A 57,049-nucleotide genomic window follows, 5' to 3' on the forward strand; every position below is an offset into this window, starting at 1 on the left:
GCGATTGGGATAGGGGTGGAGGAACAAGACGTGATTGGCGCTGGAGAAAGCCGCTTTGCAGCGGGACGTTCAAGCGTTGAGCTCAACCCCCAGCCCGCTTCGCCTGATGGCCAGCCTTTTTTAGCGCCTCGATCACCCGTTCGCAATGATCGCCCTGCACTTCGATCACGCCATCCTTGATCGTACCGCCAGAGCCGCAGGCCGTGCGTAACTGCTTGCCTAGCAAGGCCAAGGCGAGAGGATCGAGCGCGAGCCCCTTCACGAGCGTCACGCTTTTCCCGCCTCGGCCCTTGGTCTCGCGAGACACTCGCACCACGCCGTCACCTGCCGGTCGTGTCCTGGCGACCGTCTTGCAGACGCATTGCGCAAGCGCCCGGCTGCATTCGGGACACATGCGGCCGTTTTCGGTGGAATAGACAAGGCCGCCTTTCGAACTGGTTTTCATCGTGCATCGTGATTTTGCTGACAACCGACAGCATATCCTGCCCATGGAAAGTCGCCAGCCAAGGCAACACGAATGCTTTAGTCGGCCTCGTGCTTGCGGCCTTCGTGTGCGTAACGTCCATCGAGGCGCCGACGCACTCAGCGTGTCGTACCCCATGCCGCACGTCTGCCGGACGAGGCGTTTGCAGCGCTCGTGGGCGAGGCCACCCAGCTGATCACGCGGTATCTGCAGTGCTATCCGGATGGAAGAAGAGCGGCGAGCGCCCGCAAAAGCGTCTCGCGTTATACCGGACATCACGTAAATGGTTAACCATTTATTGATATTATGGTTGACCAAAAAAGCGCCTTGCACGCTTTTTCACGCCGCCCATCCCTCTCCACCAGGACCATAGTGACTTCGCCCTCCAGCGCCAACCCGACCCACGCTCCCGCTCACCACGCCACTGCGGCACTAAGGCGGCAGGACGTCGTTTGGCTCGCCGCGATCGTCGTGATCGGCATCAATCTGCGTCCGCTACTCACCTCCATCAGCCCTTTGATGACGACGATCCGCGCCGCAACCGGTCTCAGCTTCTACGGCGCGTCGTTGCTGACCAGCCTGCCGGTCGTGGCAATGGGCATCGGCGCGTTCGGTGCGGGCGCGTTGTCCCGCACGATCGGCGAAACGCGCGGTGTCGCGCTCGGCTTGCTGGCCATCGCGCTGGCTTGCGCGGCGCGGTGCACCGCGTCGACCGGCGCGGCGCTGCTCGCCACGGCGTTGCTCGCGGGCGTGGGCGTCGCGGCGATTCAGGCGCTCCTGCCCGCCGTGATGAAGCAGCGCTTTCATGCGCGCGTGCCGCTCGCGATGGGCGTGTTCTCCGCGTCGATCATGGGCGGCGGCGGCCTGGGCGCGAGTTTGAGTCCGTGGGTGAGTCGCGCGGCGCAGTCATGGCATGCGGGGCTCGCGGTGTGGGCGCTTCCGGCTTGCGTCGCGCTGCTGTGCTGGTGGGCATTGAACCGGCAGTCCCCGTCGAACGGCGCCGCCGCCCACGCTGCGTCCACGCATGCCGTCCCCCTTTCGCTATGGCGCACGCGGCGCGCGTGGACGCTCGGCCTCTACTTCGGCATCGTCAACGGCGGCTATACGAGTCTGGTCGCGTGGTTGCCGGCGTTTTACCAGCAACGCGGCGTGAGCGTCGCGGCAAGCGGGTCGCTGCTGGCAGGCATGACGGTGTTCCAGGCCGCCGCGGCGCTGTTGCTGCCGCTCGCCGCGGCGTCGTTCCGCGATCGCCGGCCGTGGCTCACGCTCGGCCTGACCGCGCAACTGGCCGGTTTGCTTGGCTTGATCGTCTGGCCCGACGCCGCACCCTTGCTATGGGTCGGCGTGGCAGGCGCGGGCCTCGGCGGGACTTTTTCGCTGACGCTAGTGACCGTCATGGATCATTCGGCCGACCATCGTGTGGCCGGCAAGCTGATCGCGTTCACGCAGGGCGTCGGCTTCATCGTGGCGGCTATCGCGCCGGTCGTGGCCGGCCTCGTGCGAGGTTGGAGCGGGAGCTTCGGCGGCGCGTGGATCATGCTGGCCGGCTGCGTCGTCGCAATGATCGCCGTCGGTTTTCTGTTCTCGCCCCGCAGTTACAGCGCCTGGCGTAGATGAAATGAGCGACGCCGCCATGCGCCGCTTCGGTGCGTCGGCCGGACGCGCCCCACGCAGGTGCAGCCGCGGCGGTCCAGGCGGTCGCTAAGTCCGTGCCTGCTTTCGTTTCACCTTCGCGCGTATCGATTGGCATAGCCGTTGCTTTATACAACGCTAGCCGTCGATAAAACCCCACTCCATGCTGCGCGTTCTCCTCGTAACCGACACCGATAAGCCCATCGGCGACCTTCGCGACGCCCTTGCCCGCCTCGGCTACGAGATGCTGGCGGGCACCGCGACGCCGCAGGCGCTGCATCGCGTGGTGCAGAGCGAGCGGCCGGACGTCATCATCATCGATACTGAATCGCCGTCGCGCGACACGCTCGAACAGCTTGCCGTGATGAACGCCACCGCGCCGCGTCCGGTGCTGATGTTCAGCCACGACGCCAACCAGCAATTGATTCGCGACGCCGTTGGCGCGGGCGTCACGGCCTATCTCGTCGAAGGTCTTGCGACCGAGCGTCTCGCGCCGATCCTCGAAGTCGCGCTCGCGCGTTTTGCGCAGGAATCGCAGTTGCGCGAACGTCTCGCGCAAGTCGAGAACGAACTCGCCGAGCGCAAGCTGATCGATCGGGCCAAACGCATCCTGATGGATCAGCAGAAAATCACCGAACACGCCGCCTACGCCAGCCTGCGCAAACGCGCGATGAACCAGGGCGTCAAACTCGCCGAGATCGCGCGCGCCATTGTCGCGGCGGCTGACTCGCTCAAATGAAGCGCCGTCCATGAACTCTCCTACTTCACTCGCCACCACGTCCGCATCGGGACAGCTCGAGAAGACTCATTTGCGGCTCGGTTTCGTGGCGCTTTCGGACGCCGCGCCGCTCGTCGCCGCCAAGCTGCTCGAATTCGGCCATGCGCACGGCCTGACGCTGGAGCTGTCGCGCCAGCCTTCATGGGCCGCCGTGCGCGACAAACTGTTGTCGGGCGATCTGGATGCGGCCCATGCGCTCTACGGACTCGTCTACGGCGTGCAGCTCGGCCTCGGCGGACCGCAAACCGAGATGGCGGTGCTGATGGTGCTCAACCGCAACGGCCAGGCCATCACACTGTCGAACCGTCTCGCCGATGCGCTCGCCGAACACGGCACGCTACCCAGGGCGCTCGCCACGCTCGGCCGCAAGCCCGTCTTCGCGCAAACCTTCCCGACCGGCACGCATGCGATGTGGCTGTACTACTGGCTCGCGTCGCAAGGCGTGGATCCGTTGCGCGAGATCGAGAGCGTGGCGATTCCGCCGCCGCAAATGGTCGCCGCGCTCGCCGAAGACAAGCTCGACGGCCTCTGTGTCGGCGAACCCTGGAACGCGCAGGCAGAAGCGCAAGGCGTCGGCAGAACGATGGCTTATACGAGCGACGTGTGGCCGGATCATCCCGACAAAGTGCTGGCGTGCCGCCGCGATTTTGTCAGCGCGAATCCGAATGCCGCGCGCGCTCTCGTGCAGACCATGCTCGAAGCATGCCGCTGGCTCGACGGCGCGGGACACCGCGAGGAAATCGCACGCTGGCTTGCGCGGCCCGAATATGTCGGCATTGATGAAGCGTTGATCGCGGCACGTTTGGGCGACCAGATTGCCGCTTCATCGCCGGGCGGTTTGCCCATACGCTTCTTCGACAATGGCGCGGTCAACTACCCGCATGCATTCGAAGGTGCGTGGTTTCTCACGCAATTCGAACGATGGGGCATGATCGACGCGCGTGCGGATTATGCGGACATCGCCGCGCGGATCAACCAGACGCAGTTGTATCGCGAGGCGGCCGTCGCTGTGAACGTGGCCGTGCCGGAAAAAGGCGCCTCTCAGGTCTTGATCGACGGCGAAACGTGGCGCGAAGATACGTCACCCACTGCTTATGCACAGCGCTTTCCGATTCGCCGCTGAGTGGTTGACCGGTTGAGTGATCGAGTAGTCAAGCGGCTGAATGACGCCGTATGGCGTAATCGCCCAGCTAGCCGCTCCGTTCCGCCAGCAGATCGATCCGGCCTGTCACGTCGCCCCGCACGTCCAGCTCGAAACCGGGATTGATACCAGGCGAGCGCATCACCCGCAAGCGGTGGAGCGTCACGCCGCGTGCGACCTTATGCAGCAGCAGCGCCACACGCTTGAGTCAATAGCCGTTGTCCGCATCGAGCCGCGAATGCAAGAGCAACGGCCGCGATGCGCCCCGCCTGCTGCACAGCGCGATTCAGCTGCCTTCAATGCCCCTTCGCCTACGATCGTTAGGCACCCTATCCTTCTCGACATCGATATCGCCACGGCTGCGACGTAGTAGCACACGTGCGCGCGCATCCATTTCCGTGAGAGAGAATGGTGTGGCGAAAACAGTCGTCGGCGCTCAGATCGAGACCATGCGCGCGCTCTCCCGCCGAGCCGTGCGCGCTCAATATCAGCACGGGTAGTCGACTGTCAGTGTCGCTGGTCAGCGCGTCGGTGACCAGGCGGGACAGGATCGGACTGTATTCATTCGCCTACACAAAACCAACATCGAGATATCTGGAGGACGACGTGCAAATCAACTTCAAGGCCCTGGCTGTCGCTGTCGCATTCGCAACGAATTCAGCGTGGGCGGCCATTCCACCCGGTTATCCCACTGACTACCAGGCCACGGTCGACGGCGCGAAAAAGGAAGGAAAGCTGATCGTCTATTCGGTCACGGACACCGCGCTGGTACGTCCGCTCATCAAGGATTTTGAAAGCCTCTACGGCGTCAAAGTCGAATACAACGACATGAACACCACCGAGCTGTACAACCGCTACATCAGCGAAAACGCGGCCAGCAGCGTGAGTGCCGATGTGCTGTGGAGTTCGGCCATGGACCTGCAGATCAAGCTCGTCAACGACGGCCTGATGACCACTTACGAATCCCCCGAAGCGAAGCAGTTGCCGCAGTGGGCGCAGTACCAGAAGCAGGCGTACGGCACCACGTACGAGCCGCTCGCGATCGTCTACAACAAACGCCTCATGCCGGCCGGCGAGGTGCCGCAAACGCGCGCCGATCTGATCAAACTGCTGCAAGACAAACCTGACAGGTTCAAAGGCCGCGTCACCACTTACGACATCGAAAAGTCCGGCGTCGGCTTCAACTATCTGACCCAGGACGTACGCGTCAACCCGCAGGTCACGTGGGATCTGGTCAAGGCCATGGGCGCCACCGGCCCGAAGCTGCAATCGAGCACGGGCGCGATGATGGAGCGCATCTCCTCCGGCGAGAACCTGATCGGCTACAACATTCTCGGGTCGTACGCGGTCATCAAGGCGAAGAAAGATCCCTCTATCGGTTATGTCTACCCGAAGGATTACACGCTGGTGGCGAGCCGGCTCGTGACGATTTCGAAGAAAGCGCAAAGCCCGAACGCCGCGAAGCTGTGGGTCGACTATCTGCTCTCGCGACGCGGCCAGACGCTGTTGGCGAATCAGGCGGGTCTGTTCTCGATTCGCGCCGACGTGGAAGGCGAAACGTCGATGGCGGCCCTCACCAAGCAACTCGGCGACTCGCTTAAACCAGTCCCTATCGGCGCGGAACTGCTGGTCTATCTCGATCAGTCGAAGCGCCTCGAATTCCTCAAGCAGTGGCAACAGTCCATCAGGCGCTAGCCGTTCGCGTTTGACGCCCGAGCGGCCGCGCTGACACGCGCGGCGGCCCTTCTTTCCAGACCTGTCGATATGCGGCCAGTGTGCCGCAGGGGGATCCTCATGCCTTCCACCAGCGCAACCGGACACCGCGCCGCGCTACCGCACGCGGCAAACGGCCGCTCCAACGGTGCGATACCGCCCGGCGCACTTCAGCCGTTCATGGGGCTGCTGCGTTGGCTCGTCATCGCGGTTCTAACCGTGGCGGTGGCGCTGCCGCTCGGCTTCATCCTGTTGCAGAGCGTGCTGAACGCACCATTCTTCGACGCCAAGCGCGCCTTCGGCCTCAGCGGTTTCGAATTCATTTTCAGCGACCCGGACTTCTGGTCGGCACTGAAAAACTCATTTGTCATCGCAGCCGGAATGCTGTTCATCTCGATTCCGCTCGGCGGCATTCTCGCGTTCCTGATGGTGCGCACCGACCTGCCCGGCCGTCGCTGGCTCGAACCGCTGCTGCTCACGCCGGTGTTCGTCTCGCCGATGGTGCTCGCGTTCGGCTATGTGGTCGCGGCCGGCCCGGTCGGCTTTTATTCGGTCTGGTGGATGGAGCTGTTCGGCACCGCCGAAGCGCCGTGGACGGTCTACTCGGTGTTCGCCATCACGGTGATCGTCGGCCTCACGCATGTGCCGCACGTGTACCTGTATTCGTCGGCGGCGCTGCGTAATCTCGGCTCGGACGTCGAGGAAGCGGCGCGTGTCGCCGGCGCGCGGCCGTTTCGCGTCGCGCTCGACGTCAGCCTGCCGATGACGCTGCCCGCGCTGCTGTTCGCCGGCGTGCTGGTGTTCTTCCTCGGCTTCGAAGTGTTCGGCCTGCCACTCGTGCTCGGCGATCCCGAAGGGCACCTCGTGCTGGCCACGTATCTCTACAAGCTCACCAACAAACTCGGCATTCCCTCGTATCACCTGATGGCCGCGGTCGCGATGTGCATCGTCGCGATCACGTTCCCGCTCGTGCTGCTGCAACGCCGGCTGCTCAAGAGCGCGAATCGATTCGTCACGGTCAAGGGCAAAGCGGGACGTCAGACTGTACTGCCGCTCGGCGCATGGCGCTGGATCGCACTCGCGATCGTCGCGCTGTGGCTGCTGCTGACGGTGTTCGTGCCGATCTCCGGCATCACGTTGCGCGCGTTCGTCACCAACTGGGGACAAGGCGTGCATCTCGGCGACGTTCTCACGCTCGCCAACTTCGCCGAACTGTTCGAGCAGGACACCCTGGTGCGCGCGATTCTGAACACGCTCGGCATCGGCGTGATAGGCGGTGCGCTGGCGGTGGGCTTCTATTCGCTGGTGGCATTTGCCGGCCATCGCCGCAACGACTGGGCCACGCGTCTGCTCGATTACCTCGTGCTGTTGCCGCGCGCGGTGCCGGGGCTGCTCGCCGGTCTCGCCTTCCTGTGGATCTTTCTCTTCGTGCCCGGCCTGAAGGAACTGAAGAACTCCATGTGGAGCATCTGGATCGCTTACACGGTCGTGTGGCTCGCGTACGGCATGCGTCTGATTCAGAGCGCGCTGTTGCAGGTCGGCCCCGAGCTCGAAGAAGCGGGACGCAGCGCCGGCGGCACGCGTGCACGCGTGAGTCTCGATGTGACGCTGCCGCTCGTGCGCTTCGGTTTGCTCGCGGCGTGGCTGCTGATCTTCATGATCTTCGAGCGCGAGTATTCGACCGCGGTCTATCTGCTTTCTCCCGGCACCGAAGTGATCGGCGCGCTGCTGGTGTCGCTGTGGGCGACCGGTGCGGTCGATCAGGTCGCGGCGCTTTCTGTCATCAACATCGCGATGGTCGGCGCCGGACTCGGCGTCGCGCTGCGCTTCGGAGTGAAATTGCATGGATAAGCTCAAGGTCGACAATCTCTTTCTCAGCTACGGCGACAACCCGATTCTCAACGGCGTGTCGTTCGAGCTGAATCCCGGCGAGGTGGTCTGCCTGCTGGGTGCGTCGGGCAGCGGCAAGACCACGCTGCTGCGCGCGGTGGCCGGACTCGAACAACCGTCGGCGGGTCGCATCGAACTGGACGGCAAGGCGTTTTTCGACGACGCCACGCGTGTCGATCTGCCGGTCGAGCAGCGCTCGCTCGGACTCGTGTTCCAGTCGTACGCGCTGTGGCCGCATCGCACGGTGGCCGAGAACGTCGGCTATGGATTGAAGCTGCGGCGCGTCGTCGGCGCCGAACAGAAAAGGCGCGTGCAAGCGGCGCTCGACCAGCTCGGCCTTGGCCACCTCGCCGCGCGTTATCCCTATCAGCTCTCAGGCGGTCAGCAACAGCGCGTGGCGGTAGCGCGGGCGCTCGTCTACAACCCGCCGGTGATTCTGCTCGACGAGCCGCTCTCCAATCTCGACGCCAAGCTGCGCGAAGAAGCGCGCGCGTGGTTGCGTGAACTGATCGTGTCATTGGGCCTTTCTGCGTTGTGCGTGACGCACGACCAGACCGAAGCGATGGCCATGTCCGATCGCATCCTTCTGCTGCGCAACGGCCGCATCGAACAGGAAGGCACGCCCGCCGAACTGTACGGCGCTCCCCGCTCGCTCTACACCGCCGAATTCATGGGCAGCAACAACCGCATCGAGGCATGCGTGGCCGCGGTTGACGGCGACCGCGTGACGCTTGCCGGCGACGGCTGGGAACTGCAGGCGCAAGCGCGCGAAGCGCTGACCGCCGGACAGCATGCGCATGCCGTGATTCGCCTCGAACGCGTGCAGGTCGCCGACGGTCCCGGTGCGAACCGGCTCGAAGCCGAACTCGTCACGTCGATGTATCTCGGCGACCGCTGGGAATACCTGTTCCATTGCGGCGGCTTGCGGCTGCGCGCCTTCGGCCACGTGCCGCGCGCGGCCGGCCGGCACTGGATCGAATTCCCCGCCAACGACTGCTGGGCGTTCGCACAGGCGAGTTGAGCGCGCGCCGCAACCGGACCGAAGCAAAAAAGCCAACCGAAGGAGATGGGTGATGAACTTGAACATGAAGAAAGCGACTTTCAGCGTGACCTGCGCCGGATTCGCCGGTTTTGCCGCCGGGGGCGCACAGGCGCAGTCGAGCGTGACTATTTACGGTATCGTCGACGCGGGCATCGAATACGTGAACCATGCCAGCCCCGGCGGCAACGCCGTGCGTCTCGTGCCGGGCGCGAGGAACACTTCGCGCTGGGGTTTGCGCGGCGTCGAGGAACTCGGCGGCGGACTGAAGGCGCTGTTTCAGCTGGAGAGCGGCATCAACACCATGAACGGTCAGTTCGATGATGGCCCCGGTGCGATCTTTGCCCGCCGCGCATTCATCGGTCTGAAAAACCGTTTCGGGCAAGTCACGCTCGGCCGCAATTTCACCACCACGTTCGACTACGTCCTGCCGTTCGACCCGATGGGCTACGCGCCAAACTATTCGTGGGTTATCTCGTCGACCGCGACGGGCGGCAGGCGAGACCTCATATTCGTGCGTTCGTCCAACGCGGTGCGTTACGACGGCACCTTTTCCGGCTTCAAGTTCGGTGCAATGTATGGGTTCGGCAATGTGCCCGGCAGCATGAAGACGAGTGCCAAATATGATTTCGGTCTCGGCTACGAAAACGGGCCGTTCGCCGCGGTCGTCACTTTCGACAGGCAGAACGGCGCAAGCGGCAGCGTCACGCCAGCGGACACCACTGACTACATTCAAGGCATGCACGCAGGTGTCAGCTATGACTTCGGCCAGGTCAAGGCGATGGCCGGCTATCGAAGCTACCGGCGTGCGTTCCACACCGCCGCGCCGGCGCTACGGAGCGACATGTACTGGATCGGCGGCCAGTACGAGGCAACGCCGATGCTCACGCTGACCGCCGCGATCTATCACCAGAACATCAAGGACGCGAGCGATGCCGATCCGACGCTGTTCTCGCTGCGCGCACAGTACGCCCTGTCGAAACGCACGTCGCTGTATCTGGCGGGCGGCTATGCGATGGCGAAGCACGGCAACCTAGTGAGTGTGTCGCGCGATCTGACCGGCACGGCGGATACGCAGGCAGGTGTTACCGCGGGTATTCAGCAGCGCTTCTGAAGCTTTCGCTTGCCAAAATTTGAACTCCGCTAATGTCGCGCGCGCTCCGTGTATGGTCGGCAAGCTGTCGGTTCCGTTAATGACGCAACGCGCCTGACGCTAGCTTTCCGACTTCTGCCACCTGCAAAGCGGAATTTTCCCCAATCAGTTACGGCTAACGCAATGCTACGTTTGATCCGTTCACCGCACCCGCCGTGAACGTGGGTCCACACAGGGAGGTGTGCACTCATGTCCAAACCACATGATTGATAAAGGTTAAGGGATGTCTTACCTAGCAAACATGACCGAAGCAAATTCTCTAAAAGGACACCTTGTCGGCAACGGGCAATGCGTGGCATTCGTGCACGCTGTCGTTTCCGTTCCACCTTCCTCGTCGTGGCACCAGGGAGAGAAAGCAAGAACCGCGAATCTGATTAGTCCAGGAACGGTTATCGCGACATTCGACCCTAACGGCAGGTACGGAAACCACACTGACGGGCGCAGCCATGCAGCCATTTATCTCGGCCGCAACGCAGCCGGCATCCAGGTTCTGGATCAATGGAATGGGCATACCGCGCAGCCCGTCCACGAGCGAACTATCCGCTTCAGGAACGGACACGGAGTTAAAGCAAACGACGGGGATCAATTCTATGTGGTCGAGTAAAGCGCTTTGTGTGCTCCTCTATGCATGGGCAAGCGGCGCCGCTTCGGCAGCGCCGGTCGCTTGTCCGGTTAGCGTGCTCGATTCCGGCGTGCGGCATGCCCTGAACAACGCGGCTTTGTACGATGGTCCGCCGGACCAGATGGCGAGTCTTGCACCCGTACGCGCAAACCGTGTGGATCGCTGGGACATCGACCAGATCGACCCCTATCTCGTCTGCAAATACAAAGGCACCGCAAAAACCATTACCCTTCACGCGAAAAACGTGAGTGTGTGTGCAGCAGGCATGACGCCATTCAGGGCGCGTTGCAAATAAAAAGCACGAGGCGCGAGCCATGCATCGGCCGCGCGCCTCGTGCATCATGCCTTGGCGATCACGTCAGCCGTGCGACCTCCGCGCGGCAAAGCATCGCCGCTCAGAAATTGAATTTATCGATATTGCTCGAATCGAACGTGGTCGGCGGTCCGAGAATGATTTCGCCTTGCGGCCCGATGGTGCGTTTGCCGAGCTTGCCGGCCTCGAACGACTCGCCTTCCTTGCCGCTGATCGTGCCCGACGCCAGCGCTGCCGCGGCATACGCAGCCAGGTAGCCGAGTTGACCCGGATCCCACAACTGGAACGCCTTCACGGTGCCGTTTTTCACGAACGCGCGCATCTGGTTCGGCGTGCCGAGACCGGTCACCGCCACCTTGCCTTTACTCGACGAAGTCGAGATATAACGCGCGGCAGCCGCAATCCCCACCGTGGTCGGCGCGACGATCGCCTTCAGATTCGGATACGCCTGCAACAGGCCCTGCGTCTCCGTGAACGACTTCTGATCGTCGTCGTTACCGTAGGCGATCTTTACCAGTTTGATCTTCGAATACTCGGGCTTTTTCAGCTCCTCCTGCATCCACTTGATCCAGGTGTTCTGATTGGTTGCGTTGGGCGTGGCCGACAACACCGCAAACTCGCCTTCGCCGCCCATCAGTTTCGCGACCAGTTGAACCTGGCCACGGCCGATGCCTTCCGCGTTCGCCTGGTTGACGAACAGTTGACGGCCCTCGGGCGCCGTGTCCGAATCGAAGGTAACCACCTTGATGCCTTGCGACATCGCTTTCTTCAGATACGGCACGACTGCGTTGGCGTCGTTGGCGGCAATCACGATCGCGTCCTGCCGCTGCGTAATCAGCGTGTTGATGTATTGAACCTGCGACGAAGCGCCCGCGTCCGACGGCCCCACCGCCTTGCCCACGCCCTTGAACTCCTTGATCGCGGCCATGCCGCCATCGTCGGCGATCACCTCGTAGGGGTTGTTGATCTGCTTGGGCACGAATGCGATTTTCAGCCCGCTTTTCAGGTCCGCGGCGGACGCGGCGCAACTGATCGCGAGCAACGCGACGCACAGCGCCGCGCTACCGGTGTGACGTAGAGGTTTGAACATGAAGTGTCTCCTGCCTTGTTGGACGTGGTGTTGTCCGGGTTATCGGTTGTTGGACTTTCTCTTTTCAGACACAGGCATTCCTAAGGGCGTTACAGGGAAGAAGCGGACCTGGCGATAAAACGCCGGTCGCGTGCCGCGCGCCAGCGGGCCACCAGATTCGGTATCAGTACCGATGCCAGCAGCAGCACGCCGGTGACGATGGTGAGCGTTTCGCTGGATACGTCGTCGAGCGTGAGCGCATTTTTCAGCACGCCGATAATCAACAGCGACAACAGCACGCCGATCATCGAACCGCGTCCGCCGAAAATACTCACGCCGCCGAACAGCACCGCCGCGATCACCGACAACTCGAACCCTTCGCCGTTGTCGCCGCGCGCGCTGGTAAAGCGCAGCGTATAGACGATGCCCGCCAGCGCGCTCATCGCGCCGGACAGCACGAACAGCCGCAAACGGATCCTGGCTACTTCGATGCCGGAGAACGCCGCCGCGGTTGGATTCGCACCGATCGCGTAAAGACTGCGGCCGAAAGCCGTGGACTGCAGCAGCACGGTGAACACAATCGCGCCGACGATCACGATGACAAACGGCAACGGAATAAAACTCCCGCCCAGCGTGTCCATGCCGAACGCGGTATAGGCGGGCGGAAAATCCGCCACCGCCTGGTCGCCGAGCAACACGTAGGCAAGGCCGCGAAACAGCGCCAGCGTGCCGATCGTGACCGCGAGCGAAGGCAGATTGAGCTTGACGATCACGAGGCCGTTGAGCAAGCCGGCCAACGCGCCGGCAACCAGCACCAGCACGATCACGAGCGGCATCGGCAAGCCCATATGCCACAGCACGCCCATCAACGCGCTGGATGCGCCCAGCACCGACGCCACCGACAGATCGATTTCGGCGGCGACGATGATCAGCGTCATCGGCAGCGCCATCAGCGCGATCTCGGTCAGATCAGCCAGCACGTTGCTCAGATTCGCGCCGGTCAGGAACACCGGCGACAGCATGCGCCCCAGCACGAGCGAGAGAATCAGCACGAGCACCAGCAGCACGTCCCATTGCAGCGGCGTTTCGCGTTTGCGCGTGAGCAGCGCGGAATCGGGTTTAGCCATGATCGCGTTTCCTCATCATGCGTTTGGCGACGGAGCGGGCCAGCAAGGTATCGGCGGTAATCGCGGCGACGATCAGCGCGCCTTCGATGGCCTGCTCCCAGAACGGCGACACGTGCAGCACCACCAGTGCGATGCTGATCACTCCGAGCACGAGCGCGCCGAGCGTGGCGCCGAGTATCGTGCCGACGCCGCCGGTGATCGCCACGCTGCCCACCACGGCGGCGGCCACCACCTGCAACTCGATGCCCTTCGCGGTGCTCGCATCCACGGTGCCGAAGCGGGCCAACCACAACGCGCCGGCGAAGCCGGCAATCGCACCGGACAGCAGGAAGCCCGCCATCACGCGCCGTTCGACGTTCACGCCGGCGAGACGCGCCGCCTCCGGATTCGAGCCGATCGCGTAGTGTTCGCGGCCGCCGCGAAACTGCTTCAGATAGATGGCGAGACCGATCAGCACGACGACCGCGATCAGCGCAAGCGTCGGGATGCCGAGCAAGGTACCGGTGGCAAGACGGGAAAACGCATCGGGCAAACTGGTTGCGTTGATCTGTCCGCCGTGCACCCACGCGTAGTCCGCGCCGCGAAAAATGTACAGCGTGGACAGCGTTGCGACGAGCGATGGCACGCGCCCCACCGCGACGAGCAGCGCGTTGATGGTGCCCGCCACGAGACCGATTGCGAGCCCCGCCGCCAACGCGACAATCACCGGCATATGCGGAAACGCGACATACAGACTGCCGACCGCATACGCGCTGACGCCCACTGTCGAGCCGACCGACAGATCGATGTGGCGCATCAGAATCACGACAGTCATGCCGGCCGTCAGCAAGCTGATAATCGACACATTCAGCAGCACGTCGCGCAGATTCTGCAGATTCAGGAACTGCGGCTTCGCGAGCCCCGTGCCGACGATCAGCAGAACCAGCACGACGAAGAGCGTCGTCTCGCGGCTCTTCGCGATGCTCGCCGCAAAGCCGCCCGGCGAACTCGCGGCGCGCTTCGGCACCGGCGCCTGGACCGGCGCGGGATGAGTGGAAGAATGGCGCATCATGCGGCGTGCCCCAGCGGTGGAATGGGTTGACCGAGTGCCGCGCCCATGATCCGTTCCTCGTCGGCGTCGGCGCGCGCTATATCCGCGCTGATACGCCCCTCGTGCATCACCAGCACGCGGTCGGCCATGCCGAGCACTTCCGGCAATTCGCTCGAGATCATCAGCACCGCCATGCCGTCGCGCACCAGTTCAGCGAGCGCGCTGTACACCTCGGCCTTGGCGCCGACGTCGATGCCGCGCGTGGGTTCGTCGATGATCAGCACTTTGGGTCCGGTGGCCAGCCATTTGCCGAGCACGACCTTCTGCTGATTGCCGCCCGACAGCGTGCCGACCGGCGCATTGGGATCGCCCGCCTTCAGACGCAGGCGCGTGCCCCATTGATTGGCGAGCTGCGTCTCGCTGCGCGTGGAGATGAGCCCGTGTTTGACGAGCCGGCCGAGCACTGTCATCGACGCATTGCGCGCGATGCTCAATTCCAGCGCGAGCCCTTGCTGCCGGCGATCCTCCGGCACGAGTGCGAGCCCGGCGCGCACGGCGGCCGCGGGCCGTCCGGCGGCGAGACGCTCGCCGGCGATCCGGATTTCGCCCGAGTCGAGCGGATCGATGCCGAAGATCGCCCGCGCGACTTCGCTGCGCCCCGCGCCGACCAGTCCGGCGAGCGCGACGATTTCGCCTGCGCGGACGTCGAAGGAAATGTCTTTGAATACGCCGATGCGCGTGAGGCCGCGCACTGACAGCCTTACCTCGCCGGGTGGCCGGTCGGCCTTGGGATAGAACGTCTCCAGATCGCGCCCAACCATTTTGGCCACGATCGCTTCCGTGTCGAGATCGGCGGTCAAACCGTCGAAGACTTTTGCGCCGTCGCGCATGATCGTGACGCGTTGTGTCAGCGCGAATACTTCGTCGAGACGGTGAGTAATGAAAAGGATCGCCACGTCGCGCTCGCGCAGCTTGCGCACGATGGTGAAGAGCCGCTCTACTTCCGGCAGCGACAGCGCGGCGGTCGGTTCGTCCATGATCAGCACGTTGGCGTTCAGCGACAACGCCTTGGCAATTTCGATCACCTGCTGATCGGCAATCGACAAACCGCGCACCAGTTGATCGGCGCGCAGATCGACACCGAGCGAAGCCAGCAAGCCGTCCACTTCGCGGCGCATCGCGTCGTAACGAATCCGGCCAATGCGATCGACTGGCTGCCGTCCCATGAAAATGTTCTCCGCGATCGACAGGTCGAAGAACAGCGTCGGTTCCTGATAGATGACCGCGAGCCCGGCGTCGCGTGCCTCGGCGGGCGTCGCGAAGCGGCGTGCTTCGCCGTCCACCAGCAGTTCGCCGGTGTCCGGCTGATGCACGCCCGCCAGAATCTTCACGACCGTCGACTTGCCCGCGCCGTTCTCGCCGAGCAAGGCATGCACCTCGCCCGGCCAGAGCGCGAGATCGCCGTCGGATAGCGCGCGAACCCGCCCGAATGATTTACTCGCATGCCGCAATTCGAGCCTCGGCACAGCGGATGTGGGTTGCTGCACTGCGTGTCTCCTTCTTTAAATGCGGTAGCAACGCTCCGCGTTGCGGCAAAACAATGCTTCTTTTTCGGCTACGCTCGCGCCCTCCACGATCGATGCATACGCATGCCACAGATCCGCGTAAGAGCCGAACAGCCGGTCGACTGGAAAGTTCGAGGCGAACATCGCGCGCCCGACACCGAACGTGTCGATCGTTTCGAGCACATACGGCCGCAGGCTTTCAACCGTCCACTGGTGATCGAACATGGCGAGTCCGCTGATCTTCACGGCGACATTCGGGCAGTCCGCGAGCAAGCGCATGCCTTCGCGCCAGGCGCGATAACCGGCCACGCTGCTGCGGTCGACGAACATGCCCGCGTGATTGATGACGAACTGCGTGTCGCCATGCGCGCGCGCCAGCGCTGCCGCCTCTTCCATCTGCGACGGATACAGTTGCAGATCGAACGACAGGCCGTAGCGGCGCAGCAGCGCGAAGTGCTCGCGCCATTGCGGCTCGCGCATGAAATGACGGCCGACGTAATCGAACAGCTTGTTATCGTGCACGTTCAGAATCTGGCGGATGCCACGCGTGTTGGCGAACGACGCATGCGCTTCGAGCACGGCCGGCGCATTCGGCGCGGACAGATCCACCGCGGCGACGATCGCGTTCGGCATGCCGCGCGATGCCTTGCGATCGGCAATGGACTGCAACCAGCGGGTCTCTTCGACCGGATCGGCGGGATCGTGATTCGCTTCGACGTGCACGAGCTTCAGCACGTCGATGTCGCCCGCATCGCCCAACAGATCGTCGAGCAGGTAGTCGTGCTTCAGTTCGCGCGCGTCGCCCACGAACGACACGCCCGGGTTTTCCAGCCACGGATAGCGATGCGTTTTCAGATCCCACAAGTGAATATGCGAATCGACCACCTGCATGCGGCCTCCTCCGTCCGGTCAAAATCGTTTTCGAGGTTTGAGATCCGATCGGCTCGGATCAGCTCAGCGAGTTCAAATGGAAGACCGGTTCGAGCGACTGCTGCAGCGGTGTGTGATCCGGGGCCGTGTGCATGATGTCGGCCATGTAATCCCACCATTTGCGCATCACGTCGAGCTGCGGCAGTTCGTCCATGGTGTGATGACTGTTTCGCGTCAGGATGGCGAACAGGTGATTCGACTCCGGGTCGAAGAAAATCCGATAGTCGCGCACGCCGGCGTCGTGCAATGCGTCAACCAGTTCAGGCCAGATTTGCGCATGACGTCGTTCGTATTCCTCGCGCATGCCGGGGTTGAGCACCATCCGGAAAGCGATTGTCTCCATTGCGGCCTGTCTCCCGTCGTATCCGGGCGCTTTTCCAGCTAAACGTGGAAGCGTCTGATACGACTATAATTCCTGCGTCGATAGCATCTCAATCCGAAGTTGGGATTGGGCGATCCACAAACCGAATCGCACCGCCCCATGAGCCAACCCTCAGCAACCGTCGCACTCGTCAATCGGCTCAAGTTCAAGCACCTCGCGCTGCTCGTCGCGCTCGACGACGCGCGCAATCTCCATCAGGCCGCCGAGGCCGTCAACGTGGCCCAGCCGAGCGCGAGCCGCATGCTCGGCGATATCGAAGAAGCGTTCGGCTTTCTGCTGTTCGAGCGCAACGCGCGCGGCATGACGCCCACGCCGCTCGGCGTCGTCACGCTCGCTTACGCGCGGCGCGCGCTGGCCGAGCTGACCCGTTTCGCCGAAGACCTCGACGTGAAGCGCCGCGGCGGTCATGGGCAACTGACGGTCGGCGCGATCATGGGCGCCGCGCCCGATCTGCTGGCCATGGCGGTCGCCGCGCTGAAAACGGAAAGTCCGCTGCTGAACGTGCGCATTCTCGGCGAAACCAGCGACCAGGTCGTGCAATTGCTGCATCGCCGCGAAGTCGATCTGGCGCTTGGGCGGCTGACAAGTCCCCTGCAACACAACGATTTCAGTTTCGAACCGCTCGCGCGCGAGACCTTGTTGCTGGTCGTGCGCGCGGTGCATCCGCTCGCGCAGCGCGCGCGCCTCGGCTTGCGTGAACTGATCGACTGGCCGTGGGTGGCGCAGCCCGTCACCAGTCCCGCGCGCGTGCTGTTCGAAGAGGAACTTGCGCGTGCGGGACTCGCCACGCCGGTGAACCTGACCGAATGCGCGTCGATCTTCGCCACGCTGCAATTGCTCGAGAATTACGATGCGGTGGCGATGCTGCCCGAGTCGGTGGTGCGCGATCATTTGCGCGGCAAATTGCTCGTCGCATTGCCGCTCGAAATCGGCAAGTCGCTCTCCGGTTTCGGCATTCTCACGCGCAAGGAAGAACCACTCGCCGAACCGGCGTTGCGTTTCATCGACCTGTTGCGCGGTTTCTCGCGCAAGCTCAAGCCCGATGACACCACGGCGGCCGCTGCCGACTCCGTGATCGTCTCTTCGGCTCCCGTGAACTGAGATCGGCATCGGCGCGTTACTGCAGGTTGACGAAGAGACCACCGTCCACCAGCAACGCCGCGCCCGTCACATAGCGTGCGCGGTCGGAAGCGAGGAACGTCACGCAATCGGCGACATCTTCCGGCCGGCCCAGTCTGCCGAGCGGAATGCGCTTTTCGAAGTAGGCTTTTTTGGCTTCGTCGGCGAGGTCTTGCGCATTCAGGTCGGTTGCGATGGTGCCCGGCATCACCGAGTTGCAGCGAATGCCGAACGGTCCCAAAGCCACCGCGCAGGATTGCATCAGCGAATGCACGCCTGCCTTGGTCGGCGTGTAATGCGTTTGCATGCCGCCACCCACCAGCGCGCTGATCGAACTCGTCGCCACGATCGCGCCGCCGGTGCCCTGCAGCTTCATCTGTTGCGCGGCGGCTTGCGTGACGTAGAACGCGCCGTTCAGATTGACCGCCACCGTGGACTCCAGCACTTCCGGCGGCATGTCGAGAAACGCGTGGAACGGACAGATGCCGGCGTTGCTGGCCAGTACGTCGACCTTGCCGAAGGCTTCGACCGTATGACGCACCAGTTGCTGACCGGTTTCGCGCGCGGCGACGTTGCCCTCGATTGCAATCACGCGCTGACCCAGCGCCTCGATTTCACCGACCACTTCCGCGACGGCGGAACGGCGGCCATACGATGCGTCGTTATCGCCCCAGTAGTTGATCGCCACGTCCGCGCCTTCGCGTGCGCATGCAACCGCAATTGCGCGGCCGATGCCACGCGAGCCGCCGGTGACGATCACGGCCTTGTCCTTGAGCAGCACGTCATTCTCCTTTTATGCTTCCACCTTGCGACGGGTTACGCGCAATCACCGCGGATAAGGCCGCACCAACGCGCATTCCGGATTCAGCCGCACGCCGAATCCCGGTGTGTCCGGCACCTTCATGCGCCCATTGACCGGCACCGGTTCGTCGAGCAGCAGCGGTGTGAACATCGGCACGACCTCGTCGGCCTTCGGTGCCATCATCAGAAATTCGGCGAACGGGGAGTTATGCCGCGTGACCACGAAGTGATAGCTATACACCGACGAACCGTGCGGCACCACCATCACATTGTGCGCGTCGGCGAGCGCGGAGATCTTGATCAATTCGGTAATGCCGCCGCACCAGCCGACATCCGGCTGAATCAGGTCGCAGCATTGCATTTCCAGCAGCATGCGAAAGCCCCAGCGCGTCGCTTCGTGTTCACCGGTCGACACCATCATGCCGCGTGGCACGTTGCGGCGCAGTTCGGCGTAACCCCAGTAGTCGTCAGGCGGCAGGCATTCTTCGATCCATTTCAGGCCGTATTCGTGCGCCGCCTGCGCGAGCCGTGTGGCATACGGCACGTCGAGGCTCATCCAGCAGTCGTACATCAGCCAGAAGTCGTCGCCGACGCGGCTGCGCATGTCCGCGAGTTTCTCCAGATTCTGCTTGAGGCCCGCTTCGCCTTCAGCCGGACCATGCTGCAACGGCAGCTTGCCGCCGATGAACCCCATCTCCTTCGCGAGATCGGGCCGCGCGCCGGTTGCATAGAACACGAGCTCGTCGCGCACCGGACCTCCCAATAGCTGATACACCGGCTCCTTGCGCACCTTCGCGAGCAGATCCCACAACGCGAGATCGACGCCCGAGATCGTATTCAGCACCACGCCTTTGCGACCGTAGTACAACGTGGAGAAGTACATCTGATCCCACATCTTCTCGATGTCGGTCACGAGTTGGCCTTCGAGAAAACGCGCGAGATGTTTCTCGACGATGAACGCGCCGATCTCGCCGCCCGTGGTCACCGCGAAACCGACGGTGCCGTCGCTTGCTTCGATCTCCACCACGAGCGTGCCCAGCACATTGATACCAAACGACTGGCGGCTCTGGCGATACTCCGGATAACGCGCCATCGGCGTGGAAATGTGATCGTCGATCCAGTGTCCGCCGGGTTGGTCGTGATAATCCGCGCCGCCGCCGCGAACAATGAAGGCACGCACGTGCCGGATGGTTGGCATGGCCATGAATGGGGCTCCGTTATGAGTGCGTCGAGCGCGCGCCTAGCGGGCGCGATGCAGTAAGGTTTCGAAAGTGGTGTGCGGCTGCGCCGGATCGCGGCGCAACAGCGTGCCGATCAGCAGCGCGGCGAGCAGACTCGACACGCCCAGCACGACCAGTCCCGCCGACGTCGACGAAAACGCGCGCTCCGCCGCGGTGCGCAGGCTCGGCGCGAAGAAGCCGCCGAGTCCGCCGAGCGAATTGATCAAGGCGATGCCGCCCGCCGCGGCCGCGCCTGTGAGGTAACGCGTGGGAAAGGTCCAGAAGAGCGGCTGCGCCGCGATGAAACCGCTCGCCGCGCAACACAGCGCGAGCAGGCCGAACAGCGGGCTATGCACCAGTCCCGACACGCCGATGCCGAGCCCGGCGACGATCAGCAACGCCACCGCCCAACGCCGATGCTCACCCGTGCGATCCGCGCGCCGCGGCACGTACCAGGTCACGGCCAGCGCGCACAACCACGGCAACGCGGCGACGAGTCCCACCCGTAAACCGACCGTCGTGCCGAGGAACGCCGCCACCTGTTGCGGCAGATAGAAAATCACGCCGTACACGCTCATCTGGATCAGCAGATAGATCGCCGACAGCAGCAACACCCGCCGATCCACCAGCGCGGCGAGAATGCGATGCGGACCGTGGGCGGACGCGAGCAGCGCATCGTCGTCGAGCGCCGCGCGCAAGCTTGCGCGCTCTTGCGGATCGAGCCAGCGCGCGTCTTCGGGACGATTGTCGAGATACCAGAAGGCCCACACGCCCACCACCGAAGCCAGCACGCCTTCCACCAGAAAGAGCCATTGCCAGCCGGTCAGGCCAAGTGCGCCGTGCAATTCGAGCAGCGAGCCCGACAACGGGCTGCCGAAAATAAACGCCAGCGGCGCACCGAAATAAAACACGCCCACCGCGCGCCCCCGGGCTGATTGCGGAAACCAGTGCGTGAGGTAATAGATCACGCCGGGAAAGAAACCGGCCTCGGCGACGCCGAGCAGAAACCGCAGCGTATAGAACGCCGTGGGCGTATGCGCGAGGCACATGGCCGCCGATACGAGCCCCCATGTCACCATGATCCGGCACATCCACGCACGCGCGCCGACCCGATGCAGCAGCAGATTGCTCGGGACTTCGAACAATGCATAGCCGACGAAAAACACGCCCGCACCGAACGCAAACGCGGCATTCGACAGACCCGTATCATGCTGCAAGGCCTTTTGCGCGAAACCGATATTGGCGCGATCGAGAAACGCCAGCACGTACATCAGCAGCAGAAAAGGCAGCAGCCGTCGCATGACCTTGCTGTTGATCGCTTCGAGTGAAACGGGCGCATGTGTTTTCATGTCGTCTCCTTCGCAGAGCGCGCGCGATCCGCGGCGCTGCGTTTTCTTATCGTGTGTACCGTGCCGAGTTCAGGCGCGCGTCACGCCTCGGCGCCTCAGTACGTTGCGCGCCCGCCGGACAGATCGAATACCGAACCGGTGCTGAACGCACAGTCCTCGGACGAGAGCCACAGAATCAGCGACGCCGCTTCTTCGGGCATCAGAAAGCGGTTCATCGGGATCTTCGAGAGCATGTAGTCGATGTGCTGCTGCGACATCGAGTCGAAGATTTCGGTTTTGGCCGCGGCCGGCGTGACGGCATTGACGAGAATGTTTTTCGTCGCGAGCTCTTTGCCGAGGGATTTGGTCAGGCCGATAAGGCCTGCCTTGGAGGCGCTGTAATGCGAGGCGTTCGGGTTGCCTTCCTTGCCGGCCACCGACGCGATATTGACGATCCGGCCATAGCCCTGCTTGAGCATTTGCGGCACGACCGCACGGCAGGTGAGGTACGGGCCGATCAGGTTGACGTCGATTACGCGGCGCCAGACGTCGGGTTCCAGCTCCCACGTGGTGCCGTTGCCGCCGGTGATGCCGGCGCAATTGATCAGCACGTCGATCGCGCCGTGATCGGCGACGGTTTGCGCCACGGCCTGCGCGACGGCGGCTTCCTGCGTGAGTTCGACGCAGACCGCCGTGACTTTGCCCAGTTCGCTCAGCTCACGCTGGCTGCGTGCGAGGCGTTCGGCGTCCACGTCCCATAGCGCGACGGACGCGCCCGAGTTCAGCGCCCGTTGCGCCACCGCGTAGCCGATGCCACGCGCGCCGCCGGTAATGGCGACGACGCGCCCCTCCAGATCGATTCGATTCATCGCTGTGCTCCTGTGGCAGGCCTGAGCGGCTCGCCATTGTGTTGTTGTGTGCTGGCTGGTTGTGGTGTCAGTGCGCTGGTGCGCTTGCGCTGACGGTTCAGCCAATATACGAGCGGTGCGATGCGCTAACAATTCGAGTATTGGAGGGGGTGATAACAAAAGTGGATCGAAAGAGACCGCGAATGTGCCGGCTGCAATGCCATGCTGGTGCAGCGCATTTGCGCTCAAACGCTTCAAAGACGCCCCATTCAACCCCTTTTACTTTATTTTTTTTGCGCTTGCACAACCGCTCCGTCGCGTTCGATACTGGTTTAACCCGGCTTCTCTGCTGCGGGTGCAACAGTCATCGCCCGCCCCATGCGGGCTCCTCACCTGAACGATGGATGCGAACGTCAGGAGGCGCCATGGAAGTCTGCGATGGATGCTCCGATATCGACGGCCTGCCGGTCGATGTGCAACGGCAGGAAAACCTCACGCTAATCGGTGTCGCGGAGTGCAATGGCACGCTCGTGCTGGAGCACTATCGCTGCGACAAATGCCGGGCCGTGATCGCCAGACAATTCACGGGCGACTCCCACGAACGGATCTGGAGCGTCATCGAAACGGCTCATTGAGCCGTCGGCTCGGCCATCCTCAACGTCAGTGCAATTCACGGCGAGCGCCTACAATCAGCAAGGCATGACGCGGCACACCCACGCCGCGACGCTTCCCTGTTGATTCCGGAGGAACCATGAGTCGAACTGAGACTGCATTGATTGTCGGCGCGGGCAAGGGCTTGAGCGCCTCGCTCGCGCGTCTGTTCGCGGCGGAGGGCATGCAGGTCGCGCTCGCCGCCCGCGACACCGGCAAGCTGACGGAGCTGGTCGACGAGACGGGCGCTCTGCCCGTGGCTTGCGACGCCAGTCAACCGGATCAGGTCACTGCCCTCTTCGAGCGCGTGGAGAAAGCATTCGGCGCCCCCGATCTCGTGGTCTACAACGCGAGCGGCCGCTATCGCGCGCCACTCGAAACCATCGAGCCACAGAAGCTCGAAGACGCCTTCAAGATCACCGCCCTCGGCGGCTTTCTCGTCGCCCAGGCCGCGGCGGTGCGCATGTTGGCGCGCGGCCACGGCACCGTCCTGCTGACCGGCGCAACGGCCAGCGTGAAAGGACTGCCCGGCTCGACACCGTTCGCCATGGGCAAATTTGCGCTACGAGGCATGGCCCAATGCATGGCGCGCGAGCTTGCGCCGAAGAATATTCACGTCGCGCATTTCGTGATCGACGGCGGAATTGCCAGCGGTGCAAGAGGTTCGGAAGACGGCGATGCCGACGACAAATGGCTGGACCCCGACGCGATTGCCAGGGAGTACCTTCACATTCATCGTCAACACCGCAGCGCGTGGACGTGGGAAGTCGAACTCCGCCCGTGGGTCGAGCGGTTCTAGACGCCGTGGCTCGCCCGGCCTACCGAACGAGAAACCCGTAGGTAAGCGGATCCCGCTCGTCGATGATCCAGGTCGCGAAGCCGCAGACAAAAGCATTGCCTTCGACTTCCGGAATGACGGCCTTGAAATCACCCACCGTCGTTTCGCTCAAGACGCGCCCTTTGAACACGGTGCCGATAATGGATTCGTTCACCAGAGTGTCGTCCTTGCCCAGTTTCCCACGCAAATAAAGCTGCGCGACGCGGCCTCCCGTTCCGGAGCCGGTCGGCGAACGGTCCACCTCACGATCAGCGAACACACAGCAGTTGGCTTGCGTCGACCCTTCATGCCGCGGCGCATTCGCGATGATGGTGCCGTAGATGTGGTTGATCTCGGGAATGTAGGGATGCTCGACAGGAAACGCCTTATTGGCCGCCTGCTTGACTTCAGCGCCGAAGCGGATGAGTTCTTCCACCGACGACTCCCGCACCGCGAGACCATGCGGCTCGCCGTCGGTGTAGAAGTAGAACGCGCCGCCGAACGCGATATCGCCCGTCACCGAGCCGAACGACGGCGTCTCGACGGTCACGTCCTGCTTCCAGATAAACGACGGCACGTTGACGAAGCGAACGTTGCCGGCATGCTCGCCATCCCACTTCACGAATGCTTCGATGAACCCGCATGGCGCGTCGATGCCGATGCGCGTTTCGGGTACTTCACGCTGAACCCAACCCAGTTCGACCGCCGCCGTCGAAAGCGCGATGACACCGTGACCGCAATGGTCGCTATACCCTTCGTTGTGAAGGAAGATGATGCCGAAGTCGGCATTGGGGCTGACCGGTTCCGTCAGATACCCGCCGTACATATCGGCATGCCCACGCGGTTCGAACATCAAGGCCCGGCGGATATCGTCGGCGTTTTCCTTCAGCCATGCGCGCCGCTTGACGATCGTGTCGCCGGGCAAACGCGGCAGACCGCTGGTGACAATGCGAAATGCCTCGCCGCCCGTGTGAACTTCAACGGTCTGGATGGTGCGTGAAATTTTCATATCTGCGTCGTGAAGTGGATGGGCCAAGCCGGCTGCGTTACTGACCGTAAGGCGTAGGCAAGCCGTTCTTGATGACGTACACGGTGGTCGGCGCGCCCTTCAGGTCGCCGTACTCGTCGAACGAATAGGTGCCCGCGACGCCCTTATAGTTTTCCTTCGCGAGCTGCGCGGTCAGCCTGGCCTTGTCCGTGGTCGTGCCCGCCTTCACCATCGCGTCGGCCAGCAACTTGACGCCATCGTAATAGCTCACGGCGTAGACCTGCGTATCGATGTTGTAGGCCGCCTTGTACTTCTGCAGGAACTCGCGGCCGGCCGCGGTTTTCTCCAACGCAATGCCGCCCTGTGCGCAATAGACGATCGAGGCCGCGTCGCCCGCCACCTTGCCCATGTCGGCCGAGCAGATGCCGTCGCCGCCAAGCAGCTTCGCGCGGAGTCCGCGCTGGCGCATCTGTTTAGCCATCGGCGCGCCCTGCGCCGCGTAGCCGCCGAAGAAAATCACGTCGGGATTTTTGGCCTTGATGGTCGTCAGAATGCCGAGGAAATCCGTTGCCGACGAGTTGGTGAACTCCTGCTGGATAATCTGGATGCCGTTCGCTTTGGCAACTTTCATGAACTGCTCGGCGACGCCTTGACCATACGCCGTGCGGTCGTCGATGACAGCGGCCGTTTTGGCCTTCAACGTCTTGGCGGCGAACTGTCCCATCGTGCCGCCGAGTTGCTCATCGCTCGCGCCGATCCGGAAAATGTTCTTGAAGCCCTGCTTCGTCAGCGCCGGGTTCGACGCGACCGGCAGCATCGGCACATTGCCCGTGTTGTAGACGCGCGAGGCCGGGATCGCCACGCCCGAGTTGTACGGTCCGACCACGGCGACCACGCCGCTGTCGACCAGTTTCTGCGCGACTTGCACGCCGATTTTCGGATCCGCCTGGTCGTCTTCCGAGTCCAGTTTAAAGGTGACCTTCTGGCCCGCGACGGTGACGCCCGACTTGTTCAGCTCGTCGATGGCGAGCCGTGCGCCGTTCTCGTTGTCCTTGCCGTTCGGCGCCTGCGGACCGGTGAGCGGCGCCGAATGACCGATGGTTACTACAACCTGGGCACTCGCGGACAGGGTGAATCCAGCGGCCATCAATGCGGCCGCAGTCATTGCAAGACATCGCATACCGGACTCCGATTGGACTAGGGAGCAATCACCATATGCTCAAATGGGTTCCAGTTCAATCGAGCGGTACGCCAGGCTAGGGCACCGCAAACGATCCGCCGCGCCGCATGCGGGCTCGACTATCGTCAAAGCCGCAGCAGTTCGTTTTTCATCCACTCGTGGACCGCGTGACTCAATTCCTGCTGTGTCATGTCCTGCGGAGACAGCGGCGGCCCGACCACCACGCGGATATGCCCGCGGCCCTCGGGCCAGCCTTTTGTCGGCCAGACCTTGCCCGCATTGAGGACCACGGGAACGGCCGGCACGCCGGTCGCGCACGCTAGCCGAACGCCGCCGGACGTCATCCGCAACGGCGCATCGTGCGCGACCCGGGTGCCTTCCGGGAAAATGACGACGACATCGCCCTTGGCCAGCCGCTCCGCGCTTTCCTTCGTGACAGCCTGGTGAGCCTGTCGAGCGGAGCCGCGGTTCAGGCTGACCATGTCGAGGCCACGCAACACCCAGCCGAAGAAGGGGATGCGCAGAAGCTCTTCCTTGAACACGAAACTGACGCGGCGCGGAAAAATCGCGAGAAACGCGAGCGTTTCCCACGTCGATTCATGACGCGAGAGGATGATCGCCGGACCGTCGGGAAGGTTGTCGAGCCCGTCTATCGAACATGAGACGCCGGGTAGCCAACGCATGACGAAAACCAGCGCGCGACACCATTGCCTGGCCAGCCAGTACCGGCCGCCGCGTCCGACGAAGGGAAACAGCAGCAGGATGATGATCGAATACAGCGTGCCGCTACCGAGGAGGTAGACGATAAAAAGCCATTTGGTGAAAGTTGAGCGCATCGGGACCTGAATCGGGGGGTAAGCAGCGGAAGATTTTCATGGTAACGCGTTGAGACGGCGACGTGAGCGATACGTTCGGTCGCGCGCGGAAGAGGCGCGTCTGGCACTTCCGCTGCTCACTGATGGATCGATCGGCTTGCCTTCGCCGCTCTTTATCCCGCATCCGTTTCTGGAACACACGCAGCGCACTCAGAACGGTCCGCGACTCGCGAGGTTGGCGTACTCGTCCTTGAGCGTTCCGATGCGCCGGCGGTACGCGTTGAGCAAGCACGACTGATTAGCGCCGCAGCCTTTTCTGGACTTCAGCCACGCCTGCTGCTCATCCTGCATGTCGCCCCGCGCGCCCATCGCAACCAGGCCCGTCAGCATCTGGTAACGCACGGCCATTTCGACGTCCATCTCACTCAGTTGCCGTGACGCGCAGATGGCCTTTTCATCCGGCAATCGTGCCCGGCCGCAGTCGAAGCTGGCCGCGAATGCGGAAGCAGAACCGAGCATGGCCATCGCGAACAGCGCCCACCGCAAGTGACGTTTGATTACTTGATTGCGTTGTCGATTGATCACGCTTCTGCGTTGTGGTTGAACTGCCGTGAGCACGGTCTGAACAATTGAACCGATACCCGGCAATTATTCCGTACACGCCGGGCAAGCCACCGCTTTATCGGCGACCTTCTGTTCGCCGCGGCCGAAGCTCGCCAGCGCGGCAAGCCCCAGCAACGCGAGGCCGCTACCGAGCAGAAAGTCGGCGGAAATCCCCACATGGTCGACCACCACGCCGCCCACCAGCGACCCCAACGCAATTGCCACCTGAATGATGCTCACGAACAATGCCGAGCCGGCTTCGGGCGAATCCGGCGTGGCGCGTTGAATCCAGATGCTGAAACACAGCGGCAAGGCGCCAAAGGAAATGCCCCACGCAAGCACCAGTGCGACGACGCCGATCGTCGAATGCTGGAGTAGAGGCAGCAACACCAGGGCGAACATTAACAGCGAAACCATCGCGCCGACCGACACTTTCAGGTTGCGCGTCACCGTCGACGAAACCGCGAAGTTCGAGAAGAACCCGATAATGCCGAAGCCAAGCAGCAGCCACGTGATGGTCGACATGTCCAGATTCGCGTTATGCAACAGGAAAGGCGTGATGTACGTGTACGAAGAAAAATGCGCGCCGAAAGCGAGCGCCACCATCAGCATGCTGCGGCGTGGATGCGGCCGGCGCAGCAGCGCCACCAGATCGCGCAGACGCAGCGCGGCGGTCGACGGCAGGGACGGCACAAAGAAAAACTGCGCGACCAGCGCCACCGCCACTAACACGCCGGTCGCCATGAACGACACGCGCCATGACGCGAAGCTCGCGATGAACGTGCCGAGCGGCACGCCGATCACCGTTGCGCACGTCACGCCGGTGAGAATCGTGGCCATGGCGCGCGCCGAATCCTTGGGCTTCACGAGACGCCCCGACGCCGCCGTGGCCAGCGTCCAGAATCCGCCCAGCGCGGCGCCGAGCAACGCGCGCCCGAGCAGCATGCAGAGAAAATTCGGCGCAAAAGCGGAGATCAGATTCGACGCCAGCAGCAGAGCCGTCAGCAAAAGAAACACTCGCCGGCGATCCATGCGCCCCGCCACCAGCATCAGACCGGGCGCTGAAATGGCCGCGATGACGCCGGGGACGGTGACCATCAGGCCGGCGGTGCCGGGCAACACGCCCAGGTCCGCGGCGACGCGCGGCAGCAGTCCGACCGGCAGGAACTCCGTCGTCACGAAAGCGAAAGCGCCGATGGCGACAGCCATGACAGCCAGCCATGAACGCAGGGACGACGATGCGCCATCGTCCAGCGAGGCCGTGCTCGCCGGCAGATTGTCTTCGATCAACATAGTATTGTTCGCAAGTGTATTAACAACGGGTGAGATTGGAGCGGCCGCACCGCGCTAATCCATTCGCAAAGCGCCCGGCACGATTAAAAAAGCAGGCCATATGGGCCTGCTTGCCGGAAGTAACGCGATTGCAGTCTGGAGAATCAGCGGGTGAAAACCCGAATAGACCACACCATAACATCGTATTAACTCGCTCGCTGACCGCTCCGAAAAATCGCGGTTGGGCGTGGGGTTATTCGCGCGGATTTCGCGCTCGACTCCCTGCGCGACCATCACGCGGCAGGCGCTGCGAAGCGCGAGCGTCACCTGGGCACAGCGTTTGCTGAAGCGCACGTCAGCGTTTTTAACACTCGCTCATCTCACATAAAGAGGACGACGCCCATGCTTACCACCCGCCCTTGCACCGCCACTTGCGTGATCGACGGCATGCCGCTCACCGTCACCTTCTATCCGGACAACGGCGTGCTGCGTATCGCGGACTCGTTGGGGGCGTGCATCAAGGAAACGCGCTGGCATGCCTCGTGGCGCGCACTGCTGGACGAATTGCGCGGATTCACCGAGGACGCCGCAGTGCAAGGACAAAGTTTCAACACGATGATGGGCCGCTTCAGCGAGCGCGCCGGTCATCCGCTAAACACAATGGTGCTCGCATAACCGCAGTTGACGGGAATACGGTGCTCGTCAACGCGCACCGCATTCCCAAAGACCGACCGGTCATTGACCAAAATAGATTCTGCATTGCGGCGCGGAAGACATGCAGGGCTGATTTTGCGGACCTCCCGCCTGCGATTGCCCCCCGGCTACGCCGCCGTACGAGACGTTCTGCACCGGCTGGGCGCCAGGCATGCCCTGCCCCGAGTCGCTGAACGACATGTCGGTTGTCGCTTGCGCCGATTCGTTCGCGTTCTGCATCAGCGCGCGGCCCGACACGCCGGCGCCCTGCTGGCTTTCGATGCCCAGCGCGCCCGCTGTTTTCGGCACCAGCAGGAATACGGCGCTGGCGAGCGCCATCCATAGTCGTAGTTTCATGTCCAGACTCCTTGAATCCGGCGCAGCAGTTCTCGTCCTCCAAAGAATTGATCCGCGAAAAAAGTCAGGCTGCCCAATGGGCTGACGGACGAGTCGATGCCGATGCCTACTGCTGCGGCGAGTCATCGAACTAAACGAGTAATGAGTTGCCAGACCTGCAACCGATGTCGGACGCGTTCTCGCGGCTAGCCGGAATCGGTCGCCGCAGGCTGGAAGCACGGATTTTGGCTCCGCTCATTTCTTTATAGCTCGGCCACTCAGGAATTCAATCGCGGAACACCCGGCCCGTTTGCCGCAGCCGAAGTAGTTGGAAAGAAGAGATTTGCACAAAATCACCCAAACCGGTACGTGCTTTGGTCGCGCAGTGCGTTATGATGCTGACATAACGACAATAATCGGCCCCGCGTGAAGTACCGGCGAGAGACGGAGCGTGGAGATGAAACCGGCCTGCCGCAATCAGTGCATCGTCAATACCGTTTTTCCCCTTGTTAGCATGAGGCCTGGCGTGAGTCATACGCTGCCTTCCTTGCCGCACGGCGAAGCGCTTGAATATTCACTGATCGATACCCTTGAATTTGATTGGCGGCCAGGTCAGCCAGATGCTGCACCGCGCTATTTTTGAGCGGCGTTTTCTAAACGCTGCCTTTAGGATTTCCTTCAATCTTAACCACACCGCGGGCCGTCCCCATTCATATGGATCGATGCATTCGCGGATTTGCCTTGCAATCTGTAATTGACAGAACGCCGGACGTTTTAGAAGGACGAATATCTTATGGACGAAAGGAAGCGAGATAGCATGATTGCGTATCTCCGCCATCGCATGGAAGAGTTTGGCATCAAACCAGAAGACCTTGCTGCAGTGCTGGCATCCGAGCCGGCCGCGCAAAAGCCCGGACGCTACCGCAGCGCAACTGGAGATAGCTGGGACGGCCAGGGCGAAATGCCTCAATGGCTCAAACAGGCAATCAGCGCAGGTCAATCCATCGACCACTTTGAATTGTCGGCCGCGCCGGCGCCTGCTCCGCAGCCGAAAAAACGCGTGGACTGGCAGAACGACCCGTTCGCCGGAAGCCCGCTCGCGCGTTCGAACAATCGATAGACCACCGTATCATTCAGCCGCTAGCGTAAAGAAATCGCCCCGCAATTCCTCCGTGGGAAACCGCCGGTTCGGTGCGTTCGCAAGCACGCATGTACCTGTGCCATGCACACATGTGATGCGTTGTCGCGTAAGTCCCACGAAAACCGCGCAATGACTTTTGCCGGCTTTTTGCCGCGTGCTGATTCAGACTGAGGCAGCGCCTGCGCCCCGGTTCACGCGTCGCATGTCGTGACGCGCTGCGTCGATGCGCTCAACGCGGGAATGGTGGCCGTTGCAACAGCGCCGGCCGGCGCCGCGTATTGCGGCAGTTCGATAAACGCGCTCATCTGCCGCACGATTTGCCAGAACACCTTCTCGAACAGGCGTGCACGCTCGGATTCGGCAATGCCGTCGGCGAGCGGATCGGCCAGGGTCCAGGTGCAGGTGGCAGGCTCGCCGGGAAACGCGGGCGCGTGGTGTGCGTCGACGGATTCGTCCAGCGCGACGACGAGGTCCATGCGCGGCGCCCATTCCCCGGTGAATTCCAGCCAGCTTTTCGGACTGAGAATACCGAGGTCCGAGATGCCCGGCCGCAATTGCGCGACCGCGCACGGATGTACCCGCGCGGCCGGTTCCGGACCCGCGCTGAACGCGTCGAACCGGTGTCCCGCCAGTTCCCGCAACAAAGCTTCGGCAATGATGCTGCGTGCTGAATTCTCGCGACAGAGAAACAGCACCCTATATTTTCTGATCACGCTTACCCCGTACCCGTGTCTTTTTGTTTGATTCTGCGTGCAATTCTGCCGGCTCAGTCTTGCGCCCTCGTGACACTACGATGTTCAAATTTGTTGCGCCACGAGAATTTGTACCAGGACTTGCCGACTTACGGGCACCGCGCATCGCGCGTGCGCCGAAGTCTACCAGCGCAAGCGTCAAGCTTTCATTCAGCCTTCGGCAGGAGCAAACCGGGATCGGGCAGTCACACCGAAGCGTCGCTCTCGTGTCGGCCGGACACGATGCGGTTGGCCGCGTCGCTTCCGCCAGATGCCGCGGCGGGCGAAGTATCGAACCTCATGGCCGCGGGCGGTGTGCTGATCGCCTTGACGCCATTGGCGATGCTGGGTGCCGCGACGTAGGGAATAAACGCCGCCACCGCAACGACTACGATGAAAGTGAACATGGCTGTCGTGCCTCCCGGAATTGACCGTGTGGAAGTCAAACGAAGCAGGACCGCGTGGCAATGAGCAAGCGTCGCTCTCGAGGCGGCGTTCGGGCGACGCCGGCGACCCAGGCTGCGGACGTTGTCTTTGATTCTAGAAGTGCGGATTCGAACGCTAAAGCCCGCTCTCTATATCAATTCGGTCTACCTCTATGGTCTTCCGGCCAAGGCGCTATTCGTCACACGGCTGCGGTTGTGCGCCGAAGTATCCGTGGACTGCGGGCTGAACGATGCCTATATCGCCGAACTCGTCGCCGCACTCGCCGCCGAACTCGCACGGATCGCCGGACAACCGGCGTGATGCGTCAAAGCCGCAAGCCGTTGAGAAACTGAAACCAGAGCCCGCTCAGGGCACCGGCTGGATGCGTATCGCCGACGGGTTCCTCGCGCTTGTCCTGATGCGCGCGGTGACCTGGCGAAGCCTGTGCGGCGGCGTCATCTTTCGCTGCGGTGGCCTCGGTCGCGACCGAACTATCGGCACTCTCGGGCGCATCCGCCGCGACCGGCTCGGCTTCGGCCTTCGCCGGTTCGCGCCGCGCGGCCTGCAACGCCGACACGCTGTCCGCGATCTGCGCGGCTCGCCGCGCCTCGCATCGACGCCCGAGCAGCACGCCGAACAGCACATCGCGGTTGTGGCCTTCGTCGGCGAAACGCATGGCGAGCGAGACCATCTCCGCGTACGCGGCTTCATCGGCGGCGCGCGACGCCGCTTCGCGCTCGGCTTGCGCCTTCCGCTGGCGCGCGTGCTGCGCTTCCCAGCCGCGCATCTGCTCGGCGTAGACCGCGTCGTACACCTTGCGCTGCGCGGCGTCGGAGAGGATCGCGTACGCGTCCTTGATTTCCTGGAAGGTGGCGCGCGCAACGTCTTCGGCGCCGCTGTTGCGGTCGGGATGCCACTTCATCGCGGCCTTGCGGTAAGCCCGCTTGATTTCTTCGTCGGTGGCGTGCGTGGGCACGCCGAGGGTGTCATAAAGAGTTGCCATTGCTTGCTCGACCTCGCCGTGTTTTTGGCTTTGCGGACGATCGTAACATGCAGAAAACGGCTTTATCGTGAAGTGGCCAGGCCGCAAACCGCCCGGAGCGCGGATAAAAAAAGGCCCCGCCATGTGCGTGGCGGGGCCGAGTCCCATGTCAAGGAGGTGTCATGGAGGAGACGATTCGATCATAGCCGTGAGTCATCGCGCCCCCAAACAATGCTTCGCCATATGCTTATCCGGCGAGGCTTCAAGTGTTTTGCAGCGCATGCGGCATAGGCTCCGCTACGCCGAAGGCAGGCGCGCCGCCGCTGCGGCAAACGCCGCGCGGTTATATCGTTAGAACATAAAGTCACTTCGTGCGGGGCCCGGCGCTGATTAAGATAACGCTTCAAAGTCCGGTTCGCCCCGGTCCGCCGCGCGCAGCCCCGTGCCGGCGCACCGTGAGCCGCTACCGAAGGAGCATTTCGTTGACCAGTTTCGATCATCATCGCCGGCCGCTCGTTATCGGCATTGGCGGCACGACACGCGCCGCTTCGTCGACCGAGCGCGCGCTCGGCTTCGCGTTGCGCGGCGCGCAGGAAGCCGGCGCGAACACCCGCCTGTTCGGCGGCACCTTCCTGCATAGCTTGCCCCACTACGCGCCGGAACAGGCTCACCGCACGGACGAACAACTCGAACTGATCGAGGCCGTGCGCCATGCGGACGCGCTCGTCATCGCCACGCCCGGCTATCACGGCGGCGTGTCCGGTCTGGTCAAGAACGCGCTCGACACGCTGGAGGAACTGCGCGCCGACGAGCGCCCGTATCTGGATGGCCGCGCGGTGGGCTGTATCGTCACGGCTTATGGCTGGCAGGCCGCGGGCTCGGTGCTGACGTCGTTGCGCTCGATCGTCCACGCGTTGCGCGGCTGGCCCACGCCGTTCGGCGCCGGCATCAATACGCTGGAAACGCGCTTCGATACCGTCGACACCTGCTCCGACGCGAAGGTGGTCGATCAGCTCGCCACCGTTGGCCAGCAGGCCGCGCAATTCGCGCTGGCGTTCAACGCGCACCGCACGGCGGCCGCCGCGCCGCCGGCCGGCAACGCGCTCAAGGAAGCACAACCGGCGCGCCTGCTGCACGCGGTTTAAATCCCCTTCCACTAACGGACCCGCAACGCCGTGGACCCGCCTGGGCGGCCCACGGCGCGGTCGTTCGCGCGAACGTGCGGCACATAACAGACCCGTATCCCGCTACGCCGGATAGTGTGTTCGAACACAGCGAATATGATCCGATCGGGGCTTCTGCACACTTCCCTTCAGATTTGCTTACGACAAAAGATTGGTTCACCCGCTGCGCAGCGCGGCCTAGGCTTGATCCTGCCCGCTGATTTACCGGCCGCGTGACCCTAGGGGTTGCGTCCGAAGTGCCGGCCTTTTCGACGCAAGCGGGGCATAACGACTGCAAAAAATCATGAACGCACATATTCGCTACAAGGGTTATGAAGTTGCACCGGCCGCACAACAATTACCGAACGGCCTGTTCGCCGCCAATCTGACCATCGAGAAAACTTCCGCCAATCACGAGCAGCATTATTCATTCGACGCGCTCGATTATTTCTTCGACGAAGAGCACGCACTGGCTTACGCATTTCGTTGGGGACGCATGTGGATCGATAACCATCAGTAACGTCACCGATCGCGTCTCCGGTTTCATGTACGTTGGGGGCGGCGCCAGCCAGCCTGCGCCGCCAGGCATCGGATTTTGAACGGTTGTGCCAGAATGGGCGACACATCGAGTTCGCCCTCTGTACGCCTGCCATGTCCGACACACTGACAGATGTTGCCGAAGACCGTACCCTGCGCCACTGGACATTCCGCGACCCCGCCCGCGTGAAGATCGGTTCCGAGGCGCACAAGCAGATGTTTTGCCGCATGCTGCTTGAAACCCACAACCCTTATAAACCGGCCGTGCTCGATTGGCCGCCCTTGCCGCCCGATGCGCTTGAGCGGCTCTGTTCGCTGCCTATCTGGGACATCGCGGTGCAGACCGAAGGCCGCGCGTCGATCGCCGTTCATACCTACGCCGCGCAATTGCGCGATCCCCTGCTGCGCGAAGCCATCACCATGGGCGGCGACGAAGAAGCGCGTCACAAGCACGTGCTGTCCAGGCTGATCGCCGCCTATGGCATCGAGATCGCGCCCGAGCCCGACTATCCGCCGCCACGCGACGCCGAATGGGAATGGATGCGCACGGGCTATAGCGAGTGCATCGACAGTTTCTTTGCGTTCGGGCTATTCCGCTCGGCGCAGGAGTCGGGCTTTTTCCCCGCGGCGCTGGTCGAGACTTTCGAACCTGTGATTCAGGAGGAAGCGCGCCACATTCTGTTTTTCATCAACTGGGTCGCGTGGTATCGGAGCACCATGCCGTTGTGGCGCAGACCGTGGCATTCGCTGCGCGTGGCCGCGATCTGGGTGGTGCTCATCTGGCAGCGCCTCGCGATCGCGCGAGGCATCGACGCGAAAGGCATGGCGCACGATTCGAATTTTCTGCCCGCGAGCAGCGGTGTGATCGGCGAGGCCATGAATGCGCCCGACCTGTTCGCGCTCTGCCTCGCGGAAAATGACCGGCGCATGAGCGGTTACGATGCGAGACTGCTGCGGCCCAGGCTGGTGCCCACGCTGGCCCGCTTCGCCCTGCGCTTCATGAAGCCCGCGCGCCGGGACACCTCATCAGGACAAGGAGACGCCGGCCATGACATGGACCGTCGATGAACAACTCGCGTTGACCGCCACCGAAGCGGTCGCCGCGATCCAGTCCGGCCGCCTGAAGGCCGCCGATTACGTGGCCACCTTGCTCGCGCGCGCGGCGGCGCTTTCGAGCCTCAATGCGCTCACCACGCTCGACCTCGACGGCGCGCTCGCCGCCGCGCGGCGCATCGACGCCTTGCCCGCCGCCGAGAAGGCCCGCTTGCCGCTCGCGGGTTTGCCCGTGGTCGTGAAGGACAACATCAACACGGCGGGCATGCAGACCTCGGCGGGCACGCCGGCTCTCGAAGGCTTCATACCGAAGACCAACGCGCCCTCGGTGCAGCGCCTCGTCGACGCCGGCGCGATCGTGCTCGGCAAGGCGAATATGCATGAACTGGCGTTCGGCATCACGAGCACGAACCTCGCCACGCATGCGGGCCCGGTGCGCAATCCCTACGATCCCTCGCTGATTCCGGGCGGCTCGTCGGGCGGCACCGCGGCGGCGATCGCCGCGCGCATCGTACCCGCGGGTCTCGGCACCGACACCGGCGGCTCGACGCGCATTCCCGCCGCGTTGACGGGCACGGCGGGGTTTCGTCCATCGGTCGGCAATGGCGGCGTCGAACGGCGCTATCACGATCCGCACGCCGTGGTGCCGATCAGCCATACGCGCGACACGGTTGGGCCGATGGCGCGCAGCGTCGCCGATATTGCGCTGCTCGACGGCGTGATCACCGGCGCCGGCGCGTTGCCGGATGTCGCGTTGAACGGCTTGCGCATCGGCTTGCCCGCGCCGCTCTGGCAAGGACTCGAGCGGCAGGTGGATGACGTCGCGCGGGCCGCGTTGCAGCAGCTCGAAGCGGCGGGCGTGGTGTTCGTGCCGGTGGCCATGAGCGAACTGGATGATCTGAACGCCATGGTGGGCGGCCCGATTGCGATCCATGAGCCGCGTGACGACGTGCTCGCCTGGCTCGTCGCCAACGACGCGCCCGTCAAAACCGTCGTCGAACTGGCGGCCCGCATTGCCAGCCCGGACGTGCGCGCGATCTACGACGCCGTGCTCGGTGATGTGCTCGGCGAGCGCTACGAGGACGCGCTGAATCATTGGCGGCCGCGCTTGCAGCAGTACATGGCCGCGACCTTCGCCGACGAGCGCCTCGACGCGCTGCTGTTCCCGACCACGCGTCTCGCCGCCGTGCCGATCGACGAAGTGAACGGTTCGTCGGTCGTATCGATCGACGGCTCGGCGGCCATCGACACCATGGACGCTTTCCTGCGCAACACCGATCCGGCCAGCACCTCGGGCATACCGGGACTTTCACTGCCTGCGGGCATGACCGCGAGCGGCCTGCCGGTCGGACTGGAACTGGACGGCCCGCTCGGCGAGGACCGGCGTCTTCTTGCGATCGGCATTGCGTTCGAACAGCTGCTTGGCGCATTGCCGGCGCCGGTGCTTTGATACCGGAATCACCTTCACAACACCTCCAAAAAACTCAACGAATCCGCCGATGAAAATTCTAATGCCCGCTCTCCCGCGGCGGGCCCTCTTGCGCCATGGCGCGCGAATCGCCGCGGCGTTGACCCTCGCGTTGGCCGCCGGCGCATGCGCGCGCCTCGCCGCGGTCGACTCGAATGCGTTGTGGAAAATCGTCGATCTGCGCTGCGTGCCGTCCCAGCAAGCCACCGGCACGCCGGGTCAATGCACGTTTGTCGATCTGAACAAACGCTACGCTATCCTGAAGGATATCGTCGGACGCTCGCAGCACCTGTTGATTCCGACCGACCGCATTACCGGTATCGAAAGCCCGCTCGTGCTTGCACCACATGCGCAGGATTACTGGGCCGACGCGTGGGACGCGCGGACCTACGTCGAGAAATCGGTCAAGCGCTCGCTGCCCGACAATGAGCTCGGCCTCGAAATCAATTCACAATATCGCCGCACGCAGAACCAGTTGCATATTCATATCGATTGCATGCGCGCCGATATCAGCGAAGCGCTCGCGCGTCACGCCAAAGATTCACCGGATCAATGGCGCTGGGATACGCTCGACGGCGATCGCTACCGCATCATGCGCGTGACCTCGCTTGAAGGCGCCGACAACCCGTTTCGCATCGTCGCGAGAGACAACCAGGGCGCGGCGGCGATGGCCGGGCAAACCATTCTCGTGACCGGCGCGGGACCGTCCGCTGACAAGGACGGCTGGCTGATCGTCAACAGCGGGATCGACGTGGACAACGGCAGCGGCTCGGCCGAAGGCCTCCAGGATCACGCCTGCCACGTGGCGGACGCGCGCTGAGCGTCTGACCAGCAAGCCCTGAAGGCTCGCAGGCGCTTAGGGCCGGCCGCCTTTTCACGTTTTCACAGATGCATTGCTGAACAAATTGGTTCTGGCAACGCGCGGGGGTCCGTAGGATCGGTCTGAACCTGCATTCCGACCGATCCTGTTCATGGCGATTTATCTCGACGACACGCAACGCAACACCGTCGCCCGTCTGGCGACAAGTTGGACATGGCGCACGCAATGGCCGACCTGGGCACTGATCATCACGATCTATGGGGGATGGTTCGGCGTGGCGACACATGCGCGCGAGCTCGGACTGCCGCTCACGACGCTTCTGCTCGCCGTGCTCGGCACGTGGTACATGTCGTTGCAACACGAACTGCTGCATGGGCACCCTACGCGTTCGCCGTTCGTCAATGCCCTGCTCGGTTTCGCGCCACTTGCCGTGTGGTTTCCGTATGGCATCTATCGCGATTCACATCTTCGGCATCACGACGATCCGCATCTGACGCATTCCGAACGCGACCCTGAAAGCTATTTCGTCAGCGCGCTCGTTTGGCGACACACCGGTTGGTCCATTCGCGCGTTGCTGACTTTCCGCAATACGTTTGTCGGCCGTCTGCTGGTCGGGCCGGCGTTCTCCATTGCGGCGGCCGGCGTGGACGCGCTGCGCAAGATCAAATGCGGCGATTGGCGCGATATTCCACTGTGGCTCGCGCACTTCGCCGCCGTTGCTGCGCTCGCAGCGTGGCTGCAACATGCGTGCGGGATCCCGGCGTGGGTCTTTTTTGTGGGCGCGGGCTATGGAGCGCTGTCGTTGAGCTCGATCCGTTCGTTTCAGGAACATCGCGAGGCGCAAGCGCATGAGCATCGCAGCGTTATTAACGAAGCGGCGTGGTTCTGGCGTCTTCTGTTTCTGAACAATAACTATCATCTGGTGCATCACGACTTGCCTCACATTCCCTGGTACGCACTGCGGGGAGTGTATGAAACGTCCCGCCAGCAGTACCTGGAGCGCTCGGGAGGCTTTCTGGTAAAGGGTTACAGCGAATGGATCAAGCGCTATTTTTTGGCCGCAGTTGCTCATCCTGTAACCGCCGGCGGATCCGACGCAAGCCGAAGAAATCCGGGTGCTTCCGGCAGTTTTGCGGGTAATTTGCGGCTCATGGTAGGTATCCGTCAAGGAGAACTCCATGAGGTTCACCTACCCACTCCTGCAAAACGCCAAACGGCGGAGTAAGCCCTATAAAATCCGCGACCGAGACTCTATGTATTTGCGTGTCTCGGTCCCCGGCTCGAAAGTCTGGAAATTTGACTATCGGTTGGATGGCAAGGACTGCAGTTACACTCCAGGCCGATTTCCTGATGTTTCAATAGCCGACGCTCGCGAACTCCGCAACGCTGCGGCCAAGCTGGTGGCTTCTGGCATCCACCCGAAGGCGCACGAGAAGCAACTTCAACAGCAGACTGTCGCACATCAGAAGAACACGCTTTGGTCGGTATGCGGGAAATGGCTGAATGACAACCGTGCCAACTGGACAGCGTACTACCATGGGCAAGCTACCCGTTTCCTTACACGCTACGTGAAGGGTTCGTCACTCGGCGAAACGCCGGTGCGTGATATCACGGTGGCACACGTTTATGACCTGATGCAATCGATTGCGAAGCGCAAAGCGCTTGCGCAAGATGAACGCAAGGCCGAGGGTGCTCCTCATATCGCAATACGTCTGCGCCAACACCTCGACGCAATATTCAGGCGAGCGATTATCAGCGGGCGGGTCGACGCAAATCCTGTTGCGGCGCTTAAACCATCCGACGTAGTAACACTTCCGCCTACGCGCCACAATCGGGCATTGGAAGCTGATGAGCTCAAGCACGTGATGGAGGCACTTTCTGTCACGGGAACTCAGCGCACACGTCTAGCGGCGCACTTACTGTTGCTTACGTGAGTGCGTACTATCGGGGTGCGAGGTACGACATGGAGGGAGATCGATCTTGAATCAGCGATATGGGCCATCCCGGCGGAGCGCATGAAGATGGAGCGTCCGCACGTCGTGCCACTCAGCTCACAGTCAATTGAGATTTTTAAAAAAAGTTCGAGAAAATACTCGACCTACGAACGCTGACAACTACCTCTTCCCGAACGTCAGAAATAACTCCCGGTCCATGGCGGCGACGACAATCAATGCAGCCTTGGTTCGCGCTGGATTTAATCACGAACGCCTTCTTCGGGCACACGGCACATGAGGTACGTGAACTGAACAGACCGTGAGCCGACGTTGGAAGCAAGGATTCCTGACGAATCTGCCCCCCCGATTCTCGCGCTTCGTTCTACGCCTTTCCATGCGTCGCGCCAGCCGACCGTCTAGTACAAGGTGACGCGCATGAATTTAAGCGGTCGCCACAGAAACCGCGGAAACAGAGCAATCCAAATTGATCCGTCGGCGATTCTTTTCCTCGGACAAATATGCGTCAGTGTCAGAAATTCACGACAGGTTACTTTTTTTGCTTCGGTAACCGAACGATGCGGAGTTACCCTCATGTTCGCAACAACAATCATCCTGCCGGGAGAAACGCATGAAACGAATCGCATTGTCGACCTTCTCGCTTGCGCTGCTCGGCGCAACAGGCGCAGCGCATGCACAGAGCAGTGTGACGCTGTATGGCTTGATCGATGAATCAATCCAGTACGTATACCACGCGGACTCGGCGAACAATCATCTGTTTCAAACGTACGCCGGCAACCTGCAGGGCAGCCGCTGGGGCATGAAGGGCACCGAAGACCTGGGCGGTGGCCTGAAGGCTATCTTCCAGTTGGAAAACGGTTTCGACGTGAACACTGGCGGATTGAACCAGGGCGGTCGCCTGTTCGGCCGCCAGGCGTACGTCGGCCTGACGCAGGACCTGTACGGTACCTTCACGTTGGGTCGCCAGTACGACCCGCTTGTCGATATGGTCCAGCCGCTGACGGCTGATAACTACTTCGGCAGCACGTTCACGACGCCGGGCGACGTCGACAACAATGACAACAGCTCCCGTACCAACAGCGCAGTCAAGTACGTATCGCCTGTGTGGAGCGGCTTCCAGTTCGAAGGCATGTATGCATTCGGCGGCGTTGCGGGCTCAACGGGCGCAGGCCAGACGTGGTCGGGTGCGGCGACGTACGCCTTTGGTCCGTTGAGCTTTGCAGCCGGTTACATCCGCATGGAGAACGCTAACTCGGCGGCCGGCCGTGCGAGCACGAGCAATTCGTTGTCGCACTGGGGGTCCAGCGCAACGTCCGACGGTACGTTCGACTCAGCCATCAACGGCGGATACTCATCGGCCAAGTCGATCGACATCACATCGGCAGCAGCCCAGTACGTCACGGGTCCGTTCACTTTCAATATCCGTTATAGCTTCGCGCAGTACAAGCCAGACGGCTTCTCGCTCTTCCAGAATCAGGAGAAATTTCACGTCGCCGGCGGCTACGCGGGTTACCAGCTCACGCCTGCCATGCTGATCGGTCTGGGCTACATCTACACGCACGGCGCTGGCGACACGTCGGCTACGTATCACCAGGGTTCGCTGGGTGCGGACTACCTCCTGTCGAAGCGTACCGACCTGTACCTGATTGGCGCTTACCAGCACGCAAACGGTACGCAACGAGCGGCCGACGGAAGCCACGTCACGGCGGATGCTTCGGTTGGCTCATACGGATTAACGGCAGGATCCAGCTCGCAAGCGATTATCAGCCTGGGTATCCGTCACAAGTTCTAGGAGAAATGCATTGGATGCGGCCAGTGACGTCTGGCCGCGGCACGAAGCCGGCCCCAGGACGCGAGCCCGCAGGTTGGCTTTTCTGCTGTCATCTTGTCGACTTTGCAAGAGGACGCGTCACCGTGGACGGTCACCACTTTCTCGGATTAGGACCTCTATCCACTCTCTGTCCCTCCGACTCCAAAAGTAGCTTTCATATCAGGCATCCTGGTTTCCTCTTTTTTGTACGTCGTGTGCGGACATTGCTTCATCGCCAGAGGCCGGCGCCAGGTGAGGCGTGAACGCGGCCTCGTCCCGTACGAGACGCTGGGGTAATGTTTCCTTGAGAAATTCGACCCATGTACTTACTTTCTTATCGTGAGAGCGCGGCGAAGAAAGAAGCACGTAGGCATTGCGCGCCTGCATCCTGTACCTGGGCAAGACGTGCATCATTGTTCCAGCCTGTAATTTCTGCATCCCCGCCCGCAGCGGCAATGGGCCTATACCAAGACCAGCCTCAATTGCATCAGCGAGTACATCGCTCAGGTCGCTATGAAGAATCGGGTCGCCGACCGAACACGTTTCGTGGCCAAATGGCCCCTCGAACTGCCATTGCCCGGATGACACGTCGCCGGCGTGATCAAAGCACCGATGTTGTTTGAGGTCGCAAGGTGTCTTTGGCACGCCGTATCGCGCCAGATAGACGGGTGCAGCACATAGGATCGAAGAAACTGCCCCAAGTCGCTCGGAGACTATGCCAGGGCCGGGCGGTTCCGACGAGCAAAGCAGTACGACGTCGTAGTCGCCGGGCAGCCCGTCCTGCATCTGCGGCAACAGTGTCACGCTCGCCGAAACCTGAGGGAATCGCTCCAGGTAGCTCGAAAGTAGCCCTGATAGGTGATATCGGTCAAAACTCGCGGATACGCCGATCCTAAGTGTTCCGGCCGGTTCAGCGCCCACTTCCGATGCCTCCGCCTCCGCCTGTGCCAACTGATTCAGTATCACGTCGCAGTGCGAAAGATATCGCTCCCCTGCCTGAGTCAATGCCACGCGCCGGGTCGTCCTCTGCAACAGACGTACCTGCAGGTGCGTCTCAAGATCTGCGATAGCACGCGAAACCTGAGAAGTAACGAGGTTGAGTTCTTGCGCTGCCGCCGTAAAGCTGCCAACTGATGCAACTCGGGAAAAGGCACGTATGGCTTGCAGCATATCCATGAGTCGCCTTCAATCTGTTAAGGCGTTTCAGTTCGTCAATTGTGAGAAACCAACCCGACACGCCAGCGGCACATGCCGGCCCTTTTTTTGGGCAATTCGGATGTGCCCCACTAAGTACTTTAGTCGAAAGAGCGCGCGGTTTTCGCGTGGCTCGTTGATAGAATAACAATCTTATTCTCGTTGCCTCGCAATACTTGTGTCCTGCCCTGGTTGGCGCGTTCGAGCAGTATCCGCTTAGGGCAGAGCGATAATGCTACCTTCGCCATGACCGGAGAAATGCACCCGGTCCGTGTTCGCGCCATGCGATCAGCGCCGCCGGGTGAGACTAACGCACTTATCTGGACTGGCTCGGTGGCTTCAGGTGTCGCCGGTACGACCGAAGCATCTATCGCATGGACTTCGAACATGACTACACGCCCGGACGTACAGGACGTACAGGACGATTTTTTGCACATGCTTATAAAGAACAAGGCCGCCGTGAACGTGTTCCTTGTGAACGGCATAAGACTGAGCGGTCAACTGGCCGCCTTTGACAGATTTTCAATTCTGCTAGTGTCTGGCTCAGGTTCGCAACTTGTTTTTAAACATGCCATATCGACCGTGCTGCCCGTCAATGGCATGGGCCAAGTACGTAAGCCCAACGAGGCGCCGTTAGCTGGTAACACGACGGACCAATTACGGCGCCGTGTCCGATGAGAACTGCCATGACACGTTGCCGCTACGCCAGTCCTCTCATTCTCACTGACGCTCCGTTCTCATCTTGATTGCCGCGCGGCATGAAGAACCGCGCACCGGCCGACGGGTCAAAGAACAGTTTTCATAGGGCTCCGAGACGCCGATTTCTGGCCCGAGCCCCAAGCGGTTGGCGCCTATGTTGCCCAGCCGGGAAGGGAGATACTGACCGGTCGGAGCCGACATTTTCACACTGATGCTGGCCGAGGTAACTTGCTCGCGTCAGGTGGACTCCTCGCGCGTAAGCTGGACTACCGTTGAAGTTCCACGCGAAGCGCGGTTTCAGAGCGCCAATGCCGGCGCGATGCACCTGGGTTGGCGCGCCAATGACGACACCGCTTAGATTGGCGTTTTCTACAGGGCGTATCACGGGGCCACCGAATACCGCCTCGGGAGGTGTCAGAAATTTCGTGTGCTGAGGCCGGTTAAAAATCTCAGCTGATGGCGGCGGTGAATCGCTCACCGAACAGAATGGCGAACTGATTGACAGCTTGCCGCCAGGTGATAGGCGGCATCTTCCAATCCTTTTCAATGTTGCGCAAGGCCAGATACAGCAGTTTGCTGGCGGCTTCGTCGCTCGGGAAGTGGCCACGATTCTTGACGATCTTGCGCAACTGCATGTGCATGCTCTCGATGGCGTTGGTCGTATAAACGATTCGACGCACCTCGTGAGGATAGGCAAAGAAGGGAATCACCTGCTCCCATTGGCGTTGCCACATGGCCGGGACGGTAGGGAATTTGCGGCCCCATTCGCTTTGCGCAAAGGCCTCGAGCGCCGCGGCCGCCGCTTCAGCCGAGGCGGCCTGATAGATCGGCCTGAGCGCGGTAGCCAGCGGCTTACGGTCCTTCCAGCTCGCCAGATTCAGCGAATTACGGATCAGATGCACGATGCAGGTCTGGATCTGCGCGGCCGGAAACACCGCCTCGATGGCCTCCGGGAACCCACGCAGGCCGTCGACCACCGCAATCAGGATGTCGTGCAAACCGCGATTCTTCAACTCGTTGAAAACCTTCAGCCAGAACTTGGCGCCTTCGGTTTGTTCGATCCACAAGCCCAGCACTTCCTTGCGGCCGTCAGCCCGAATGCCCAGCGCCAGGTACACCGCCTTGTTCCTGACCGTGCCCTCGTCGCGGATCTTCAGTCGAAGTGCGTCGAAATACACAATCGGATACATCGCGTCGAGCGGGCGTTGTTGCCACTGCTCGACCTCAGCCAGCACCTCGTCGGTGACCGTGGAAATCAGATCGGGCGACACTTCCAGGCCATACAGCTCCAGCAGGTGAGCCTGGATCTCGCGTACGCTCATGCCGCGCGCGTACATGCTGATGACGTGGTCGTCGAATCCCGCCAGCCGGCGCTGGTACTTGCCGACCAGTTGCGGCTCGAACGTCGCCTGCCGGTCTCGCGGGATATCCAGCGTCAGTTCGCCGTTGGGTGTGAGCACTGTCTTGCGGCTCGTACCGTTGCGGTGGTTGCCGGCGCTGCCTTGCTCCGCCTCGCTCTCCAGGTGATGCGTCAGCTCCGCGGCCAACATGCGCTCAGCCAGTTGCTTCTTCAGTTGCCCGGCCAGGCCCGATTCCCCGAGAACCGACTCGGCGTTCCTGTTCTGCACCTGCGCCAGCAGTTGATCGATCAGCTCATCGGGGAACAGCTTCGGCGCCTTCGGGTTCTTGCTCTTCTTGGTCACTGTTGTTTCGGTCATTGGACGTTATTTCCGTTATCGTCTCATGACCTCGACACACTAAAAATCTGACAGGCTCCCGCCTCGCCGTACTGGTGCCGATGCCCCATCACCCTCCTCCGTCAAATTCAGGCCGCAGATCATGCCGACTGTCACGTGCTCGGCTTGCTCCCGCATACCGGGGCGCCAGTCGCACGGGAGGAGGTGTCCGAATTGGCTGCGCCATCACTGACGACCCCATGCGCGTATGCCCGAGCATCGTCGATGTCGACACGCGACAGGCAGCATAAAACCGCGTAAACTCACTTTCACCGACATGACTGGAAGCCCACCATGGTCACCACGAAAACTGTCCGACGGGCATTTTCGGGCCTGACTTCAGCGTTCAAGCCCAAAGCCAACGCTCGCATTACGCGCACACTCAAAAATGCCCAGCGACACGCCGACGATGCGTGGAAGGGGACAATGCACGGCGTGCACGACCCCTCCCGTCACAAGGGGTATGGGCGATGATTGGCGGATGACATGGGCGTCTTGCGGCATCGCTTGCACCGCAATGCCGCGCGTCTTCGATTACGCCGACCCCGAAGTTTCCCGCTCGCTTTTGCGCTCCCGTTACTGTTGCGCCAGATGGCGTGAGCCCGCGTGCAACGTTGTGTGCCTTTGCGTCATCCGGGTCCTTGCGGCGATACCCTATCCCCGGCCTGACGGCAGTTTTTGAGCGGTGCAACCGCGAGTGGGTTTTTGTCCACGAACCATGTCATCCGATCAACCTCTTCAACCACGGCAGCGCGCCGACAGCATCCCCAAAAGGTGGCTGCGCTATGTGCCCGGCGTCGCGATGCTCAAGGGCTATCACGCCACGTGGCTCAGGAACGACATCACCGCGGGCCTTGTGCTGACCACGATGCTCGTTCCGGTCGGCGTCGCTTATGCTGAGGCGTCGGGCGTGCCCGGCGTGTGCGGCCTGTATGCGACCATTGTCCCGCTGCTCGCCTATGCAATCTTCGGCCCAAGCCGCATTCTCGTGCTTGGCCCCGACTCCGCGCTCGCCGCACCAGTGCTCGCTGTCGTCGTGCTGAGCGCGTCGGGGGAGCCGTCGCGCGCGATCGCCGTGGCGAGCATGATGGCGCTCATCTCAGGACTTGTGTGCGTCGTCTTCGGCGTGTTGAAGCTCGGTTTCGTGACTGAGCTGCTGTCCACGCCGATTCGATACGGCTACATGAACGGCATCGCGCTGACGGTACTGATCAGCCAGTTGCCGAAGCTGTTTGCGATATCGTTCGAAGATCACGGGCCGCTGCGGGATCTGCTCAATCTCATCAAAGCTGTCGGCGCCGGGCAGGCGAACTGGTATAGCTTTTCGGTCGGCGCGGGCAGTCTCGCGCTCATTCTGCTGCTCAAGCGCTTTGACAAGGTGCCGGGCATCCTGATCGCCGTCGTGCTCGCGACGCTGTGCGTGAGCGTGTTCCAGCTCGATCGCATGGGCGTGAAAGTACTAGGCACCATTCCGCAGGGATTGCCCACGTTCGCGCTGCCCGTTGTAAGCGACGTCGATTTCGGGCGCATCCTGCTGGGCGGTTGCGCGGTCGCGCTGATTTCCTTCGCCGACACGAGTGTGCTGTCGCGCACGTTTGCCGCGCGCTCCAACATGCGAGTCGATCCGAATCAGGAAATGATTGGACTGGGGGTCGCCAATCTCGCAACCGGGCTCTTCCAGGGCTTTCCGATCAGCAGCAGTTCATCGCGCACGCCGGTTGCGGAAGCTGCAGGCGCCCGGACGCAGGTGACGGGCATCGTCGGCGCGCTCGCGGTCGCGGCCGTTCTGCTCGCGGGACCAAATCTGCTGCGCCATCTTCCGAGTAGCGCACTCGCCGCAGTCGTGATCGCCGCGGCGATCGGCCTCTTCGAGTTCAGCGAGCTTAAGCGCATCTATCGCATTCAGCAATGGGAGTTCTGGCTGTCGATTTGCTGCTTCGCCTTCGTCGCGGTGTTCGGCGCGATTCCCGGCATCTGCATTGCGGTGGTCATCGCTATCATCGAATTTCTATGGGACGGATGGCGTCCCCATTACGCCGTACTCGGCCGCGTCGACGGACTGCGCGGCTATCATGACATGAAGCGTTACCCGCACGCGACACAGATTCCGGGACTGCTGCTGTTTCGCTGGGATGCGCCGCTCTTCTTCGCGAACGCAGAATTGTTCCAGGAGCGCGTGATCGAGGCGGCGCAGCAGGCCACTACGCCCGTCAAACGAGTCGTCGTGACTGCCGAGCCGGTGACGAGCGTGGACGTCACCTCGGCCGACATGCTGCGCGAGCTGCACCGCACGTTACAGGACCGCGGCATCGAGCTGCATTTCGCCGAGATGAAAGACCCCGTCCGTGACAAGCTCAGGCGCCTGGAGCTGTCGCCGATCTTTCCCGATGCGTGCTTTCATCCGACCATAGGCAGCGCGGTCGATGCGTACCTTGATGCCGCGGGTGCAGGCCAGACGCCTGCGTCTGACCATCGTTGAGCGCGTCGAGAGCGAAAATCAATCGTCATCGCAGCGCGGGTTGCCCCCTGTCGCGCTGCCACATTAATTGTTGGCGACGCAATAGCGGAGAGGACAGACGCCTGCCCAGAAAACGGACGGAATTTGGGCGGCGTCAGTGAAACAACGCCGGGCGGCGAAGCGTGTGGCGAGCTGGTTGCGACAGAGTGAGGCGCACAGCAGGTGCCGCTTGAGCGCGAAGTGCTGACGGATCGGACCGAAGCTCGACCAGAAAACCTGCGTGCGTTCAGGATCACGGAAGCCGCGCGTGCGTCGCTCACGTTCGCGCGCCGGCTGATAACTGTTTTCAGCGCGGCTATTGATTCGCGCGCTGGCGGCTGAGTAGGCCACATGAGGCGCTTGCCACCGTCGGGCAGATCGTACGTCTCCTTCGGCGGACCGAGCTTCGCGATAACCACCTGTTCATTCATCCCCATTTGCACACGCTGCTCCGGTTGTGCGCAAGCGCCGAGCACGAGCGCAACGGCGCACACGCCATGCGTCGCGTGCATTCATCGTGATTCAAGCACCACGACACTGCGCGCCTCTACACGGCAGGTAACGCGCTCGACGCGGGCTGTTTCAACAGTCGAGACAATGTCCGCCGGTGGTTCCGCGGCCGTATCGACCATCCGCCGCCACTTCGCGTCGTCGAGGGCGGGAAGCTCTGCATCGCGCGCATCCGCGTTCATGTTGAGGACGATGTGCAACATGGGTTCGCCCGGCGCATGTCCCGCAAGCGTGAACGCCACCAGCCGGGCGCCCGGGTCGCCCCATGCGGGAACGCCGAGCCGTTCGCCATGCCAGGCGACATCGGGATGCGTTTGCCCATGCCCGGCGCGGCCCGTGAGGAACCGCCGACGGCGCAGGCTCGCGTGACGCCTGCGAAGCCCGATCATCTCGCGCACGAAACGCAGCATGTCGAGCGCGCCATCGGAGAAGTGCCAGTCCATCCACGATAGCGCGTTGTCCTGACAGTACGCATTGTTGTTGCCGCGCTGGCTACGCAGGATTTCGTCGCCGGCGAGCAGCATCGGCACGCCCTGGCTTAGCAACAGGATCGCCATGAAGTTGCGCGCCTGCCGCAAACGCAGGCCGGCGGTAGACGGATCGTCCGTGTCGCCCTCGGCGCCGCAGTTCCACGACAGGTTCTCGTTGCTGCCATCGCGGTTGTCGTCGCCGTTCGCCTCGTTGCGCTTCGCGTCGTAGCTGACGAGATCGCGCAACGTGAAGCCGTCGTGGCAGGTCACGAAGTTGATGCTGTTTGCGGGCAGTCTGCCGTCCGCTTCATAGAGATCCGCGCTTCCCGCGAGGCACGTGCACATCAGGCCGATCAGTCCCGGATCGCCCCGCACGAAACGGCGGATCACATCGCGGTAGCGGCCGTTCCATTCGGCCCACGCCATGCCCGGAAACGCACCGACGTGATACAGACCCGCCGCGTCCCACGCCTCGGCGATCAGCGGCACGCGCCCGAGCACTGGCGACGCTTCCATCGCCCACGGCAACGGTGGCGTACGCAGCAGCGCGCCGCCTTCGCCGCGCGTGAAGACGCTCGCCAGATCAAAGCGAAAGCCGTCCACCCCGAGTTCCTCCACCCAGTACTCGAGGCAGTGGAGGATGAACGCCGACACCAGCGGATGATTGCAGTTGACCGTATTGCCACAGCCGGTGTAGTCGAGATAACGCCCACCGTCCGCCGGATCGACGTGATAGAAGACTTCGTTGGCGAGCACCTTGAAATTGATCACCGGACCGCTCAGTCCCGCTTCCGCGGTGTGATTGAACACCACGTCAAGCAGCACGCAAATGCCGGCCGCGTGCATCGCGTCGATCAGCGCGCGAAATTCCTGCGGTGCTCGCTCAGGCTCGACGCAATAGCGCGGATGCGGACTGTAGAAGCTGTGGGTACTATAGCCCCAGTAATTGACGAGCCCTTTGGCGGCGGCCGATGCCGGCACGTCCTGCTCATCGAAGGCCATCACAGGAAGCAGTTCGACGTGCGTGATGCCCAGCTCCTTCAGATAAGGGATCTTCTCGATCAGCCCCGCGAACGTGCCCGGATGTCGTACGCCGCTCGATGGATCGCGTGTGAAGCCGCCGACATGCAATTCGTAGATAACCGCGTCGTCGAGCGTGCGCACGGCCACCTCTTCGCGTTTGTCCAGCGGTTCGGTGACGATGGCTCTATAGGACGTATGCCCGGGCTCGTGCCCATCGGCTGCGGGCTCGCGCCGCCACTGGCGGTCGCTGACCGCGCGCGCGGCGGGGTCGAGCAACTCGCGACGGCCCAGTGCCTCGTCGTCGAGTTGCGGCACGCCATGACGGCCGTAGGCGCGCCACGTGTAGCAACACGGCACAGGAAGCGCTTCGACCAGCACATGCCAGAAATAGAACGTGCGGTTCCTTTCGGGCGTGAGTCCGATGATCTGAAACGGCTCGATGCTATCCGTGGAAGCGTAAAGCAGTAGTTCGAGGTGAGTCGCATGCCGGCAAAAAATGCAGAAGTTGACCCCCTCCGGCACGACCGACGCACCGAGCGGAAATCGCGAACCGGGCCGCGCCTCGTAGCCGCGCGTAATGTCGGTGTTACGGCTGACCAAGGTCGATCCTCACCGCATGCGCATTCCAGATGCGCTCGCAATACTCGCTGATCGCGCGATCCGACGAGAACTTACCCGAGCGTGCCGTGTTCATGATCGACATTCGCGTCCAGCTGCTCGAGTCGCGCCACGCGTCGCTGACGCGTTGCTGACACGCGACGTAATCCGCGAAATCGGCCAGCACGAGGAATGGGTCCGCGTGCAGCAGATTGTCGACGAGCGGCCTGAACACGTCCGCATCGCCGCGCGAGAAGCGCCCTTGTGCGATCTGCGCGAGCGCTTCGCGCAAGTCGTCGTTGGATTGCAGGTAGTCGGACGGGCGATAGCCGTTGCGCTTGGCCTCTTCGACTTGCTGCGCGGTCAAGCCGAACAGGAAGAAATTGTCGGCGCCCGCTTCTTCGCGGATCTCCACGTTCGCACCGTCGAGCGTGCCGATCGTCACCGCGCCGTTCATCATGAACTTCATATTGCCCGTGCCCGATGCTTCCTTGCCCGCTGTTGAAATCTGTTCGGACAAGTCCGCGGCGGGATAGACCCAATGTCCGTTCTTGACGTTGAAGTCCGGATAGAAGACCACTTTCAGCCGGCCGTCGATCAGCGGATCATGATTGACGACTTCCGCGATGCCGGTGACAAGGCGGATCATCAGCTTGGCCATCGCGTAGCCCGGCGCGGCCTTGCCGCCGAAGATGAAGCAGCGCGGCGCGATGTCGAGCGCGGGATTGCGGCATAGCTGGTGATACAGACTGATGATGTACAGCGCGTTCAGATGCTGGCGTTTGTATTCGTGAATGCGCTTGACCTGAATGTCGAACAGCGCGGTCGGATCGACGTCGATGCCCGTTGCGCTCGCGATCCGCGCCGCGAGCGCGGCCTTGTTGTCGCGCCGGATCGCGCGCCACACTTCATGAAAGCCGGCATCGTCGGCGTATGCAGCAAGTGCGTCGAGCTGCGTGAGATCGGTGCTCCATTCGTGGCCGATCGTTTGATCGAGAAGACGCGTGAGACCAGGGTTGCTCAACATCAGGAAGCGGCGCGGCGTCACGCCGTTCGTGACGTTGAGAAAGCGCTGCGGATATATCTCGGCGAAATCGCGAAGCACGGTTTGGCGTAGCAGATCCGAATGCAACGCGGCCACGCCGTTGACCGCATGACTGCCAACCGTGGCCAGATGCGCCATGCGCACTTTCTTGTCGCCGCGTTCGTCGATCAGCGACATACGCGTCACGCGCGCGTCGTCGCCGGGAAAAATGCGCCGCACGTCGTCAAGAAAACGTCGATTGATTTCGTAGATGATTTCGAGCGGGCGCGGCAACAGGCTCTGAAACAGCGGCAGACCCCAGGTTTCGAGCGCCTCGGGCAACAGCGTGTGATTGGTGTACGCGAAGGTGCGCTGCGTGATGTCCCACGCGGTATCCCACGAAAGCCCGCGCACGTCCAGCAGCAGACGCATCAACTCGGCCACCGCGATCGACGGATGCGTATCGTTGAGTTGCGCGGCGAACAGGTCCGCGAAATGGTCGATCGAAGTGCCCTTCAGTTCCATCAGCCTCAGCATGTCCTGCAGCGAACACGAAACGAAGAAGTACTGCTGCGCGAGACGCAGGCGCTTGCCCGCTTCTGGCTCGTCGTTCGGATAGAGCACCTTCGACAAGGTTTCCGACACGACTTTTTCCTGCACCGCCTCGTAGTATTGGCCGGCGTTGAAGTCCTGAAAGTCGAACGACTCCACCGCTTCGCTCTTCCACAGCCGCAGGACATTGCAGGTATCGACACGATAGCCCTGCACTGGCAGATCGCAGGCGACGCCCTTCACTTGCCGCGCCGGTATCCAGCTCACGCGCAGGCGGCCTTCGTCGTCAGTCTGCTGCTGTGTGTATCCGCCGAAGCCTACGTAGTGGCTCACATCCGGCCGCACGATTTCCCATGGGTTGCCGTTCTGCAGCCATTTGTCGGTCACCTCAACCTGCCAGCCGTCGCGAATCTCCTGATCAAAGATGCCGAACTCGTAGTGGATGCCGTAACCGATTGCCGGTATTTCGAGTGTCGACAGCGAATCCATGTAGCACGCGGCAAGGCGTCCAAGTCCGCCGTTGCCGAGTCCCGGCTCTTCCTCGATCGCGAGCAGCACGTCGAGATCCTGGCCGAGCGCGTGCATGGCTTCGCGCGCTTCGTCTTGCATGCCGAGATTGAGCAGATTATTGCCGAGTTGCGGTCCGATCAGGAACTCCGCCGACAGATAGCAGGCCACCTTGACGTCCTTCGCCGCATAGACTTTCGTCGATGCAGCCCAGCACGCGAGCATGCGATCACGCACGCTGAAGGCGAGCGCCATGTACCAGTCGTGCGGGCCCGCAATGTCCGGGTAGCGCCCCGCGCGGCAAATCAGATTCCTCACCACGTCGTGCTGGAATGCGTAGCCGCTCACATCGAGCGACGCGGCTTTCACGTTCGAAGCCGCATCCGCTACGGAAACATCGTTCATGATCGCTTCCCTCGCATGTCATGCCGGAGTTGGATGGCCTGTCGGTGTCCAGTGCAGCGCATTCGCGAGATTCTCGGCGCCGAGTCCGACCAGCAGGTCGATCGCGCCGTTCTTCAACGCTTGCGTGGCAGGCACACCCGCAGCCTTGAGCGCCGCCGCGTCGATCCGCGAGATGTCGGACAGCTCGACGCGTAAGCGCGTGGCTGCTAGCGCTTCAAGCTTGATGATATTGGCCGCCCCGCCGAGTGCCGCGCGAATCCTCTCCGCACGCGCGATTTCCTGCGCCGAGCTTTGCGCTGAACCCGCCAGCACCGCAGCAGCCGTAGCGCCCGCGTTAGCCATTGGTTCGTCCGGTGTGACGGGCGTGCCGGCCGGGGCCAGGTCGGCGTCGCTGCCTGCCGTCTTCAGATACTCCTGCATGTCGGTTTTCAGGTTCTCCGACAGCGGCCCGAAGATCGCCTGCACGCCATTGCCGACGCGCATCACGCCCGCTGCACCGAGTGCTTTCAGCTTTGCTTCGTTGACGCGCGCGGGGTCTTTCACGGATACGCGCAGACGCGTAATGCACGCGTCGAGACTGGTGATGTTCGAGCGTCCGCCGAACGCAAGCACCAGTTCGCGCGGACGCCCGCCTGTGCCGCTCGTGGCGGGCGGCGCCGTTTCGACCGTGTCGTCCTCACGGCCGGGCGTCTTCAGGTTGAAGCGCGTGATGAAGAAGCGGAACACGCCGTAATAGATCACCGCGTAAATTGGGCCGAGAACGAAAACGTACCAGGCGTGGGTGCCCTTATTACCGACCAGGTTAAACATCAGGAAATCGATCCCGCCTTGCGAGAACGTAAAGCCCATGCGCATGCCCAGCGTGTTCGCGACGAACTGCGCCGACGCCGCGAGGCACGCGTGGATGAAGTAAAGGAGCGGCGCGACGAACAGAAACGCGAATTCGATCGGCTCGGTGATGCCGGTGAGAAACGACGTCAGCGCGGCCGAAATCATCATGCCGCCGACGGCCACTTTCTTCTCCGGGTTCGCGCAGTGCCAGATCGCGATCGCCGCCGCGGGCAGACCGAACATCTTGAACAGGAATGCGCCCGCGAGGATGCCCGCGCTCGGATCGCCCGCAAAGAAACGGGTGATGTCGCCGTGCACCGTCTTGCCGGTCGTCGGATCGAGGTAACTACCCATTTCGAAGAAGAACGGTACGTTCCAGATGTGATGCAGGCCGAACGGAATCAGCAGACGCTCGACGAAACCGTAAACAGTTGCTGCGGTGCGCGGGTCGGACACCGCCGCCCAGTGCGAGAATGCCTTGATGCCGCTGCCGATCGGCGGCCATATGAAGGACAGGATGCCGCCGAGCACGATTGCGCCGATCGCCGTGACGATCGGCACGAAGCGCTTGCCCGCGAAGAAGCCGAGATACGACGGCAATGTGATCCGATAGTAGCGGTTGAACATCCACGCCGCGAGGCCACCGGCCAGGATGCCGCCGAACACGCCGGTCTGGATCGACGGGATGCCCATGATCATGTCGGGCTCGATGCCTTCGACCTTCGCGATGACGCCGAGCGTCGCCGTCATCACCAGATAGCCGATCGTCGCGGCAATGCCCGAGACGCCGTCGTTCTCGGTGAAGCCGAGCGCGACACCGATCGCGAAGATCAGCGGCAGGTTCGCGAAGATCACGTCGCCCGAGTTCTTCATCAGCGCGAGCACGACCGCCGGCACGTAACCGTGAAAGTCGGTTGCGCCGAGACCGAGCAGCAGGCCGGCCACTGGCAGTACCGCGACCGGCAGCATCAGCGACTTGCCGACCTTCTGCAAGACTCCGAACGCATGCGAAAACATGGCAGGTCTCCTCTTGATCCGCTCAGTCGGAAAAACGGGAAAGTTGCGCGCGGACTTCCGCGGCGGTGCCCAGACGCAGCACGTCGGCGGCGAGCTTGCTGGCCTCGGCCATCGTCAGCCGCGCAAGCTGGGCCTTGACCGAACCGATAGCGGGAATGCTGACCGACAGCTCGTCGATGCCGAGGCCCGCGAGCACGGGCACGGCCATCGCGTCCGACGCGATGCCGCCGCAAATGCCGACCCATTTGCCGTGCCGGTGCGCGCCCTCGACCGTCATGCCGATCAGACGTAGTACCGCAGGGTGAAGCGCATCGGCCTGCTTTGCGAGTTGAGGATGACCACGGTCCATCGCGAGCGTGTATTGCGTCAGGTCGTTCGTGCCGATCGAGAAGAAGTCGACTTCGCGCGCGAGCGGCTCGGCGATCAGCGCGGCAGCAGGCACTTCGATCATCACGCCGACCTTGACGCTCGCCGCGTGGTCGCCGGCTTCTTCGAGCAGGATTTTGCGCGCGGCCTTCACTTCCTCGACCGTCGCGATCATCGGGAACATCACGTGCAGATTGCCAAGCGGCGCCGCGCGCAGGATCGCGCGCAATTGCGTGCGGAAAATGTCGGGACGTGCCAGGCTCACCCGCACGCCGCGCAAACCGAGGAACGGATTGTCTTCCTTCGGCAGGGGCAGATACGACAGCGGTTTGTCGCCGCCGACGTCGAGCGTGCGGACCACAAGCGGACGTTCGCGGCCGAGCGCCTCGGCTACCGCACAGTATTCGGCGGCCTGCTCGTCTTCGGATGGCGCGGTGTCGCGCGCATCGAACAGGAACTCGGAGCGCAACAGGCCCACGCCTTCGGCGCCGGCCGCCACCGCGTCGCGCGCCTCCTGCGCATTGCGGATGTTCGCGACGACCTCGATGCGGTGGCCGTCGGCCGTCATTGCGAGCTTGCTCGCCGCGAGCTTTTCGGCTTCGCGTTTGGCGGCCTGGCGCCCGATGCGTTCGTGCGCCTGCGCCAGTTCGTCGGCGCTCGGGTGGCGCCGCAAGCGGCCGCGCGAACCGTCGAGCACGACGGGGGTGCCGTCGGCGACTTGCAGCGCGCGGGCATCGATACCGCAAATCGCGGGAATGCCGAGCGAACGCGCGAGGATCGCAACATGACTCGTCGCCCCGCCGGTCGTCGTGCAGAAGCCGAGCACCTTGCTGCGATCGAGCGACGTGGTGTCAGACGGAGACAGTTCTTCGGCAACCAGAATCGAGTCCTGCGGCACGTCGATTTGCGCCTGCCTGACGCCCGCGAGCAACGCGAGCACCCGCCGGCCGACGTCGCGGACATCGCCCGCACGTTCGCGCAGCAGCGGGTTGTCGAGCTTCCCAAGCGTGCTCGCCTGGCTCTGGAAAGCCTCGCGCCACGCGAAGCCCGCGCTCTTGCCTTCGCTGATGCTGGCGATCGCCATATCGCTCAGGTCGGGGTCGTCCAGCAGTTCGAGATGCGCAGCCAGAATCTGCGCCTTCGACGCATCGGCGAGCGTCGCTTTCAGCGCTTCGATTTGCTGACGCGCCTGGTGCCGCGCCGCTTCGAGTTTCGCGCGCTCGCGTTGCGGCGATTCGCCCGCTTCGTTCACGTCGATCACTTGCTGGCGGAACTGCACCACGTTGCCGACGGCGAGTCCCGGCGAAGCGCAGACCCCGGTGAACTCGTTAGGGTCGGCCTCGGTGCCTGCGGCGCGGGTGGCGATTGGCTCGGCGCTTGAAACCGGAGGTACTGGATTTGCCGCAGACGCGGGTGCGTCGCCGGGCTTTTCGCCAGAACCGTCGGCGAGCAGTCGCGCAAGCACGCTCGCTGCTTCCGCTGCGTCGGGCCCGCGGGCCTCGACGCGCAGCTTGTCTCCGAGCGTGGTGGCGAGCCCCATGATCGCGACGACCGACTTCGCGTTGACGCTGTCGCTGCCGCGCAGCAGGCGGATCTCGGACGTAAACTTCTTCGCTTCCACAGCGACGACGGCGGCGGGCCGCGCATGCAGGCCCGCCGGATTGGGCAGCGTGATTTCGCCAGAGAGGATTGCGCGGGCCGCCCCCGCCGTCTCCTTGTCCGCGATGCTGCCGGCCAGCTCGACATACAGGGCCGTGTCGGTGCCCGCGTTGACGAGGCCTTTAGCGGGCACATAGCGGGTGACGAGTTCGCCGTTGGCGATCACCATCTGCGTGAGCAAGCTGCTTGCCTTCGCACCGACCACCACCGGGTCGAAGCGGATCAGCGGCGTGCCGACCGCGACGGTGTCGCCTTCCTTGACGAGCGGCATGAAGCCCTCGCCGCGCAACAGCACGGTGTCGAGCCCGATGTGCAACAGGACTTGCAGCCCGTTCTCGCCGGTGATCGTCAGCGCATGGCT

Annotated in this window: 53 protein-coding genes and 2 pseudogenes (1 of these 55 cut by a window edge); 26 read left to right on the forward strand and 29 right to left on the reverse strand. The window is 62.6% G+C overall.

All coding sequences use genetic code 11. The features are described 5' to 3' along the window. Positions 1–82: 82 nt before the first annotated feature. On the reverse strand, positions 83–445 hold the full coding sequence (locus tag B0G82_RS21155; RefSeq protein WP_121308924.1) for a translation initiation factor Sui1: 363 nt from the start codon (positions 443–445) through the stop codon (positions 83–85). 390 nt (positions 446–835) lie between these two features. Between B0G82_RS21155 and B0G82_RS21165 the strand changes: the two genes are divergently transcribed. From B0G82_RS21165 to B0G82_RS21175, 3 genes are all read left to right on the forward strand, one after another. Further along, positions 836–2,080: a cyanate transporter gene (locus B0G82_RS21165; protein ID WP_241974774.1), complete on the forward strand. Its 1,245-nt coding sequence runs from the start codon at positions 836–838 to the stop codon at positions 2,078–2,080. Positions 2,081–2,258: 178 nt separating this feature from the next. Then, positions 2,259–2,834, forward strand: coding sequence for an ANTAR domain-containing protein (locus B0G82_RS21170; RefSeq protein ID WP_106277564.1), 576 nt, complete (start codon positions 2,259–2,261; stop codon positions 2,832–2,834). Positions 2,835–2,844: 10 nt separating this feature from the next. Further along, complete coding sequence (locus tag B0G82_RS21175; protein WP_121308926.1) at positions 2,845–3,996, forward strand: CmpA/NrtA family ABC transporter substrate-binding protein; 1,152 nt, start codon at positions 2,845–2,847, stop codon at positions 3,994–3,996. A 67-nt stretch (positions 3,997–4,063) separates the two neighbouring features. Here the strand turns inward: B0G82_RS21175 and B0G82_RS39800 are convergent, their stop codons facing one another. Together B0G82_RS39800 and B0G82_RS40535 are read right to left on the reverse strand one after the other, a co-directional pair. Continuing rightward, positions 4,064–4,213, reverse strand: coding sequence for a hypothetical protein (locus B0G82_RS39800; RefSeq protein ID WP_158608182.1), 150 nt, complete (start codon positions 4,211–4,213; stop codon positions 4,064–4,066). A 153-nt stretch (positions 4,214–4,366) separates the two neighbouring features. After that, a pseudogene (locus B0G82_RS40535) lies at positions 4,367–4,520 on the reverse strand (DNA-binding response regulator); the annotation flags it as partial. Between the two features lie 100 nt (positions 4,521–4,620). Between B0G82_RS40535 and B0G82_RS21180 the strand changes: the two are divergent. The 6 genes from B0G82_RS21180 to B0G82_RS21205 all read left to right on the forward strand — a co-directional run bounded on the left by B0G82_RS21180 (position 4,621) and on the right by B0G82_RS21205 (position 10,726). Further along, positions 4,621–5,709: an ABC transporter substrate-binding protein gene (locus B0G82_RS21180; RefSeq protein WP_121308927.1), complete on the forward strand. Its 1,089-nt coding sequence runs from the start codon at positions 4,621–4,623 to the stop codon at positions 5,707–5,709. Between the two features lie 99 nt (positions 5,710–5,808). Further along, positions 5,809–7,578, forward strand: a complete 1,770-nt coding sequence (locus B0G82_RS21185) for an iron ABC transporter permease (RefSeq protein WP_116120650.1) — start codon at positions 5,809–5,811, stop codon at positions 7,576–7,578. Then, positions 7,571–8,638: an ABC transporter ATP-binding protein gene (locus B0G82_RS21190; RefSeq protein ID WP_121308928.1), complete on the forward strand. Its 1,068-nt coding sequence runs from the start codon at positions 7,571–7,573 to the stop codon at positions 8,636–8,638. Before B0G82_RS21185 ends, B0G82_RS21190 begins: the two co-directional genes overlap by 8 nt. A 52-nt stretch (positions 8,639–8,690) precedes the next feature. Beyond that, entirely contained in the window at positions 8,691–9,770 is a 1,080-nt protein-coding gene (locus B0G82_RS21195; protein WP_121308929.1) for a porin, read from the forward strand. A gap of 280 nt (positions 9,771–10,050) precedes the next feature. Further along, positions 10,051–10,413, forward strand: a complete 363-nt coding sequence (locus tag B0G82_RS21200) for a BPSL0067 family protein (RefSeq protein WP_241974775.1) — start codon at positions 10,051–10,053, stop codon at positions 10,411–10,413. Then, on the forward strand, positions 10,400–10,726 hold the full coding sequence (locus tag B0G82_RS21205; RefSeq protein ID WP_121308930.1) for an STY0301 family protein: 327 nt from the start codon (positions 10,400–10,402) through the stop codon (positions 10,724–10,726). Before B0G82_RS21200 ends, B0G82_RS21205 begins: the two co-directional genes overlap by 14 nt. Positions 10,727–10,826: 100 nt before the next feature. On the opposite strand, the gene rhaS is transcribed toward B0G82_RS21205, so the two are convergent. The 6 genes from rhaS to rhaM form a co-directional block, all read right to left on the reverse strand. Beyond that, the gene (gene rhaS / locus B0G82_RS21210; RefSeq protein WP_121308931.1) at positions 10,827–11,834 is read right to left on the reverse strand and encodes a rhamnose ABC transporter substrate-binding protein; all 1,008 of its coding nucleotides are present in this window, start codon (positions 11,832–11,834) and stop codon (positions 10,827–10,829) included. Positions 11,835–11,923: 89 nt separating this feature from the next. Beyond that, positions 11,924–12,940, reverse strand: a complete 1,017-nt coding sequence (locus B0G82_RS21215; RefSeq protein WP_116145330.1) for an ABC transporter permease — start codon at positions 12,938–12,940, stop codon at positions 11,924–11,926. Further along, on the reverse strand, positions 12,933–13,991 hold the full coding sequence (locus B0G82_RS21220) for an ABC transporter permease (RefSeq protein WP_106277550.1): 1,059 nt from the start codon (positions 13,989–13,991) through the stop codon (positions 12,933–12,935). Before B0G82_RS21220 ends, B0G82_RS21215 begins: the two co-directional genes overlap by 8 nt. Next, the gene (locus B0G82_RS21225; RefSeq protein WP_121308932.1) at positions 13,988–15,517 is read right to left on the reverse strand and encodes a sugar ABC transporter ATP-binding protein; all 1,530 of its coding nucleotides are present in this window, start codon (positions 15,515–15,517) and stop codon (positions 13,988–13,990) included. Before B0G82_RS21225 ends, B0G82_RS21220 begins: the two co-directional genes overlap by 4 nt. Positions 15,518–15,532: 15 nt before the next feature. Further along, the gene (locus B0G82_RS21230; protein WP_116145334.1) at positions 15,533–16,426 is read right to left on the reverse strand and encodes an amidohydrolase family protein; all 894 of its coding nucleotides are present in this window, start codon (positions 16,424–16,426) and stop codon (positions 15,533–15,535) included. Positions 16,427–16,484: 58 nt separating this feature from the next. Next, the gene (gene rhaM, locus B0G82_RS21235; protein WP_121308933.1) at positions 16,485–16,808 is read right to left on the reverse strand and encodes an L-rhamnose mutarotase; all 324 of its coding nucleotides are present in this window, start codon (positions 16,806–16,808) and stop codon (positions 16,485–16,487) included. A gap of 138 nt (positions 16,809–16,946) precedes the next feature. On the opposite strand from rhaM, the gene B0G82_RS21240 reads away from it, so the two are divergent. Further along, on the forward strand, positions 16,947–17,948 hold the full coding sequence (locus B0G82_RS21240; RefSeq protein WP_121308934.1) for a LysR family transcriptional regulator: 1,002 nt from the start codon (positions 16,947–16,949) through the stop codon (positions 17,946–17,948). A gap of 16 nt (positions 17,949–17,964) precedes the next feature. Here the strand turns inward: B0G82_RS21240 and B0G82_RS21245 are convergent, their stop codons facing one another. The 4 genes from B0G82_RS21245 to B0G82_RS21260 all read right to left on the reverse strand — a co-directional run bounded on the left by B0G82_RS21245 (position 17,965) and on the right by B0G82_RS21260 (position 22,184). Continuing rightward, positions 17,965–18,747: an SDR family NAD(P)-dependent oxidoreductase gene (locus B0G82_RS21245; protein WP_121308935.1), complete on the reverse strand. Its 783-nt coding sequence runs from the start codon at positions 18,745–18,747 to the stop codon at positions 17,965–17,967. 45 nt (positions 18,748–18,792) lie between these two features. Next, positions 18,793–19,971: an L-rhamnonate dehydratase gene (gene rhmD / locus B0G82_RS21250; RefSeq protein WP_012427543.1), complete on the reverse strand. Its 1,179-nt coding sequence runs from the start codon at positions 19,969–19,971 to the stop codon at positions 18,793–18,795. A 36-nt stretch (positions 19,972–20,007) separates the two neighbouring features. After that, entirely contained in the window at positions 20,008–21,336 is a 1,329-nt protein-coding gene (locus B0G82_RS21255) for an MFS transporter (protein WP_121308936.1), read from the reverse strand. A 95-nt stretch (positions 21,337–21,431) separates the two neighbouring features. Continuing rightward, positions 21,432–22,184 (reverse strand): SDR family NAD(P)-dependent oxidoreductase, encoded by a 753-nt coding sequence (locus tag B0G82_RS21260; protein WP_121308937.1) that lies wholly within the window; start codon positions 22,182–22,184, stop codon positions 21,432–21,434. 404 nt (positions 22,185–22,588) lie between these two features. Here B0G82_RS21260 and B0G82_RS21265 point away from each other — a divergent pair, with 404 nt between their 5' ends. Beyond that, on the forward strand, positions 22,589–22,798 hold the full coding sequence (locus B0G82_RS21265; protein ID WP_106277534.1) for a hypothetical protein: 210 nt from the start codon (positions 22,589–22,591) through the stop codon (positions 22,796–22,798). Positions 22,799–22,914: 116 nt separating this feature from the next. Continuing rightward, positions 22,915–23,613 (forward strand): SDR family NAD(P)-dependent oxidoreductase, encoded by a 699-nt coding sequence (locus tag B0G82_RS21270; RefSeq protein ID WP_121308938.1) that lies wholly within the window; start codon positions 22,915–22,917, stop codon positions 23,611–23,613. Between the two features lie 19 nt (positions 23,614–23,632). Here B0G82_RS21270 and lhpH read toward each other — a convergent pair whose 3' ends face one another. From lhpH to B0G82_RS21295, 5 genes are all read right to left on the reverse strand, one after another. Beyond that, positions 23,633–24,640, reverse strand: a complete 1,008-nt coding sequence (gene lhpH / locus B0G82_RS21275; protein ID WP_121308939.1) for a trans-3-hydroxy-L-proline dehydratase — start codon at positions 24,638–24,640, stop codon at positions 23,633–23,635. Between the two features lie 37 nt (positions 24,641–24,677). Continuing rightward, a complete protein-coding gene (locus B0G82_RS21280; protein ID WP_121308940.1) occupies positions 24,678–25,799 on the reverse strand; it encodes a branched-chain amino acid ABC transporter substrate-binding protein in 1,122 nt (373 codons plus the stop codon). A gap of 125 nt (positions 25,800–25,924) precedes the next feature. Next, the gene (locus B0G82_RS21285) at positions 25,925–26,635 is read right to left on the reverse strand and encodes a lysophospholipid acyltransferase family protein (RefSeq protein WP_121308941.1); all 711 of its coding nucleotides are present in this window, start codon (positions 26,633–26,635) and stop codon (positions 25,925–25,927) included. A 189-nt stretch (positions 26,636–26,824) separates the two neighbouring features. After that, positions 26,825–27,262: a lysozyme inhibitor LprI family protein gene (locus tag B0G82_RS21290; protein ID WP_241974776.1), complete on the reverse strand. Its 438-nt coding sequence runs from the start codon at positions 27,260–27,262 to the stop codon at positions 26,825–26,827. Continuing rightward, entirely contained in the window at positions 27,263–28,510 is a 1,248-nt protein-coding gene (locus B0G82_RS21295) for an MFS transporter (RefSeq protein ID WP_121308942.1), read from the reverse strand. Between the two features lie 381 nt (positions 28,511–28,891). Between B0G82_RS21295 and B0G82_RS21300 the strand changes: the two genes are divergently transcribed. Next, positions 28,892–29,164, forward strand: a complete 273-nt coding sequence (locus tag B0G82_RS21300; protein WP_121308943.1) for a hypothetical protein — start codon at positions 28,892–28,894, stop codon at positions 29,162–29,164. 60 nt (positions 29,165–29,224) lie between these two features. On the opposite strand, the gene B0G82_RS21305 is transcribed toward B0G82_RS21300, so the two are convergent. Beyond that, positions 29,225–29,539, reverse strand: a complete 315-nt coding sequence (locus tag B0G82_RS21305) for a hypothetical protein (protein WP_121308944.1) — start codon at positions 29,537–29,539, stop codon at positions 29,225–29,227. 436 nt (positions 29,540–29,975) lie between these two features. Here B0G82_RS21305 and B0G82_RS39475 point away from each other — a divergent pair, with 436 nt between their 5' ends. Both B0G82_RS39475 and B0G82_RS21310 read left to right on the forward strand, forming a co-directional pair. Next, a complete protein-coding gene (locus B0G82_RS39475) occupies positions 29,976–30,161 on the forward strand; it encodes a hypothetical protein (protein ID WP_147308707.1) in 186 nt (61 codons plus the stop codon). Between the two features lie 150 nt (positions 30,162–30,311). Then, entirely contained in the window at positions 30,312–30,638 is a 327-nt protein-coding gene (locus tag B0G82_RS21310; RefSeq protein WP_106277518.1) for an H-NS family nucleoid-associated regulatory protein, read from the forward strand. Positions 30,639–30,850: 212 nt separating this feature from the next. On the opposite strand, the gene B0G82_RS21315 is transcribed toward B0G82_RS21310, so the two are convergent. After that, a complete protein-coding gene (locus B0G82_RS21315) occupies positions 30,851–31,372 on the reverse strand; it encodes a low molecular weight phosphatase family protein (protein WP_106277516.1) in 522 nt (173 codons plus the stop codon). 224 nt (positions 31,373–31,596) lie between these two features. Then, positions 31,597–31,797, reverse strand: coding sequence for a hypothetical protein (locus tag B0G82_RS21320; RefSeq protein WP_121308945.1), 201 nt, complete (start codon positions 31,795–31,797; stop codon positions 31,597–31,599). Positions 31,798–31,918: 121 nt separating this feature from the next. On the opposite strand from B0G82_RS21320, the gene B0G82_RS40155 reads away from it, so the two are divergent. Further along, complete coding sequence (locus tag B0G82_RS40155) at positions 31,919–32,137, forward strand: hypothetical protein (RefSeq protein WP_199730154.1); 219 nt, start codon at positions 31,919–31,921, stop codon at positions 32,135–32,137. A gap of 4 nt (positions 32,138–32,141) precedes the next feature. On the opposite strand, the gene B0G82_RS21330 is transcribed toward B0G82_RS40155, so the two are convergent. Next, positions 32,142–32,819, reverse strand: coding sequence for a J domain-containing protein (locus B0G82_RS21330; protein ID WP_121308946.1), 678 nt, complete (start codon positions 32,817–32,819; stop codon positions 32,142–32,144). Between the two features lie 461 nt (positions 32,820–33,280). On the opposite strand from B0G82_RS21330, the gene B0G82_RS21335 reads away from it, so the two are divergent. From B0G82_RS21335 to B0G82_RS21370, 8 genes are all read left to right on the forward strand, one after another. After that, entirely contained in the window at positions 33,281–33,943 is a 663-nt protein-coding gene (locus B0G82_RS21335; protein ID WP_116120609.1) for an NAD(P)H-dependent oxidoreductase, read from the forward strand. A gap of 322 nt (positions 33,944–34,265) precedes the next feature. Further along, the gene (locus tag B0G82_RS21340; protein ID WP_106277508.1) at positions 34,266–34,481 is read left to right on the forward strand and encodes a transcriptional regulator; all 216 of its coding nucleotides are present in this window, start codon (positions 34,266–34,268) and stop codon (positions 34,479–34,481) included. A gap of 131 nt (positions 34,482–34,612) precedes the next feature. After that, the gene (locus tag B0G82_RS21345; RefSeq protein ID WP_121308947.1) at positions 34,613–35,566 is read left to right on the forward strand and encodes a ferritin-like domain-containing protein; all 954 of its coding nucleotides are present in this window, start codon (positions 34,613–34,615) and stop codon (positions 35,564–35,566) included. Further along, positions 35,547–37,001 (forward strand): indoleacetamide hydrolase, encoded by a 1,455-nt coding sequence (gene iaaH, locus B0G82_RS21350; protein ID WP_121308948.1) that lies wholly within the window; start codon positions 35,547–35,549, stop codon positions 36,999–37,001. The genes B0G82_RS21345 and iaaH overlap by 20 nt, the downstream gene beginning before the upstream one ends. Positions 37,002–37,050: 49 nt before the next feature. After that, entirely contained in the window at positions 37,051–37,839 is a 789-nt protein-coding gene (locus B0G82_RS21355; protein WP_121308949.1) for a CDP-diacylglycerol diphosphatase, read from the forward strand. Positions 37,840–37,990: 151 nt separating this feature from the next. Then, positions 37,991–39,064: a fatty acid desaturase gene (locus B0G82_RS21360; RefSeq protein ID WP_121308950.1), complete on the forward strand. Its 1,074-nt coding sequence runs from the start codon at positions 37,991–37,993 to the stop codon at positions 39,062–39,064. Next, positions 39,018–39,773 (forward strand): integrase arm-type DNA-binding domain-containing protein, encoded by a 756-nt coding sequence (locus tag B0G82_RS21365; RefSeq protein ID WP_121308951.1) that lies wholly within the window; start codon positions 39,018–39,020, stop codon positions 39,771–39,773. The genes B0G82_RS21360 and B0G82_RS21365 overlap by 47 nt, the downstream gene beginning before the upstream one ends. A gap of 628 nt (positions 39,774–40,401) precedes the next feature. After that, entirely contained in the window at positions 40,402–41,583 is a 1,182-nt protein-coding gene (locus B0G82_RS21370; protein ID WP_116145379.1) for a porin, read from the forward strand. Between the two features lie 198 nt (positions 41,584–41,781). Here B0G82_RS21370 and B0G82_RS21375 read toward each other — a convergent pair whose 3' ends face one another. Further along, positions 41,782–42,777 carry a LysR family transcriptional regulator gene (locus B0G82_RS21375; RefSeq protein WP_116145381.1) on the reverse strand — a complete coding sequence of 332 codons (996 nt, stop codon included), beginning with the start codon at positions 42,775–42,777 and terminating at the stop codon, positions 41,782–41,784. A gap of 405 nt (positions 42,778–43,182) precedes the next feature. Between B0G82_RS21375 and hfq the strand changes: the two genes are divergently transcribed. Continuing rightward, positions 43,183–43,473: an RNA chaperone Hfq gene (gene hfq, locus B0G82_RS21380; RefSeq protein WP_121308952.1), complete on the forward strand. Its 291-nt coding sequence runs from the start codon at positions 43,183–43,185 to the stop codon at positions 43,471–43,473. A 470-nt stretch (positions 43,474–43,943) separates the two neighbouring features. Here hfq and B0G82_RS21385 read toward each other — a convergent pair whose 3' ends face one another. After that, complete coding sequence (locus tag B0G82_RS21385; RefSeq protein WP_121306985.1) at positions 43,944–45,212, reverse strand: IS256 family transposase; 1,269 nt, start codon at positions 45,210–45,212, stop codon at positions 43,944–43,946. Positions 45,213–45,948: 736 nt separating this feature from the next. On the opposite strand from B0G82_RS21385, the gene sulP reads away from it, so the two are divergent. Continuing rightward, positions 45,949–47,709, forward strand: coding sequence for a sulfate permease (gene sulP / locus B0G82_RS21390; RefSeq protein WP_121308953.1), 1,761 nt, complete (start codon positions 45,949–45,951; stop codon positions 47,707–47,709). A 63-nt stretch (positions 47,710–47,772) separates the two neighbouring features. On the opposite strand, the pseudogene B0G82_RS40160 reads toward sulP, so the two are convergent. From B0G82_RS40160 to ptsP, 5 genes and pseudogenes are all read right to left on the reverse strand, one after another. Then, positions 47,773–48,063, reverse strand: a pseudogene (locus B0G82_RS40160) (hypothetical protein); the annotation flags it as partial. A gap of 176 nt (positions 48,064–48,239) precedes the next feature. Next, positions 48,240–50,330 carry an isoamylase gene (locus tag B0G82_RS21400; RefSeq protein ID WP_116145383.1) on the reverse strand — a complete coding sequence of 697 codons (2,091 nt, stop codon included), beginning with the start codon at positions 50,328–50,330 and terminating at the stop codon, positions 48,240–48,242. Beyond that, complete coding sequence (locus B0G82_RS21405) at positions 50,317–52,815, reverse strand: glycogen/starch/alpha-glucan phosphorylase (RefSeq protein ID WP_121308954.1); 2,499 nt, start codon at positions 52,813–52,815, stop codon at positions 50,317–50,319. Before B0G82_RS21405 ends, B0G82_RS21400 begins: the two co-directional genes overlap by 14 nt. An 18-nt stretch (positions 52,816–52,833) precedes the next feature. Next, on the reverse strand, positions 52,834–54,663 hold the full coding sequence (ptsG, locus tag B0G82_RS21410; protein WP_116145387.1) for a PTS glucose transporter subunit IIBC: 1,830 nt from the start codon (positions 54,661–54,663) through the stop codon (positions 52,834–52,836). A 22-nt stretch (positions 54,664–54,685) separates the two neighbouring features. Further along, positions 54,686–57,049 carry the 3' portion of a phosphoenolpyruvate--protein phosphotransferase gene (ptsP, locus tag B0G82_RS21415; protein ID WP_121308955.1) on the reverse strand. It continues 189 nt past the right edge of the window, so the window shows 2,364 of its 2,553 coding nt (coding positions 190–2,553); its start codon lies beyond the right edge, outside the window — the gene reads right to left on this strand; the stop codon is at positions 54,686–54,688.

It is taken from the genome of Paraburkholderia sp. BL17N1 (genome assembly GCF_003634175.1).
In the GTDB taxonomy this organism is placed as follows: domain Bacteria; phylum Pseudomonadota; class Gammaproteobacteria; order Burkholderiales; family Burkholderiaceae; genus Paraburkholderia.

What these genes read in the sequence shown, in the direction of transcription:
- B0G82_RS21155 (WP_121308924.1), bottom strand. Translation starts at nt 445, where the DNA reads ATGAAAACCAGTTCGAAAGGCGGCCTTGTCTATTCCACCGAAAACGGC.
- B0G82_RS21170 (WP_106277564.1), top strand. Translation starts at nt 2,259, where the DNA reads ATGCTGCGCGTTCTCCTCGTAACCGACACCGATAAGCCCATCGGCGAC.
- B0G82_RS21175 (WP_121308926.1), top strand. Translation starts at nt 2,845, where the DNA reads ATGAACTCTCCTACTTCACTCGCCACCACGTCCGCATCGGGACAGCTC.
- B0G82_RS21185 (WP_116120650.1), top strand. Translation starts at nt 5,809, where the DNA reads ATGCCTTCCACCAGCGCAACCGGACACCGCGCCGCGCTACCGCACGCG.
- B0G82_RS21190 (WP_121308928.1), top strand. Translation starts at nt 7,571, where the DNA reads ATGGATAAGCTCAAGGTCGACAATCTCTTTCTCAGCTACGGCGACAAC.
- B0G82_RS21195 (WP_121308929.1), top strand. Translation starts at nt 8,691, where the DNA reads ATGAACTTGAACATGAAGAAAGCGACTTTCAGCGTGACCTGCGCCGGA.
- B0G82_RS21200 (WP_241974775.1), top strand. Translation starts at nt 10,051, where the DNA reads ATGACCGAAGCAAATTCTCTAAAAGGACACCTTGTCGGCAACGGGCAA.
- B0G82_RS21205 (WP_121308930.1), top strand. Translation starts at nt 10,400, where the DNA reads ATGTGGTCGAGTAAAGCGCTTTGTGTGCTCCTCTATGCATGGGCAAGC.
- rhaS (WP_121308931.1), bottom strand. Translation starts at nt 11,834, where the DNA reads ATGTTCAAACCTCTACGTCACACCGGTAGCGCGGCGCTGTGCGTCGCG.
- B0G82_RS21215 (WP_116145330.1), bottom strand. Translation starts at nt 12,940, where the DNA reads ATGGCTAAACCCGATTCCGCGCTGCTCACGCGCAAACGCGAAACGCCG.
- B0G82_RS21220 (WP_106277550.1), bottom strand. Translation starts at nt 13,991, where the DNA reads ATGATGCGCCATTCTTCCACTCATCCCGCGCCGGTCCAGGCGCCGGTG.
- B0G82_RS21230 (WP_116145334.1), bottom strand. Translation starts at nt 16,426, where the DNA reads ATGCAGGTGGTCGATTCGCATATTCACTTGTGGGATCTGAAAACGCAT.
- rhaM (WP_121308933.1), bottom strand. Translation starts at nt 16,808, where the DNA reads ATGGAGACAATCGCTTTCCGGATGGTGCTCAACCCCGGCATGCGCGAG.
- B0G82_RS21240 (WP_121308934.1), top strand. Translation starts at nt 16,947, where the DNA reads ATGAGCCAACCCTCAGCAACCGTCGCACTCGTCAATCGGCTCAAGTTC.
- rhmD (WP_012427543.1), bottom strand. Translation starts at nt 19,971, where the DNA reads ATGGCCATGCCAACCATCCGGCACGTGCGTGCCTTCATTGTTCGCGGC.
- B0G82_RS21255 (WP_121308936.1), bottom strand. Translation starts at nt 21,336, where the DNA reads ATGAAAACACATGCGCCCGTTTCACTCGAAGCGATCAACAGCAAGGTC.
- B0G82_RS21260 (WP_121308937.1), bottom strand. Translation starts at nt 22,184, where the DNA reads ATGAATCGAATCGATCTGGAGGGGCGCGTCGTCGCCATTACCGGCGGC.
- B0G82_RS21265 (WP_106277534.1), top strand. Translation starts at nt 22,589, where the DNA reads ATGGAAGTCTGCGATGGATGCTCCGATATCGACGGCCTGCCGGTCGAT.
- B0G82_RS21270 (WP_121308938.1), top strand. Translation starts at nt 22,915, where the DNA reads ATGAGTCGAACTGAGACTGCATTGATTGTCGGCGCGGGCAAGGGCTTG.
- lhpH (WP_121308939.1), bottom strand. Translation starts at nt 24,640, where the DNA reads ATGAAAATTTCACGCACCATCCAGACCGTTGAAGTTCACACGGGCGGC.
- B0G82_RS21280 (WP_121308940.1), bottom strand. Translation starts at nt 25,799, where the DNA reads ATGCGATGTCTTGCAATGACTGCGGCCGCATTGATGGCCGCTGGATTC.
- B0G82_RS21285 (WP_121308941.1), bottom strand. Translation starts at nt 26,635, where the DNA reads ATGCGCTCAACTTTCACCAAATGGCTTTTTATCGTCTACCTCCTCGGT.
- B0G82_RS21295 (WP_121308942.1), bottom strand. Translation starts at nt 28,510, where the DNA reads ATGTTGATCGAAGACAATCTGCCGGCGAGCACGGCCTCGCTGGACGAT.
- B0G82_RS21300 (WP_121308943.1), top strand. Translation starts at nt 28,892, where the DNA reads ATGCTTACCACCCGCCCTTGCACCGCCACTTGCGTGATCGACGGCATG.
- B0G82_RS21305 (WP_121308944.1), bottom strand. Translation starts at nt 29,539, where the DNA reads ATGAAACTACGACTATGGATGGCGCTCGCCAGCGCCGTATTCCTGCTG.
- B0G82_RS39475 (WP_147308707.1), top strand. Translation starts at nt 29,976, where the DNA reads ATGAAACCGGCCTGCCGCAATCAGTGCATCGTCAATACCGTTTTTCCC.
- B0G82_RS21310 (WP_106277518.1), top strand. Translation starts at nt 30,312, where the DNA reads ATGGACGAAAGGAAGCGAGATAGCATGATTGCGTATCTCCGCCATCGC.
- B0G82_RS21320 (WP_121308945.1), bottom strand. Translation starts at nt 31,797, where the DNA reads ATGTTCACTTTCATCGTAGTCGTTGCGGTGGCGGCGTTTATTCCCTAC.
- B0G82_RS21330 (WP_121308946.1), bottom strand. Translation starts at nt 32,819, where the DNA reads ATGGCAACTCTTTATGACACCCTCGGCGTGCCCACGCACGCCACCGAC.
- B0G82_RS21340 (WP_106277508.1), top strand. Translation starts at nt 34,266, where the DNA reads ATGAACGCACATATTCGCTACAAGGGTTATGAAGTTGCACCGGCCGCA.
- B0G82_RS21345 (WP_121308947.1), top strand. Translation starts at nt 34,613, where the DNA reads ATGTCCGACACACTGACAGATGTTGCCGAAGACCGTACCCTGCGCCAC.
- iaaH (WP_121308948.1), top strand. Translation starts at nt 35,547, where the DNA reads ATGACATGGACCGTCGATGAACAACTCGCGTTGACCGCCACCGAAGCG.
- B0G82_RS21355 (WP_121308949.1), top strand. Translation starts at nt 37,051, where the DNA reads ATGAAAATTCTAATGCCCGCTCTCCCGCGGCGGGCCCTCTTGCGCCAT.
- B0G82_RS21360 (WP_121308950.1), top strand. Translation starts at nt 37,991, where the DNA reads ATGGCGATTTATCTCGACGACACGCAACGCAACACCGTCGCCCGTCTG.
- B0G82_RS21365 (WP_121308951.1), top strand. Translation starts at nt 39,018, where the DNA reads ATGAGGTTCACCTACCCACTCCTGCAAAACGCCAAACGGCGGAGTAAG.
- B0G82_RS21370 (WP_116145379.1), top strand. Translation starts at nt 40,402, where the DNA reads ATGAAACGAATCGCATTGTCGACCTTCTCGCTTGCGCTGCTCGGCGCA.
- B0G82_RS21375 (WP_116145381.1), bottom strand. Translation starts at nt 42,777, where the DNA reads ATGGATATGCTGCAAGCCATACGTGCCTTTTCCCGAGTTGCATCAGTT.
- hfq (WP_121308952.1), top strand. Translation starts at nt 43,183, where the DNA reads ATGACTACACGCCCGGACGTACAGGACGTACAGGACGATTTTTTGCAC.
- B0G82_RS21385 (WP_121306985.1), bottom strand. Translation starts at nt 45,212, where the DNA reads ATGACCGAAACAACAGTGACCAAGAAGAGCAAGAACCCGAAGGCGCCG.
- sulP (WP_121308953.1), top strand. Translation starts at nt 45,949, where the DNA reads ATGTCATCCGATCAACCTCTTCAACCACGGCAGCGCGCCGACAGCATC.
- B0G82_RS21405 (WP_121308954.1), bottom strand. Translation starts at nt 52,815, where the DNA reads ATGAACGATGTTTCCGTAGCGGATGCGGCTTCGAACGTGAAAGCCGCG.
- ptsG (WP_116145387.1), bottom strand. Translation starts at nt 54,663, where the DNA reads ATGTTTTCGCATGCGTTCGGAGTCTTGCAGAAGGTCGGCAAGTCGCTG.